A 56875-nucleotide genomic window follows, 5' to 3' on the forward strand; every position below is an offset into this window, starting at 1 on the left:
TCCGGGCCGGCCGCGCAGGTAGCGGCGTTCGGCGGCCTGGCGGCTGGCGACGCCGAGGGGGTGGGCGAGGTCGGCCCAGCTGGCACCCGCGTCGCGGGCGGTTTCGATCAGGCCGGTCTCCCACCCGGCGAGCTGCTCACGCACCTGCCGCAGCAGCAGAAGCGAGGCCAGGGCCTGCTCCGGGCCGACGTCGGGGGTCTCGGCAGCCCCGGGGACCTCATGCCGGGCGGCATGCAGGGCGTCGTCTATGGCGCGCAGGGCTTCCGCGGCGGCGAGGAACGACGCCGGGGTGGGCGTGTCGGGGCTGGACGGTGCCGGCTGGTCGGCCGGGGTCATGGGCACCTCCCTCAGATAGTCATCCTTTGGATGACACCATGTTTGTCATCCACTGGATGACATGTTACAACGGTTTCAGTGAGGCGCATTGGCAGCAACTGCCCGAACGTTCCTGGAGGTGTTCCACCATGTTGATGCGCACTGACCCCTTCCGTGAGCTGGACCGGCTCGCCCAGCAGCTGACGGGACCGGGCACCTGGTCCAGGCCGTCCCCGATGCCGATGGACGCCTACCGTGAGGGCGACCAGTACGTGGTGGCCTTCGACGTCCCGGGCGTCAGCGCGGACGCGATCGACATCGACGTCGAGCGGAACATGCTCACCGTCAAGGCCGAGCGCCGGCCCGCGACGAAGGCCGACGACGTGCAGATGGAACTGTCGGAACGGCCGCTGGGCGTCTTCTCCCGCCAGATCGTGCTCGCCGACACCCTGGACACCGACCACATCCAGGCCGAGTACGACGCAGGCGTGCTCACCCTGCGCATCCCGATCGCCGAGCGAGCCAAGCCCCGCAAGATCTCCATCGGCGTCGGATCCGGCCGCAAGGAGATCTCCGGCTGAGCCGGACCCGAGGGCTGAACAGCGGCGGAGGACGGGTACCTGATCCTCCCGGGCCTGTCCTTCGCGCCCCGTGGGATCGAGACAGGGGTGACGGCCGACATGACGGTACGACGGGAAGCGTTCCTCCAGCGTGTGAAGGAACGCGGCGAGTACGAGACCCCACAGGAAGCCGAACGCGCGGCCCGCGTGGTGCTCGCCCTGCTGGGCGCACACCTGGTCGGCGAGGTACGCGCCCAGCTGGCGGCGCGTCTGCCGGAGGAGTTCGCCCTGATCCTGCTCAACCCGCTGCAGAGCGCCGAGCCATTGTCCCCGGAGCGGTTCGTGCGCGCGACCGCGGCCTGGATCGAGGGCGCGACCGAACGGACCGCGGCCTGGGACGTCAGCGCCGTCCTGTCCACGGTCGCCGACGCCGCCGGCGACGACCTCCTCGAACAGATCCTGCTCCAGCTCCCCGCGGACTACGACCTCCTCTTCGGCCGCCCCCAGCCCACCTGACCACCCACCCCGGTGACCCGGTGACCGCACACCGGCCACCACGACCTGGTGACAGAAAGGCAACCACCGCAGTGATGTCCGACCACAGCGCACCGCTCCAGCACCCCTACGGCGGGGCGTATGAGCAGATGCTGGAAAAGGTCCGCTACGACGGCGCCTACCCCAGCCGGGAGAAGGCCGAGGAAGCCGTCCGCCTGGTCCTCGCCGGACTGGGACGTCAGCTGACCGGCGACGAACGCGTCGAACTGGCCGCCCGCCTCCCCGTCGAAGCCGCGCGCATCCTCACCGCCCAGATCCCCGACACCCAGCCGCTGGGCGGCTGGGCCTTCGTCAAGGACCTCGCCGCCCGCACCGGCGCCTCTCTGGCCACCACCCGCTGGGACACCGGATCCGTCTTCTCCGCCGTCGCGGCCTACGCCGGCCGTGACCTGCTGACCCGCATCCTGCGCCAGCTCCCCTCCGGCTACGCGCTGCTGTTCGGCCGCGCCGAACTCACCCAAGCCGCATAGACGGGCCGCGCCTTTCCGGCGCCACCGTATGCCGGTGACCGTGACGCGTACACGCGCAGCAAAGAGTGCGTAGCGCGTCACGGTCACCGGCATCGTGCTGACCCGGCCAGGGCCGCCACGTGGTCCGAGGCCGATGCTGGAAGCACCGCTCATACGCGCTCCGAGGATCGCGAACGGGTGCAGCCGTCGAAGTCTCTCGCCCGACGGCGTCGGGCAGGTGAGTCGTGCCGGAAGGGCGTTCCTGCCCGGTTCCCTCCGGGGGGAAGGTCCTCAGACCGGTCGTCAGTTCAACCCATGGACCTTCCAGTTGATCATCGGCTGGGCGCTCTACGACGGTACCGGCCGCACATGCCCTACCACGGGCGACAGCGACGAGCCTCCTTACGCGACGGGCGTGGCCGCCCTGTGCGACGGCTGGCGCCTGATCCAGGCGCCCCAGCTGATCCCGCCGTATCCGGGGCACGAGTACGACGTGTCGTTTCTGAAACACGAGTTCTTCTTCGAGAAGTTCGTGGACCTTCGCGACGTCTGACGGCCCCCGCGCCGGACGCTGTGCGGCCGGACCGGCAGGTTTCGGGGGCGGTTCGAGGATGTTCTGATCACGAACGTGGGCAGCCTTGAGGGAGTGGCGTTCTCCAGGTCTGGCCAGGCGTCCTCGTGGCTCGGAGAACGCCGGCTCAGCGCACCCCACCTCGCGCCTTCACCGGTACCGGCGGACGCCGAGGAGTCAGCACACATGGCGGCACGCGCGCTCGCCTCCGGTACGGGCACATTCTTACGCAGTGCACCTGGCGCCCGCGACGCCCGACGACCACGCGACCATGGCCGTCTCCTACGTGCGGTTCGCGCTCGACTACCCGGCCCGTCGTGGATGCGAGGGCGATGCCAGGCAATATCTTGACGCTGGAATGAGGCTCGCTCTGGTAGGCCGTCAGGCGGCTTGCGGGTCAGGCCGGGTCCTCTCATGGTGGCGGGTATCGGCGCGCCTTCGAACACAAGCCAGAGAGCGCGGACCCGGTTCCGGTGTTCCCCGAAGCGGGAACAGACCGGCGGCGGCGGAATCTCAGTCGTGTACCACTACTCGCACGATCACGACGCCGCGCTCATCCCGTGGTTGATCACCGGACCGCGGACGACCAGCCCGACGCCACGCACCAGCCCCCACCACAGGGGTGGGCTCCTGGGTTTTCGACGTCTTGCCGCCGTTCGGCCATGTGAGGGAACGGCGGGAATCGGCCCGGAACGCCCTCCGGTCGGCAGAGGCTGGGGGCGTGATGATCACGGCACAGCCCACCACCCGGAGGGAACACCCGATGAGCGACACCAGAGTCCCCCTGAAGCAGCGAGTCGGCCGGTACGGTGCCTGGAGCATCGAACTGCGCTCGGAGGACCCGGCCCGGCGCGGCGAACTGGACGAGGCCGCGGCCGAACTGGAGGAACTCGGGTACGGCGCCATCTGGCTCGGCAACAACAGCACCGCCGACCACGCCGCCCCGCTGATCGGGGCGACGCGCCGCATCGTCGTCGGCACCAGCGTCCTGAACATCTGGCAGCAGGAGGCCGCCACGACCGCGGCCGGCTTCGCCGAGGTGGAATCGGCGCACCCCGCCCGCTACCTGGTGGGTCTCGGCGTGAGCCACGGCCCGCTGGTGAAGGACTACAGCCGCCCGTACGCGGCGATGACCGACTACCTCGACGAGCTGGACGAGGCCGGCGTCGCCGCCGACAGCAGGGTGCTGGCCGCGCTGGGCCCGAAGATGCTGAAGCTGTCCGGCGAGCGGGCGGCCGGCGCCATCCCCTACCTGGTCACGCCCGAACACACCGCCCAGGCCCGCGAGATCCTCGGCGAGGGCCCGCTGCTCGCCCCGGAGCTGAAGGTGGTCCTGGAGACCGACCCGGTCCGGGCCCGCGCCCTGGCCCGCGACGCCCTCGCCATGTACCTCACCCTGCCGAACTACACCAACAACTTCCTGCGGCACGGCTTCACCGAGGCCGACCTGGCCGAGGGCGGCAGCGATCGCCTGATCGACGCGGTCTTCGCCTGGGGCGACGAGAACCGCATCCGCGACCGCATCGACACCTTCCACCAGGCAGGCGGGGACCACGTGGCCCTCCAGGTGCTCACCGGCGCCCACAGGGAGAAGCTTCCGAGGGAGGAATGGCGCAGGCTCGCTTCTCTCTTGGAATAACGCCGTCGGTACCGGGACGGGAATCGACGGTACGCCGATGGCATCACGTCCTGGTGCCCTCCTCGCTTCGGCGGGGCTGGCGTCGGTCGTTCGCTCGGTTGTTCCTCGGTCGGTTCGGAGGCGTCGGCCCCGCAGGGCGGGACACGGCGGAGCGAACTCGCCGAGCTGAGCTCACTTGCCAGATGGCGAGGAGCAGCAGCGTGCCCGTTTCGGCGAGGAGGCTGAGGACGGCTTGTGGTGCCGGTTGCAGACCGCGCTCGGTGAATCCGAACACCCCTACGGTGCGCGAAGCGGTGAAGCCGACGAGGGCGCCGAGCGCGACGCCTGCCTCGGAGATCCTCAGCAGCAGGGGTGGTGTCCCCATCAGCAGCAGGGCGGCGAAGGCGAAGGATGCGCTGGCCTGGAGCAGGAACAGGGGGCCGATGAGGTGGATGAAGCGGTACCCGTCGATGTAGAGCTGGGCGTGGATGTATCCGCCCACGGCGAGGGTCGCGGCGGTCGCCGCCCGCAGGGTGGGGACGAGGAATCTTTGGGTGTTCATGCCAGCCTCTGGTCCTTGATGGCCAGTTCGCGGTCGCCTTGGCGGTAGCCGACGCTGCGGATGCCGAGTGCGTCCTTGAGTTGCCGGGCGGGGACGACCTGGGGCGTGGGGGCGGGGGCCCGGCCCGGCTTGGGCAGCGGGTAGGCGGTGGTGGTGGCGGAGTGGAAGGTGATGTTGCCCTCTGTCTTGGTGAACAGTTGGTGGACGTGCCCGTTGAGACAGGTGACGGAGGAGAAGCGGCGCAGGAGTGCGATGACTTTGAGAGCGTCGTCGGTGCTCCAGCCCCACTTCGGGTACATGGCGAACAGCGGGATGTGGCTGAAGACCACGACGGGGGTGTCCGACGACAGGCCGGCGAGGTCTTTGCGTACGAAGTCGATCTGCGCGGTGCCGAGGTGTCCGAGTTTCTCCAGGCTCAGGGTGTTGACCAGGGCGATGAAGTGCACGCCGTGGGTGTCGAAGCTGTACCAGCCGTCGCCGAGCGTGCCCATGCCGAAGCTCCGCCGGTAGGTGCGGCCTGCATCGCCGATGGAGTCGTGTTCGCCCGGTACGGTGAAGACGCGGTCTGTCTTCATTCCGGTCATCATCTGCTTGACCTGGTCGAACTGCCCGGCCGTGGACAGGTGGGTCAGGTCGCCGCTGTGCATGACGAAGTCCGGTCTGAATCCGAGTGAGTTGACCTGGTTGATCGCTTCGTTGAATGAGCCGGCCACGTCCATGTTCGCCGGGCCCTGGAACCCGATATGGCTGTCGGAGACCTGCACGAACCGCAGCGCGCCGCTTCCCGCTGCGACGGTCCCGGCGGCAGCCCCGGCTTTGGTGTCGCGGGAGTCCGCGATGTGACTGATCACCTCTCCGCTGGCCACGGTCAGCACCACCGTGCCACCGAACCATCCTGCGTGACGCATGAGTTGACGTCGAGTCATACCGTGTTCGGTTTCAGGCTGGCCGGCGTCGTCGGCCGGTGTTCCGTCGTGACGGTCGTAGTAGTCGGTCATCGGGTCACCTCCACGGTGGCGGTCATGAACGGATGGATGGTGCAGAGGTAGGCGTAGGTGCCGGGCTTGGTGAACGTGTGGCTGTAGGTGGCGTGGGTGGCCAGGGCGGCCGAGTGCAGGGGGCCACCCGATGCGGCGCTGGTGACGGTGTGGGCGTCGGTGTCCTGGTTCGTCCACGTCACCGTCGTGCCCGCTTTGACCTGCAGCGTGGCCGGAGAGAACGCGAAGTTCTTGATCGCGATGGCATTCCCGGTCATCGGCGCGGCCGCCGCGCCCCTTCTCGAGGTCCTCATGGGCATGCTCATGCTGGGCATCGGGGAGGCGCCGGGAGCGGAGCCCGCCGTTTTCCCCGGCCCCGTGGCCCCGGGCATTCCGGCCGCCTGGTGCTGATCCGGACCGGGCGTGATGGCGCCGGCCCCGATGGACGAGGGATGCGGCGACTGGCCGCATGCGCTGAGGAGCCCCAGTGCGCCGGCGGTGGCGATGGTGGCGACGGCCAGCCCGGCCGCAGCACGGGATCGCCGAGTTGGTGGGCGAAGGTTCACGTACATGGTGTGCGTTCCTCACTGATCAGGCGGAGACGGGAACTGCGCCGGCTCGGGCGCACGCGACCGCAGGGATGTGGTGGATGCCGCGTTCATGGGCGCGCGTCCCTCACGGACCCGGCGAGCGAGCCTGGGTGCCGCCCCATGCCGGCTGCCCGCCTCGAGGTGCTCCGCGCTGCGCACACTGGCCCGGATGGAGCTCTGCCCCGGTCGCCGCACAGCCGCCGATCACTGTGCGTAGCGCCAACGGCGTGGTGTGTGCTGGACATCGGTCGGGGCCGCGGAGTGGCACCGGCTTCGATGCGCGGGGGCGGGGGAGCGGGGCCGGTGATGAGCGTGTGCGTCGCGTGGTGCATTTCGGTCACCCCTGTTCCACCCCTTGCTGCAGGGGAAGCGATGAGGAGTTGCGCGTAAGCCGGTTCTTGTTCGCCTCCACGGACGGCATGGCTCCTGCGGTTCGATGGATACGCACCTTTTGTGGGACTTCATGGGATCGCCGCAGTCCAGCCGGTCCCGGATCCGCGCATGCTTGGTCATGGCGAGGTCGTAACGCCGCGAGGGCGTGCCAGCTGCAGCAGCCACAGCGCGTGACCGGCACAGAGCTGTTCGTGCAGGACAAAGCGGCGCATATGCCCGATGATCGTGTTATGTCCTGGAGTTCCCGAAAACGTGGTCCAAGGACCGATCCGGATCGCTCCGCGCACCGTGTCTCTGGTAAAGGGACCCTTTCGGCCGCGGATGAGGAACTGCTGCGCACGCTGTACGCGGAGCACTCAGGAGCCCTGTTCCACTACGTGCTGCGACTGACCTCAGGAGACTGGCAATGGGCGGAGGACGTGGTACAGGAGACACTGCTGCGAGCGTGGCAGCATCCTGCCGCGTTCGACCCCGCACGCGGCCCGGCCCGGGCATGGCTGTATACGGTCGCTCGACACCTGGTCATCGACGCCCGCCGGGCCCGGCAGTCCAGGCCGGCCGAGGCCGGCGGCGATGCGCTGGAGCGAGCCGCCGAGCAGAAGCCGGGCAAGGACGAGATCGAGCAGGCACTGCAGAGCTGGGCGGTCGCCGAAGCCGTCCGGTCGCTGTCCCCGGACCACCGCGCCGTCCTGCTGGAGACCTACTACCGGGGCCGGACCATGGCGGAGGCCGCACAGGTGCTGGGCATCCCGGTGGGCACAGTGAAGTCGCGGACGTACTACGCCCTGCACGCCCTGCGGCTGGCGCTGCAGGAACGGGGGATCGAGCCATGACCGTGGCGGGCAGGAGGCGGTGACCATGAGTGCGGAGCACGACGCCCTCCGGCTGACGCTGGGAGGTTACGTCCTGGGCGCGCTGCCCTCGGCGGAAATGGAACAGGTGCGCATCCACCTCGCGGCATGCACCGACTGCCGGGCCGAACACGCCCAGCTGGCGGGATTGCCCGCGCTGCTGGCGACGGTGACCGAAGCCGAAGTCTCGGGCCAGACGGTGCCGGCGGCCGAAACGGACCTGACCGACCGACTGATGGTACGGGCGGCCGAAAGCGCGCAGGGTTCCCCGCTGCCCGAACGGCCCGCCGCGCCCGCGGTGTCGAAGACCCCAGAGGGGGGTGTGCTGGAGAGGCTGCTCCAGCAGGCCGCCGCCAGGCGCCGCAGGTCTTGGCGTCTGCAACTGGCCGGCGCTGCAGCGTCGCTGACGTTCATCGCGGCAGCGGCCGGCGGCACATGGCTGGCGGCCATCGGATCCGTGGGCAGTCAGGCGAGGCCGCCCGGGCCGACCGCGCCGACCGTCTGGCGCACCTTCTCCGGGAGCGATCCCGCCACCGGCGTCTCCGCCTCGGTGAAGGTCTCGCCCTCTGCCTGGGGCAGTGTTCTGCAGATCTCGGCAGGAGGGGCACCCGCCGGAATCACCTGTCGGCTGCAGGCGGTCGGGCCCGGCGGGGCCAGGACGGACGGCGCTACCTGGCGGGCAGGCGAGTACCCTCCCGGCACCACGATTCCAGGAGCGGTCGCCATGACTCCGGGAGCCATCGAGCACTTCGAGATCCTCGCAGATAACGGTCAGAAGCTGGTCACCATCCGAGCGTGAGGATTGGTGGCACAAGAGGCCAAGACGACGTCGCCTTCGAAAGGCCGGGCGCTCCGCGGCGAGGGACCCCGATAATTCGACAGGCACCGGGCCGCCCTCAAGCCCGGTGGACCGAGCTGGAGGAGCGCGCACAGGACGTCCAGCTGATGGCCATGGAAGGTGTTTCTGCCCGTGACACCGGCTGGACGGGCACGCTCCTGATCGCCGTAGCCCCTCGATCCCGCCGCACCGCGTGGCTCCGGGATCGGCGGGGCCGTCCGACAAGGGCTCGCGGCCGATGAGTGTGGCGGCCTCGGAGGCCGACACCGGCACCTGCATGGCCGAGGGGTGGGTTGAAGCGGCCATCCGGTCGATCTGTCCGCGGTGGTGCCACACATCGCGGGGCCGGTCAGCTGCGGCGGCTGCTTCCCCTGGACGACCTGTCTCGGGCGGCTGTGTCGGTACCGGGGCAGTTCTGGGCCCTGGTCACTCTCGCCCCCGCTCCGTCGAACCGGCCCAGTCCACAGCTGACTTCATGCATGAGCGGGCCGACGGGACGCGCACGACCCTCTTTTCCCGAAGTCCGTGCATCGCGGTCCTCCGCGTGCAGACAGCGCTGGACAGAGGCCGCTGAGCCCAGACAGGCGTCGACATGGGCATGACTCGCAAGAATCGGAACAAAAAAGGCACATAGCTCGAACCGTCCGGCATGTGTCGTCCGTGGAACTGATTGAGCGCGCCCACGCAGGATCAGGATCCGGCCTACCGACACCCCCCGAATTGCTTGCGGTCACCCGTTCCGGTCCCCGCACATCGACAGAAGAGCCAGAAGACCATGTTCGTGACCGATTCCCCCAGCCCGACTTCACTGCTCGGCCGGCCCTTCCGCCGCCATGCACTGCTCACCCTGCCGGCGCAGGAGGCACACGTCTCCGCCGCTCGTCACTTCGCGGCCGATTTGCTGGAGACCTGGAGTGTGCCCGCGGGTGAGCGGGACTCCGCCGTTCTCATCGTCGACGAACTCGCCGCCAACGCTGCCCGGTACGGCCATGAGCGCATGACCCTGCTGCTCGCCCTCGACCACGAAAGTCTGCACATCGTGGTCACCGACTCCGGCGCGGCCGTGGAGCGTCATCGCCCCGGCATCGCCTCCGACGAACACGGCCGTGGCACCGGCATCGTCCAGTCCCTTGCCCAGTCGACCGAGATTCGCCAGACACGCAGCGGCCGCGAAGTCCGCGCCTGCCTGAGGTGCTCGCCATGACCGGGCCGGACGCCCCGCACGCGCTGCGACCCCCGGCCGGGGCCGGCACCGCAGCACAGCGACGGGTCACCGGGGGCGGCCGCGGCGAAGGGCCACCCGACACCCTCGCCGAGTGGTCCTTCGCGACCCACAAGCCGTGTCCCATCGACGGCTGCCCGGGCCCGGCCCAGGTGCCCATGCGGTCCGCGGCGCACCCATCGGTACTCGATCGCGGCGGCCCCCACCACGACACGGTGCTGTGTCAACGCTGCGGAGCCGGCCCCTGCGTACCGGCGGAGGTGTGAGCGTGGACGTCACCCCGAACAGCGGCACGGGCATCGACGCCCCGCCCCCGCACGAGCCATGTACGCGTGCGCCAGATCTGCGCCGCGAGATGCACCACGTGCCGGCCCCCGGAGCCGAACGCGCCTGGCTGCTACGCCGGAAGGCCCTCATGGACCGGAGGGCCCTGGACGACCCCGGCCCCGTCGCAGCTGCCGCGGAACCCGCCGAGCAACTCGTCCGCCACGACCGCCGGCATCCCGACCTGGCTGCCGGCCCGCACCACCCCGACACCATCACGCTCGCGTGGCCGACCCGGATGAGCCACGCGCATGACCGCCAGTTGTCACAGCCCGCCACCAGCGACAAGGAGCCACAGAACATGGGTGGAAAGCAGAAGACACTCGCCATACTTGCCGGAGCCGCGCTGGCAGCCGGACTCGCCGGCCCGGCCTTCGGGTCCACCACCGCTCACTCGCCAGCCCTGCGCACCGCCGCGACGGGGGCAGGGATGTCGGTCGTGGAGTGGAACCGCGAGCTCGTCACCATCCTCAGCAATCCGAAGGCGCAGCCGTCCACCGTCCAACCCACGCGCAGCTTCGCGCTTCTGCAGGCTGCCGAGTACGACGCGGTGGTGTCGATCACCCGGGCCGGCCCCGCCTACGTGTTCTCGGTGACGGCGCCCAAAGGCGCTCGCGCGGACGCCGCAGCCGACCAGGCGGCCCACGATGTGCTGGTCGCCCTCTACCCGGCCAGGCGCGCAAGCTTGAACCAGCGGCTGAGCAGTCAATTGTCCGCGATATCCGGCGGCCCGGGCAAGCAGGCGGGCATTGGTGTGGGAGCGGAGGTCGCCCGCAGGCTGATCACCCTGCGGTCCAACGACGGATCCTCAGCCAAGCCGCCGCGGTTCCGCCCCGGCGCCAAGGCCGGCGACTACCGGCCCACCCCTCCCCGTTTCCCGACACCGGTGTTCACCGACTGGGGCTCGGTCAAGCCGTTCGTACTGGCCGACGGACGGCAGTTCCGCCCGGCACCGCCGCCGGCCGTGAGCAGCGCCGCGTACGCCACCGCCTTGAACGAGGTCAAGAGCCTGGGGAGCAAGACCAGCACCAGCCGCACTCCCGATCAGACGGCAGCCGCGAAGTTCTGGGCGGCGGCACCCGTGTGGAACGTCTGGAACCAGATCACGCAGAACCTCGTCACCTCCCAGAACGCGACCCTGGAGAAGGCGGTGAAGGTCTTCGCCCGGCTCGACCTGTCCCTCGCCGACACCGCGATCGCGATGTACGACGCCAAGTACGTCTACGACGTCTGGCGGCCCGTGACCGCCATCCGGCTCGGCGGTACGCACTACAACCCGAGCATCGTCGGCGATCCCAGCTGGACCCCGCTGCTGCCGACCGCACCGGATCCGTCCTATCCGGGCGCTCACGGTGCTCTCAGCCAGGCTGCGGCAACGACGCTCGCCGGACTCTACGGGGCGCGGCATCATTTCGCGGTGACCTCGAAGGGCGTCACTCGAACCTTCACCGGCTTCCAGGACGCCGCCACCGAAGCGTGGCTCAGCCGGATCTGGTCCGGCCAGCACACTTCCCTCGACAACCGTGCCGGCCAGCAACTCGGCGCCCAGGTGGCCGACTTCGTGGCAGGTCGGCTCTGACCGCACCGCCACGCCACAACCATGCACATGGTTGGGCCGAGAAGCCAGTGGTCCCGGCGCATCGGGTACCACTGGCTCGGCCAAGCTCAGAGGGCGGCCATCCTGCGCGCCGAGGGCCCGCAGCCGCTGGCCGGCAGGCCGGACGTCTGCCCCCAGGAAGTCCTGGCTTCCTGTCACCGCGACGCACTGACTGAATGACTGTCGCGGTCGGCCCCATCCGGCTCGGCGCTTTCGGCTGTCTGCGCTCCCCGGGGATCCCCATCACGTGGGCCATCACCGGCGCCACAGCTGGCATCGGCCGGGCCGTGGCTCTGCGTCTGGCAGCGGTGGGGGCCTCGGTCATCGTCCACGGGCGGGACGAGCAGCGGGGTGCTGAGACCGTCAAAGAGATCGCTGCCGCGGGCGGGAAGGCTCGGTTCGTTGCTGCGGATCTGAGTAGCTCTGAAGATGTCCTGCGTCTTGCCGCTGAAGCAGGCGAGGTGGACGTTCTGATCAACAACGCCGGTATCTACCGGTTCGCCGGTACGCCGGCCACCACCGCCGGGATGTTCGATGCTCAGATGGTTGTCAACTCACGCGCGCCGATGCTCCTGGTCGGCGCCCTCGCTCCGGGAATGGCTGCGCGGGGGTGTGGCGTCATCGTGAACGTGAGTCCAGCGGCGGCTACCACGCCGGTGCGGGATTCGGGCGCGAACTGAAGCACGACGTGGTGGCCATGGCGCGGGCGGCGACTGTCCTGGGCATCCCGCTGGTCGTACCACCACCGCTGCGGAGAGCATGTGGGGGCCGACCACCCCGGAGCTGGTCGAGGCCCTGGCGGACAACGCGGCCCCGGAGTCCGCTGCCGTCTACGGCGCCCTCGACATGCCCTTCGCCGTCCTGGTCGGCCAGATCTCTGCGGCCTGCCGGGCCTAGAAGCTCGTTCCGGTCGCAAGTGCGGCTCGGTGCAGGAGGACGGAGCCCTTGGCGTCAGCCACGTGGTGCCTTGGGGATTCCACTTGCGGACGGTGATGGGGACAGTTCCAGGGGAAGGTGCCGGGGCCGCGAAGGGTGGCTCGGACGCCCAGGAAGCTGGAAGCGGAGCTACCGGCCCGCTTGCAATCCCCCTCTGTTCCGCAGGTCAGGCGTCGGGATCGAAGGGGATGCCGGAACGGCCACGACGAGCGTCATCGCACCGAGTGCTGCGAGCAGGCCCTTGGCAAGGGACTTCACCTTGGGCATGACGGCGCCTTGTCGGGGCGGCTGGCGTCAGCAGTACAGGTTGCTGCCCGGTGAGACCCCGAGGATCTGTGTGAAGCGCTGGTAGGCGTCCACGCGGCTCTGCACCTGGGCCGGGTTCTTGCCGTCACATTCGAGGGAGCCGTTGATGCTGCGGATCGTCTGGCCGAATCCGGCGCTGTTGACCATGGCGTTGTGCGGGGTCATGCTGCCTGGTCCCGATTGGGTGTTCCAGTACCACAGGCCGGTCTTCCAGGCGACGGAGGCGTTGTTCTCCACCTGCCAGGGGTTGTTGAGCAGGTCGATGCCGAGCGCGTCACCCGCCGCCTTGTAGTTGAAGTTCCAGCTGAGCTGGAGCGGTCCGCGGCCGTAGTAGGCGGCCTGTCCGGCGGGGCAGCCGTACGGCTGGCTCCAGTCGCAGTAGGTGGGGTAGTTGGCGGTGTTCTGCTCGACGACATGGACCAGTCCGCCGGTCTCGTGGCTGACGTTGGCGAGGAAGGCGGCGGCCTCCTGCTTCCTGACCGTGTCGCTGCCGGTGTTCGCGAAGGCCGGGTAGGCGCTGAGGGCCGCGGTGAGTCCGCTGTAGGTGTAGAAGGAGTTCCGGTTCGGGAACATCTGGTTGAACTGCGCCTCGCTCACCACGAAGCCGGACGGAGTGCTGTCGCCGCCGCTCGCGGGTGCGTTCCACTTCTGGTTGGCGCCGCCACTGCAGCTCCAGATCTGCGTACGGGTGCCGTTGGCGGAGTTGTTGTCGGTGACGTCCAGGCACTTGTTCGCCTGGGGGTTGACGATGTCGTGTGCGGTGGTGACGGTCCACTTCTGGTTGGCGCCGCCGGTACAGGACCACAGCTGTACCTTGGCGCCGTCGACGGTCGAACTGCCTGTCACGTCGAGGCACTTGCCGAGGGCGCGGATCGTGCCGTCGCTGCCGACGTTCCACTGCTGGGCGTTCGTGCCGTTGCAGTCGTAGAGCTGGACGGGCGTGCCGTCACCGGAGTTGGCCCCGGCGATGTCGAGGCACTTGCCGGCGAGTCCGGTGATGGTGCCGGTGTCGGCCTGGGCGGGGCCTGCGGTGAGCAGGCACGCGGAGAGACCCAGTGCGGCGGTGAGGGCGGCTGCGGAAAGGGATCGGGCCATGAGAGGGGGGTGGCCTTTCACATGGGGGTGACGGCCGACGCCTCACCTCATGAACGGAGGGAGGCGTCGTACAACGCGTGGCTGACCCGAGAACCTAAATGCGGACGACGACTTTCGTCAAGCAGTGAAGTAAGTAGGGTCGAAAGGTAGTTGGCGGGAAGTCGGCCAAGAGCCGCGGTCGTGCCGACGGTGGCGCCGAGAGCGCGGAAGCCTCTGCGACTCGGGCGGTTGTCGGGCGATCCGGTGTGATCGGTGTGCTGGGTGGTCCCGCGTCGTGCCCTCCGTCCGGGGGACGGGGCATGCGGGGGCGACGGAAACGGGGCCGTCGGGTCCGGCGGGTCGTGCGACCCGCCGGACCCGCAAGTCAGGGGATCAGCATGCGTTCGGTGTCCGTGCCACCGGATCGGCTACCAGCCGACGGCGACCAGGAGCCATTGCGGATCGGCGTGGGAGATGAAGGAGGACTGGCCCGCCACGTCGTCGTAGGGGAAGCCGTAGGCGAGGTGGTTGATGGCGTTGTCGTGCCAGAACTTGGCGTAGTAGTTGGCTGGTGCCGCCTTGTAGAACTGGGCCGGGTCGGACTGCTGGGAGGCCGGAAGGGTGGCGACGTGGCGGTTGAGGGCGGCACACATGTCGGGGTTGCCCGCCAGCGAGGCGGCGCAGCCGAAGATGTCGGAGGTGGCCGCGTTCACGCCCACTGACTGGGCGTAGGCGGTGAAGTAGTTCGCGTTGGCGCCGCCCGCGCGGAAACTGGGGTCGCTGCCGGGCGCGATGATCCGGTACGGGGCCTGGGCCTGGGCCAGCACTTTGAACTGGTCCGGAACGGCGTCGGTGAAGCGTTGGAAGGTGGTGGCGCGGTCCTCGGCGAAGGTCTGCCGGTTCTCGCCGACCTCGACGTCGTAGCCGTCCTTGGTGTGCAGGCGCATGGCCAGCTTGAGGCCGAAGGCGTCGACCCGGGTGGTGTTGCCGTTGAAGACGTTGTTGCCGACGGTGAACTCGATGAAGTCGTAGTACGGGCTGTCGGGCGAACCGAGGTAGAAGTACATGCGGCCCGCGGAGTTGGCCGGCATGTCGAGGTAGGGCTGCTCGGCGATGGAGTGCACCTGCCCGTTGAAGCTCCAGTACACCTGGCTGTCGGGGTACTTGCCGTTGGTGCGGTTGAGGATCTTCACCTCGACGGCGTTGCTCGCCGGGGGGATGTCGCTGGTGCTGCCCCAGAAATCGTCCGGCGGGATGGTGCCGCCGGGGCCGTAGACCTGGAACTCCCACAGGGAGTAGCCGTACGGGGTGCCCCGCGCGGTGCCGTAGAGGCGGACGTAGCGGCCACTGCCGGAGATGGCGATGTCCTGCGTTCCGCCGGTGGCGGTGGTGGTGGAGTAGACGGTGGTCCAGGTGCTGGCGTCGGTGGAGGTCTGGATCTGGAAGGCGGTCGCGTAGGCGGCCTCCCAGTTCAGGGTGACACGGCTGAGCTGCTGGACGGATCCGAGGTCGACCCGCAGCCATTGCGGGTCGGAGAAGGCCGAGGACCAGCGGGTGCCTGTGTTGCCGTCGACCGCCGCGCTTGCGGGGAAAGAGCCGTTCTCGGTCGAGGAGGCGGTGGCGGGCCTGCCCCGGGACAGCAACTGGTCGGCGGCGCGCGCGGGCGTCGGTGCCAGGACTGCGAAGCAGGCGGCGATCAGGACGACGATCAGGCCGAGGGCCGCGCGTGGGCGTGCGGCGCCGGCCGGCGGTCTGCGGGTGGGTGCGCTGGCGGAACTCTGCATGTGGGGTCTCCTCAAGCCGGTCCGGCATGCGGGGGGATGGAGCAACAGCAGACATGAGAGCGCTCTCTCGGGTTGTAGTCCTACCGGTGTCAACCGTCAACAACTGAAGCCGAAATCAGTCGGGTTTGCGGCCCTGTCGACGACACGGCACTGATCTCGCCGCCGGTGTCGCGTGTGGCACGTCCGGCGCATTCGGCTTCCGACCGCGCGATCGGCGCCAAGCCGGGCTCTGTTTACATCCCTTGACGCATCCGGTACGGACCTGACCGCGCCGTCATGCCGACTCGCGACCCACAAGTCAGGGCTCGGAGACGACCGGCCTCGCGTCTGTGAGTGCGCCGTGGGTGTGCTCGTCGAGCAAGCGGGTCAGCTCCGCCGCCCTCTCCTCAACCGGCTGGCGGACGTGGTTCTGCGTCTCGCCCCAAGAGGGCCGATCCGACACTGCCCCTGATCGCCCTGGCCACGGGACGCGGCGAACCACCTCCCTGGGCTGCCCTTACCGCGTTCGCCGATGACCCAGATAATTCACGCCTTATATTTTGACGTATTGACGGCCGGGCGGACTGCCCCTACGGTCCGATGCGCATCGCGCCCCCACATCGCGACCAAGGAGACACGTGTGACCGACGTTCCCGCCGCCGTTCCCGCCGCGCGCGTCCGCGCACCCCGCCGGCGCAGACGCACGGCCGCCCTCACGACAGCCTTCCTGCTGCCGGCCGCCGCCGGTATCGCGGTGGCGTCCGCCCCGAGAGCCGGCGCCGCGACCGTCCCCACCGCTGCCACCCACGTCGTCAACGCAGGCAGCGGCAAGTGCGTCGACGCGAGCGGCGGTGCCACCGGCAACGGCACAGCCGTGCAGCAGTACGCCTGCAACGGCACCGGAGCGCAGTCCTGGCAGTTCACCCCGACCGACAGCGGCTACTACCGGATCGGCGTCGCCTCAGCGCCGGACCAGGTCTGGGACGAGACCGGCGTCTCCACCGCCGACGGCGCGCTGACCCAGCTGTGGCTCTACGGCGGCGGCGCCAACCAGCAGTGGCAGCCGGTCGCGGAAGCCTCCGGCACGTACCACTTCGTCAACCGCAACAGCGGCAAGTGCCTCGACGTGCCGTCGGCGTCCACCGCCGACAGCGTCCAGCTGCAGCAGTACACCTGCAACGGCACCGCCGCCCAGTCCTTCTCGCTCTCCGCCGGCGTCACCCCGCCGGCCGGCACCCCGGACTTCGGCCCCAACGTCACGGTGTTCGACCCGTCGATGCCGGCGTCCACCATCCAGTCGCAGATCAACTCGGTCTACAGCACCCAGCAGAACAACGAGTTCGGCACCCAGCGCAACGCCCTGCTGTTCACCCCCGGCACGTACAACGTCGACATACCCGTCGGCTACTACACCCAGGTCGCCGGGCTCGGGCTGTCACCGGACCAGGTGTCCATCACCGGCGGCGGCGTGCACGTCGAGGGGCACACCAGCGACGGCAACGCCACCCAGAACTTCTGGCGCGACGCGGAGAACATGTCGGTGAGCCCCAGCTCGGGAAGCACCATGTGGGCCGTCTCGCAGGCCGACCCGTTCCGGCGCATGGACGTACACGGCAGCATGAAGCTGTGGGACGACACCCACGGCACCAGCACCAACTGGTCCAGCGGCGGCTACATCGGCGACTCGCGGGTCTCCGGGCAGATCAACTCCGGTACCCAGCAGCAGTTCCTCACCCAGGACACCGCCCTGAACGGCGGCTGGACCGGGCACAACTGGAACATGGTCTTCGTCGGCGACACCGGCGCCCCGGCGACCAGTTTCCCCAATCCGCAGTACACCACCGTCGCCCAGAGCCCCGTGATGCGCGAGAAGCCGTTCATCTACGTCGACAGCTCGGGCAACTGGCAGGTGTTCGTCCCCTCGGTGCGCACCAATGTGCAGGGCCCCGACTGGACGAACGGCAGCGCCCCGGGCACCTCGCTGCCGATCAGCCAGTTCTACATCGTCAAGCCCGGTGACACCGCCACGACGATCAACAACGCGCTCGCCGCCGGCAAGAACCTGATCGTCACACCGGGCGTCTACCACCTGTCCGTCCCGCTCAACCTCACCCGCCCCGACACCGTGGTCCTCGGCCTGGGCCTGGCCACCCTCGTCCCGGACAACGGCGTCACCGCGATCACCACCGCCGACGCCGACGGCATCGACATCGCCGGCCTGCTGATCAGCGCGAACACCACCAACTCCACCACCCTCATGCAGGTCGGCCCGGCCGGCTCGACCGCCAGCCACACCGCCGATCCCATCGTGCTGCACGACGTGTTCTTCCGCATCGGCGGCGACATCGCCGGCAAGGCCACGCAGACACTGGTGATCAACAGCAACGACGTCATCGGCGACGACCTCTGGCTGTGGCGGGCGGACCACACCAACGGCGTCGGCTGGACGAGCAACCCGGCCGCCAACGGACTGATCGTCAACGGCGACGACGTCACCATGTACGGCCTGGCGGTCGAGCACTACCAGAAGTACCAGACCACCTGGAACGGCAACGGCGGCCGCACGTACTTCTACCAGAGCGAGACCCCCTACGACGTCCCCGACCAGTCCAGCTGGACCACCAGCGGAGGCGACCTCGGCTACGCCTCCTACAAGGTCGCCAACTCGGTCACCTCCCACGAGGCGTGGGGCGTGGGTGTCTACGCCTACCTCCGCGACAACCCCTCCGTCGTCCTCGGCCACGCCATCGAGGTGCCCACCACGTCAGCGGTGAAGTTCCACAGCATGGTCACCACGGTCCTGGGTGGAGACGGCACCATCAACCACATCATCGACAACACCGGCAACCAGGTAACCCCCAGCAGCAACGTGGCGTACCTGGTGAGCTATCCGTAGACCCCGAGCTGGTCATCGGCGATGGCGCGATGGGACTCTGGAAGGCCGTGGCCGAGGTGTTCCCGGCCGCCCAGCACCAGCGCTGCCGGCACCGGGCCCACCGCAGCCCGGCGGCCGCGTTGCGATGGTGTTCAAGCTGGTCGAGTCCGCCCAGGAACGGTGTCCTGGTCGAGCGTGAGGAGACCGCCGCAGCGTGAGCGGCGGGGCCTATGCTGCGGGAATGATCAAGCCCATTGAACTTGTCATATTCGACTGCGACGGCGTGCTGGTCGACAGCGAGCGCATCGCTGCTCGTGTCCAGGTCGCGCTCGGAGCTGAGTTGGGTTGGCCGCTGACCGAGGACGAGGTCGTGGACCGGTTCATCGGGCGCTCGCACGCCGCCATACACGACCAGGTCGCCGTTCAGCTCGGCCCGGACACGGCCGCGGTCTGGTCGGAGAGGTTCGAGCGGCTCCACCGGGAGGCCGTGGACGCCGAGCTTGCCCCGGTCGACGGTTTGCCGGAGGCACTCGACGCGCTCAGTCTGCCGACGTGCGTCGCCTCCAGCGGCTCGCACGACAAGATGCGGCACACCCTGGGCCGGACCGGGCTCTACGATCGCTTCGCGGGCCGTATCTACAGTTCCACCGAAGTCTCCCGCGGCAAGCCCGCACCCGACCTGTTCCTGCACGCCGCTCAGCAGATGGGCGTCGATCCCGAAGCGTGCGTGGTCGTCGAGGACAGCCGGCCCGGCGTCCACGCTGCCCGCGCAGCCGGCATGCGAGCCTTCGGCTACGCCGGCGGGCTCACGCCAGCCGAACGCCTCGAAGGCCACGACACTGTCGTCTTCTACGACATGCGCCAGCTGCCGCACCTCATCGCCGAGCGGCAGCCGGCTCGCCACCAGGCACAGCCCACCCACCAGATTTGACCATTGTTCGACGTTCCGATCCCGGTCACGGACCACGACGTGAATGTCGACCTGGTCGTCACGCCCGAGGGGTCATCGCGTGCACTTCGCCGCGTCGGACGCCCGGCTATGTGTGTGCTGAGCCAGAAAGCTCCGGTTCAGCGCACCCGACCCCGCGCCTTCAGTGGCACCGGCGGCAGCTCCGGCGCGGGCAGCGGATCCCCGGCGTACCCCTTCACTTCCCCGAATCTCGACCCGCTCATCCAGTCCTCGCGGGCCTGCTCGATCTCTTCCTGCGTACGCCCGACGAAGTTCCACCACATATCGCAGTCCGTCGCTGTTTCCGCAGGTCAGTGGCCAGCGCGACTGCTCTTGGTGAGCAAGGCGCAGCGCCACCCATCCAAGCATCGATCCGTTCGGCTTCCGCACAGTTTGCTCCCGCCAGAGCTCCACAGCACTCAAGTGGTTGCGGAGCCGAGGGCACTTGAGTCGCGGTTGAGCCGCCTCGTCCGGCCCCATGCCACACTCGGCCCATGCTCCACAGGCGTGCTGATCAATTTCTGGTCGAACGGACAAGACAAATCCGCAGGGGCCTCATGGGGACACCGTTGGTTCCCCTGGCGGACGCGCAGTGCGACATCGTCGCCAAGCTGGAATTCTGCAATCCCGCCGGAAGTACCAAGGACCGTTCGGCACTGTGGATTTTGGAACGAGCGATCGGCCGAGGCGAGATAACGCACGACACCACGGTGGTCGAATCGTCGTCCGGCAATTTTGCGCTGGCTCTTGCTTTCTACTGCCGTATGCTCGGCCTGTCGTTCGTTCCGGTCATCGATCCGAACTGCAACGAGGCCACCGAGGCCCAACTCCGTTTACTGTGCGAGCGGGTGGAGAAGGTCTCCGTCCGTGACACGGCGGGCAGCTACCTGAAGTCCCGGCTGTCCCGGGTGCAGGAACTGCTGGGCGACCTCGACTCGGCGTACTGGCCCAACCAGTACGCCAATCCGGATGCCCGTGACGCGCACTACCGCTTCACCGCGGGCGAACTGATCGCGCAGGCGGGCCCGCTCGACTATCTCTTCGTCGGTGTGGGTACGGGCGGCACGATCGCCGGGCTCTCCCACCGGATCAAGGAGACGTACCCGCGCTGCGTGATCGTCGCCGTCGACACCGAAGGCTCGGTGATCTTCGGAGGGCCGCCGAAGAAACGGCGTATCCCCGGCATAGGCTCCAGCATCGTGCCTCCGCTGTGCGGCGAGGCGCTGATCGACCAGGTCGAGATCGTCTCCGAGGTGCGCGCCGTCGAGGCCTGTGGTGTCCTGGTCGCCAAGTACGGGCTCTACGCCGGTGGTTCGACCGGCAGCAGTTATGCCGCCGTCCAGGACCACTTCGCTCGCCACCGTCCCGGCGCACGCCGTCCCCGGGTCGCCTTCATCGCCGCCGACCGCGGCCAGGCCTACGCCCAGACCGTCTACAACCCCGCGTGGGTCCGGCAGCTGCGCTCGGAAGCGGTCAAGGCCTCCGACGTCGAAGCCCTGGCCGTCAACTGAAGGAGAAGCACTCCGTGTCCACCCTGGCTCCACCGCCCATGACCGTCATCGGCGCGGGCGACATCGCCGCCGAGACGGACGCCCACCGTCCGGAGCTCCTCGAGGTCGTCCGTGCCGCATACCTCGCGCACGACGCCGGACAGAGCTCGAACCCGCACAGCTCGTTCCTGCGCTTCCCGCATCAGAGCCGATCGCGCATCATCTCCCTGCCCGCTTATCTGGGTGGCGAGTTCGAGGTCGCCGGCAACAAGTGGATCGCCAGCTTTCCGGACAACACGAAGCAGGGAATCCCGCGCGCCTCGGCCACGCTGATCCTCAACGACTGCGTCACCGGCTACCCGTTCGCCTGCATGGAGTCCTCGATCGTCTCGGCGACGCGGACGGCGGCCTCGGCGGTGCTCGGTGCGCAGACGCTGCTGGGTGCGCGTCGTGCCCGCCGGGTCGGCATCGTGGGCACGGGTCTGATCGCCCAGCACGTATGGCGGTTCCTGCGTGATCTCGACTGGGAGATCGACGCCTTCCGGCTCTTCGACCTCGACCCGGCGGCCGCGAGCCGCTTCGGTACCGTCCTGGCCGAGCACACCAAGGCCGAGATCGTGGTCGCCGACACGGTGGAGGCCGCGTTCACCGACTGCGACCTGGTGTTGCTGGCCACGGTGGCCGGCGAGCCGCACCTGCACGACCCCGGGCTGCTGGCCCACAAGCCGGTCGTGCTGCACCTGTCCCTGCGCGACCTGGCCCCCGAGATGATCCTCGCTGCCCAGAACGTCACCGACGACGTCGACCACGCCGTACGCGAGCGCACCTCGCTGCACCTGACCGAACAGCGCACCGGGAAACGGGACTTCGTCGACGGCACCCTCGGTGACCTGCTGCGCGGGCGGTTGCGCCGGGATCAGGGACGCCCGGCGATCTTCTCGCCGTTCGGACTCGGCGTACTCGACCTCGCCGTCGGCAAGTGGGTGCACGACCGGGTCGTCGCCGCGGGCAGGGGCCACCGCGAGAGCGACTTCTTCACCGGTGTGGGGGTCTGACACATGAGCGCCTCACCCGCACCAGGTCCCGCCGGCGACCGGTATGTCGTCGTGGTGAACCACGAGGACCAGTACTCGGTCTGGTTCGCCGACCGTGCCCTGCCCGCCGACTGGACCGCCACCGGTGCGCAGGGCACCCGCCAGGAGTGCTTGGACCACATAGAGCAGGTGTGGACCGATCTGACCCCGCGCTCCGTACGGGCCTCCCGATGACGGACCCTGGCCTCGCAGCGTCATGGCTGCGCGGGCTCGGCAGCCGTGAACTCACCGCGCGACGACGCCTGTTCGTCTTCCCGCACGCCGGAGCCGGCGCCTCCTCCTACCGGCTGGCGGCGTACCTGCCGGACACCGTGGAAGTCTGTACGGTCCAGTTGCCCGGCCGGGAGAACCGTTTCACCGATCCGGCCCTGACGTCCATGGACGAAGCCGTGGCCGCGCTGGCGCCGCTCATCGCGGAACACACGGACCAGCCGTACGCCTTCTTCGGCCACAGCATGGGCTCCCTGATCGCCTTCGAAACGGCCCGGCAGCTGCGCCGGCTCGGCACGCGCCTGCCCGACCGCCTGTTCCTGTCGGGCATGCGCGCCCCCGGCCTGCCGGACCGCGACCCGCGGCACACGCTGCCGGACGACGAGCTGCTCGCCACAGCCGAGTTCGACGACCTGGACGCCGAGTTGCGGGAGCTGCTGCTGCCCATGCTGCGCGCGGACCTGACGCTGTGCGAGACGTACACGCACCGGACCGAGGCACCCCTGCCCTGCCCCCTGACCGTTCTCGCCGGCTCGGCCGACGACAGCGTGGACGAGGCGGAGCTCGACGGCTGGCGCGAGCACACCTCGGCCGACTTCGAACTGCACCTGTTCCCGGGTGCCCCCCACCTGTATGTGCGCGGCGCGGAACGACAGCTGGCGGAGACGATCACACGCGCCTTCCCCGCACGGGGCTGAGAAAGGATCCGTTCATGGCGCCGACCACCCTGGTCGCACTGTGGGAGCGGCAGGCAGCCGCGACCCCCGACGCGATCGCAGTCGTCGCGGGAGCACACCGCGCGACCTACGCCGACGTGGACCGCCGGGCCACGGCACTCGCCGCCGAGCTGCAGGCACGTGGCATCGGACCGGAAATCCTGGTCGGCGTCTGCCTCGGCCGCTCGGTGGAGATGGTCGTGGCCCTGCTCGGCATCCTGAAGTCGGGTGCCGCGTACCTGCCCCTCGACCCCGGCTACCCGGCCGACCGGCTGCGGCACATGACCACTGATGCGGGGCCCGCGCTGTGGCTGTGCGACGCGGACGGCCGCGCGCAGGCCCTGGCGTCCGGCGTGAGGGACGTCCTGCTGGCCGAGGAGTTCCCCTCGGAACCCGGCGTACCCGTGACCCGGGTGGCGCATCCGCACCACCTGGCCTACGTCATCTACACCTCCGGATCGACCGGTCTGCCCAAGGGCGTGGCTGTCGACCACGCGGCGATCACCTCGTTCCTGCGCAGTGTGGGCGAACGCCCCGGCCTCGGGGCGCACGACCGGGTCCTCGCACTGACCCCGCTGTCGTTCGACATCTCCGTACTGGAGCTGTTCCTGCCGCTGACCCGGGGGGCGACGGTGGTGATGGCCCCGCGCGCTGCCAACACCGACCCCGAGCTGCTGGCCGCCACCATCGCCGAGGCGGGTGTGAGCGTCGTCCAGGCGACCCCGACCACCTGGCGGATGTTGCTGGCGTCCGGCTGGACCGACGGGCACGGCCGGATACTGCTGTCGGGCGGGGAACCGCTCGATCCGCCGCTGGCCCGCGACCTGCTCGCCACCGGCGGCACCCTGTGGAACCTGTACGGGCCGACCGAGGCGACGGTGTGGGCCACCGCGGCCCGTGTCGACGCCGTGACCGACCGGGTCACGGTCGGCACGGCCCTTTCCCACATCCGGCTGCACGTCGTGGACGAGGGTGGACGGGAGGCCGGCCCGGGAGTCACCGGCGAGCTGTGGATCGGTGGCGCGGGTGTGGCGCGTGGCTACCTCAACCGGCCCGCGCTGACCGCCGACCGGTTCGTGCCCGACCCGTTCGGGGACGCTTCCGGGCGCCTGTACCGGACCGGCGACCTCGCCCGGTGGTCCGACGACGGCACCCTCGAGGTGCTGGGCCGTAACGACCACCAGATCAAGCTGCGCGGTTTCCGTATCGAGCTCGGCGAGATCGAGGCCTGTGTGCGCAGTCATCCTCTCGTCACGGACGCGGTGGTGGTCGTCGATCCTGATGCAGCGGGCGGCGGCCAGTTGGTGGCGTACCTCGTGCCCGCGCACGACGCGCGGAACTCGTCCGATGACCTGCCCCCCCAGGTCCGTGACCATCTCGCACGGCGGCTTCCCGCCCACATGGTGGCCCAAGGCTACGCGGTGCTCGACGCCCTCCCTCGGACGCCCGCGGGCAAGGCCGACCGCGGCGCCGTGCGTCGGATCCCCTACAGCCCGGTGAGGGCAGGCGGCCCGGTACTCGACGATGCCCTGCTGCCGCCGCACACCACGGCGGTGCGCCGGGTGTGGGCCGAAGTGCTCGGGCTCGACGACGTGTCCCCGTACGACGACTTCTTCGGCCTGGGCGGCCAGTCGCTCACCGCGGTACGGGCCGTGGCCCGGCTGCGTGCCGAGCTCGGCGTACCGGTCGACGCCCAGTCCGTCTTCGCCCATCCGACACCCGCCGCGCTCGCCGCCGCCCTGGACGACCTGGCCCCGTCGGACGACGAGCCGATCCCCGCGGCCGCGACCGCCGAACTCTCCTTCGGCCAGGAGCGTATCTGGTTCTTCGAGCAGCTGAACGACTCGGTGCCCGCGTACCATCTGCCGGTCGTCCTCGGCATGCCCGGCGGCGCACGCTTCGACCTGACGCTGCTGCAGAACTGCCTGACCGCGCTGGTGCGAAGGCACCCGGCGCTGCGCACGGCCGTCGTAGCCGTCGCAGGCCGGGGCCTGCCCGAACCGCATGAGCCGGGACCGGTGCCGCTGCGCCGCATCGAGGTCGCCGAAGAGGACCTGGACGCGCTGCTGACCGAGCGGATCCGCGCCCCCTTCGCCCTCGGGCGGCCACCGCTGCTGCGCGCGGACGTGCTGGGCACCCGTGGTCGTGACGTCCTGTTGCTGACGTTTCATCACATCGCCTGTGACGGAACCTCGGTCGACCTGTTGGTGCGGGAACTGGGTGAGCTCTACACGGACCTCGCCGCCGGCCGTCGCCCCGACCCGGCACGGCTGCCTGCGACGTACGCCGACTACGCGGCCTGGCAGCGCGAGCGACTCACCGGTGCCGAGCTGGAGCAGCTGCTCACCCACTGGCGCACCCGGCTGTCCGGAGTGCCTGTCCTGGAGCTGCCCACGAGCCACCCCCGGCCGGCCGTCGCGAGCCACCGCGGTCGCCGCGAACTGCTGCGCGTCCCGGACGACTTGGCTCAACGACTGCGCACCCTGTGCCGGGCCGAGGGCGTCACGCTGTTCATGGGTCTGCTGGCCCCCTTGCAGGTGCTGCTCGGTCGGTACGCCGACGAGAGCGATGTCGCCGTGGGCACCCTGACAGGCGGCCGGCCACGCGCCGAACTGGACGACGTGGTCGGCTATTTCGTGAACACCGTCGTCCTGCGTACCGACCTGTCCGGCGACCCGACCTGGCGCGAGCTGCTCGGCCGGGTCCGCGAGGTCGCACGGCAGGCGTACGCGCACCAGGAGCTGCCCTTCGAGAAGCTGGTGGCGGAGCTGAGTCCTGAGCGCGACCTGAGCCGCAATCCGCTCTTCCAGGTGCTCTTCGCCCTGCACGAGGAGCCGAAGGCAGGTCACCTGCCCGAACTGTACGACCGCAAGGAACTGGAAGGACGGCTCGGCACCGCTCGCTTCGACCTCGCCCTCGACGTGACGGACCACGCCACCGGGGCCGGTGACCTCAGCATCTCCGTCGAGTACGCCACCGACCTGTTCGACGCGGACTTCGCGCGGGGCCTCGGCCGGCACTTCCTGCGGGTGATCGAGCAGATGGTCTCCGACGCCACCTCCCGACTGTCCGAACTGGAGATCGTCTCGGCCGACGAGCTGCGTGCCGTCTCCCTCGGCAACCGTGCCGAGCCACTGCCCGAGCCGACCACCCTGGTCCGCCTGTGGGACCGCCAGGTGCGGACGACCCCGGACGCGGTCTGCGTCGTGGGCGACGGCCGGTCGCTGACGTTCGCCGAGATCGACGCGCGGGCCGGCGCGCTGGCCCGGGAGCTGCGTGCCAGGGGGGTGCGTCCCGAAACCCTGGTCGCGGTCTGTCTGGAACGCTCGGTGGAGCTGGTGGTCGCCCTGCTTGGCGTGCTGAAGGCGGGCGGCGCCTATGTGCCGCTCGACCCCGGTTACCCGACGGACCGGCTGCGGTACCTGCTCGCCGACTCGGGCGTACACCTGGTCGTCGCCGACCCGGAGCACCCCACCTCGGTCCTGTTCGGCGACGGCGTCCGGCTCGTGGCGGTGGACCAGGAGCCCGGAGCGGACCCCGGGCCGGCCGAGGAGGCACAGCCGCACCACCTCGCCTACGTGATCTACACGTCCGGCTCGACCGGCAACCCCAAGGGTGTGGCGATCACCCACGCCAACATCACCGGGTTCCTGGAGTGGAACCAGCGGCTGTGCCGGCTCAGCGGGCGGGACCGGGCCCTGCTCAACCACTCGGTGGCGTTCGACAACTCGGTCTGGGAGATCTTCCAGTGCCTGCTGTCCGGCGCCGAACTGCACCTGGCGAGCCCCACCGCCGCCTACGATCCCGAGGAGTTCCTGAGGGAAGTCGCCGAGCGCGGCATCACCACGCTCAACGCGACGCCCTCGCAGATGCGGATCCTGCTGGAGTCCGGTACGGATCCCGCTCCGCGACTCGCCTCTGTACGCCTGGTGTTCACCGGGGCCGAGGCCGTGCCGCACGACGTCGCCCGCCGCATCCTGTCTTCCACGGCGCCGGGATGTCAGGTCTTCAACGAGTACGGGCCCACGGAAGCGACCGTCACCTCGGCGTACTGCCCGATCACCGAGGAGTCGCTCGATCGGCACAGCCATCTCCCGAGCGTCCCGTTCGGCCGGGCGACGGACAACGCGCACCTCTACGTGCTGGACCAGCGGCTGCGCCCGGTCGTCCCGGGCTGTCGCGGGGAGCTGTACGTCGGCGGCAGTGCCGTCGGTCGCGGCTATCTCGGCAAGCCGGCCCGCACGGCCGCGGCGTACCTGCCCGACCCGTATGCCGCGGAGCCCGGCGCCCGCATGTACGCCACGGGTGATGTGGTCCGGCTGCTGCCCGACGGGAATCTGGTCTTTCTCGGCCGCAACGACCACCAGGTCAAGGTGCGCGGCTTTCGCATCGAGCTCGGGGAGATCGAGGCCGCGCTCCAGAGCCACCCCGCGCTGGCCGACTGCGTGGTGGCCGTGCGCCGAGCCGGCACCGGTGCGGACCAGCTGGCGGCCTATCTGATCCCCGACCTCCCCGACCGACCCGCCCCTGACCCGGCGGAACTGCGCGCCCACCTGGCGGAGCGGCTTCCGCCCTACATGCTGCCGCAGAGCTATACCGTGATCGGCGAGATCCCCCTCACCCCGAACGGCAAGGTCGACCGGAACGCACTGCCCGACCCACGCCCGGTGCCCGACCAGGCGCCGGCCACCCGCCGGAACCTCACCAAGCAGCAGCTCCTCGTCGCCGACGTGTGGCGGGAGTGCCTGGGCGTCGAGGACGACTTCGGCCCACAGGACGGCTTCTTCGACGTCGGTGGCTCCTCGTTGACCATCACCATGGTCGCGAGCCGCCTCGGCGAGCGGCTCGGACGCCGGGTCCCGCCGGTCCTCCTGTTCAGAAACCCCACCGTTGCGGGTCTCGCCGAGGCCTTGGAGGCGGAGGCGCGGCAATGAGCAGCGCAGACGGCACCGGCGTCGTTCCGGTCGACTCCCGTACCCAGGGGCACGCACCGAAGCGGGACTCCTGAACCGCGGCCGCAAACGCAACCGCGGCCGCAGCCGTGGCCGCGAGACCGCGCGGCGGGCTGATCGTCCGGCGCTGACCTCTCCGCCCCAGGCCGGCATGCCGCCCGACGCTGAAGGTGCCGTCGGCCGTCAGGGTGGCATCGCACTCGGCGGAGAGCGGCTCGGTGAGCCGATGGCGGCCGGACCGCGACATGAGACTGCGGCGCGGGCCGACGAACGGCGAACACGGGGAACGCCGTCCGCCGCCCGGTGTGCTGCCGGACGGCGGACGGCGTTGGGGGTTCGGTGCGGCTCGGCAACCGTGGCCAGGTTCAGTCGACGGGGTCGCCTCCGAACCGCTCCGTGGAGGACGTGTCCCTGGCTGGTGCGGCCTGGCCCGTGTCGGTGGGCGGCCGGCCTAGACCGATCACGAGCGGTACGGCCAGCACGCTGATCGCGGCGAGGAACATCCAGGGCAGCGCCGCACCACCCTCCAGCAGCGCTGTGAGCAGCGCCGGGGCGACGGCGGCACCGATCGACCAGGACATCTGGTAGACGCCGAGATAGCGGCCCCGCAGATGCTCCGGTGCCATCACCACGCTCAGTTCGCTGGTCGGCGGCGAGCCGAGCATCTCGCCCACGGTGTAGAGCACCATCGCGATCAACAGCCCGACGACCACCGCCCAGCCGGGCAGCACAGGCAGTGTGCCGAAGACGACGAACGCCGCCGCGTTGAACAGCAGAGCCAGCACCAGCACCGTCACCGGGCTGCGGGACTCGATCCACCGGCTGGCGAGCGTCTGGAGCAGTGCGACCATGGCCGCGTTCAGCACGACGATCACACCGACGATCCAGGCGTCGACAGCGAGGTCGTCCACGGCGTAGACGGCGAGCAGCACGGAGATCACCGTGGAGGCGAAGACGAAGGAGATGTTCGTCGCGACCAGCCGCAGATACCGGGTGTCCTTCAGTACGGTGAGATAGCCGGCCGAGGGCTGCCGGGTGGTTTCGTCCGCTGCCTGCTCCGGCCGGACGGGCTTCGGCTCGTCGGGCTCGGCGCCGGTCGCCTCGCTGGTGTCCGCGCCCCGCAAGGTGAGAACGAGCCAGCCCGCGACGGCGAAGGTGACCGCGTTGATCACCATGACCGTCCGCAGCCCGGCGACGGTTCCGATACTCAGGGCCACCGCGGACACGACGCCGCCGAAACCGACGCCGACGTTCCGCATGGCACGCACGAAGCCGAACCAGCGGGCCCGCTCGACGCCCTGGGCGACCAGCACGGTGAGTGGACTGTTGCCCATCCAGAAGGCGGTGGAACCCAGTTGCACCACGAATTGCCACCACACGATCTGCCAGGCTGCGTGCGAGAACTGGAAACCGATGAATCCAGCCACCGATACCCAGTTGCCCGCGCCGACCACGAGGCGCGGACCGTACTTGTCCAGCTGGTGCCCGATGATCAGTGGAAAGGGCAGGGCGAGCAGTTGGCCGGCAGTGAGCGCGGCTCCGACGGCGACCAGTGACAGCGTCGTCGTCTTCACGAAGAAGACGACGGTGAACGCCACCACCAACCCGTTCCCGAGGCTGTCGATCAGATTGGCCGTGACGAAGCGGCCTTTCCCGTTGAGGTCCGGCAGCCCCCAGGCCGTCTGGAACCGCTGCCACGCCGAAGGTGCGGGGGACTGCTGCGGCATCATGGCGTCTTCTCTTTACTTCACCGCACCGGCGGGCAGCTCACTCTGGTAGAAGACAGCCGCGCTGCACGCCTTGGCATGCGCTGCGATGGAGATGATGCCGCCCGAACCGGCCGGCACCACCTTGGCGTAGGATCCGGCACAACCGTCCGGCGTGTAGAACAGGCCGTAGGCCGCATGCCATTCCTCGGTCTCCCCGGATACCGGGTCCACCACGAGTTCAGAACGCGGCATCACCCTCTGCTGCACGATGCATCCTTCTTCGGCGTAGTTCTCCAGAGCCTGCCGCCAGGTGGCGTCGTCCGTTTCCCAGCCCACGACGACGCCGACTCCGCCGCCGCGCCCGTTGACCTTCAGGATCAACTGATCGCGCCGCGCCAGGCATTCGTCGACGAGGTCGGGGTCGGCCTTGAGCGCATCGGTGTTCATCAGGCGGGTCCAGGGCAGCACCCGGTCGACGAGTCGGCACTCGTCCTCGCTGAAGGTGCGCCGCCACGACGGGTCCGAAAGCAGCGCCATACAGGCCTTGTTGGCGAACACGTTGCTGGAGAGCGGGGTCCACAGCAGTGTCCCGCCCGCCTGGTGCGCGCGGAGCAGGGGTGCGATCAGGTCCCAGCCGCCGGGCTCCTCGGCGATCTGGTCCGGGACGAAGGCGCGGTAGACCACGTCGATCTTCTTGTCCCCCAGGTAGAGCGCCCCGTCGCGTTCGTGCACATCGGAGACCTCGGCCAGCAGGATGTCGAAACCCGCTGATCGCAGTGCGGACTGGAAGTTGAGCCAGAGCTCGCCGTAGTCCCTCATTCCGCCACGCCATTCAAGCATGGCCACCACCGGCTCGCGGCCGGGTGCCACCCGAGCGCCGAAACTGCGGAGCGCCTCGACCACGGCCCGAATGGGATGCACATAGCCGAGCCGGTGCCGGCGCGCGAAGTCGGCGAAGGCATCCACCTCCAGCGTCGCCTGGGACATCTCACTCGCAAGAGCCCAGCCGCCGGACTCGCTCCCCAGATTCGTCTCAAGGAGCTTGAACGAGGTGCCGTCGTGGTACATGTCGGCCCGGCCGAAGGAGGGGGGCACCAGGTCACCGAACCGCCGAATCGCTTCCCATCGGCCGTCGGTGATGCCGAGCACCTTTCGGAAAGCGTCCAGATCTCCGCCGAACATGCGGTCCGGAAGGGAAAAGAGAATGTCGATGAGGTGCTGCAGATCTTCGGAGAATTCGCGAAGCTCCCGCTCGGCGACGAAGAGGGGCCTGGCCAGGTACTCGCCGTGCCACGGTACGAGCGTCGGGAAGTTCTTGACGTGCTGAGCGACCCGGGGCAGGACGCTGCCCGGCGCGCGGAACTCCTCGTTGTACTGGGCCGTTACCCACTCCGCCGACATGTGATCTCCGCTCCTGCTCGCCGATGACCGAGCCCCTCGGTCCGCGATGGCCACTGTTCCACTCCGTTCCCCGTCACGACTCAATCGGGGCTCAATTGGGGCTCATCTGCTGACCATTGACCCCTGCAGGCACTGAGCACCTGTGTTAGTAATGGATTTCTTGAAACACCGGAATGGACGCCGCTGATTGTTCGGACAAGCAGGACGAAGCCGCCGGGGCTGTTGCCGCTCCGGAGCCGCCGGTCTCGGTCGGCGACGGCTCACCAACCGTTCGGATCAGCCACGTCAACCGCTCGCCGCGCAGGTTCGGATCCCGCCTGCGTGAGGCGGCACATTCAGCGTCCGATCGCGCAGCGAGATCGCGGGCACGGTCTGGCAGAGACTTTGGAGGCGCGATGACCGCCACGACGGACACGTTCGCCGACGCCGTCGGAGGGCTCGGGGACACCGAGTGGGACCGGCTCGCCGACGGGCGGTTCTACTCGTCGGCGCTGTGGCTGCGGGTGTGCGCCCTCGACCCCGGGGCGGTCTCCGGCGGGCTGCACGTACAGACCCCGGGCGGTGGCCGGGCCGCGATCCCGGTGGCAGCGGTGACCGACGAGCCCAACCCGGATCTGCGGTGGCACGACCTGCTTACCGCGCGCGGTCTGCCGGCGCCCGAGCCGGGCGGCCTGCTGATCGGCCAGCGCCGAGGCTACCTGGCGCACCTGCTGACCGGTGAGGGTACCGATCGGGCCGAGGCGGCCGCCGCAGTGCTCGGCGCGGTCCGTGCGCTGCGCTCGCCCGTGCACGGGGCCGAGAAGATCGCCCGCGTGGCGATGTACCTGACCACCGGGGACGTGAAGGCGATGCGAGCGGCGGGGGCACGGACCGCCCCGGTCGCCTTGAAGACCGACGCCTGGATCGAGATTCCGCCCGGCGGCTTCCCTGCCTGGCTGGATTCGCTGTCGGCGCACCGGGCCCGTCGTATCCGCAGCGAGATAAGGAAGTTCGAGAAGGCCGGATACGAGCTGGAGCACCGGACGCTCGCCGAGTCCTGGCAGGACGTCGCCCGGCTGCTGGCCCGTTCGCTGCTGCGCTACGGCAGAACCGTCGACGTGGCCCCGATGGCTGAGTCATTCCGCATGCAGGGTGAACTCGCCGGTCCACGCGCCCAGGTCGTGCTGTGCTCGCGCCCCGGCGAACCGCCCGTCGGCTTCTGCATGTACTACCGCAGGGGCGCAACCGTGTACCTGCGGGCGCTGGGCCTGGACCACGACCGACTCGCCTCGGCCGCCGAGTACTTCAACCTCACCTACTACATGGCGGCGCGTCTGCCCGGAGTGCGCTGGGTGCACGCGGGCACCGAGACCGCGCAAGGAAAGGCGCTGCGCGGCGCGAGGCTTCGGCCGCTGTGGCTGCTGGACCTGTCCGAGGACAGCCCGCTGGCCGGGTACGACGAGGAGATCCGCGCGCACAACCACGCCCTGCTCGCCCGTCTGCGCGACTCCTCGCCCGCGATCTCCGGCGCCCTGGAGTACGAGCTCTGGGAGCCGTACTGCTGAGGCCGACCGCCGCCGGGGTGAGCGGGTTCTGCGACGCCCCGGCCCGGGTCCGGGGCATGGGCACCGCTTCCACGTCGCGGTCCTCATGGCCGCGTCCGTGCACGGGGTCGCCATCGGGTGCGGACCGCCGGGAAGGTCGCCGCCGGCACCGGCGTTGCCGGGAAGGCTCCGGCGTACTGGTGCCGGCGGCGAGTATGTGGTGCACACGGTCCGTGCTCCGGGGAGCTTCGGCGAGGTTCCGGAGAGCCCCAGCGGCGGCTCCGGCTCGGCGACCTCTTGGCCCCGGCCCTGCACGCGTTGCTCGCCTGGGGCCTGCCGAGCGGTACCGCACCCTGTCGGGTCTCGGCGTCGGTGTGGCGCCCGGTCCGTGGGCTCAGGCCATCGGGTTCATGTCGATGATGAGCATGTCGCGCACTCCCGAGGCGCCCTCGGGGACGATCGGCGAGACCTCGTGCGTGATCATGTTGTCGTCGATGAACATGGTGTCGAGCGGCTGGACCAGGGTGGTCTGCACGATGTCGCCGCCGTCGTTGGGGTGGACGGTGGACAGACCGCCGGTGACGCCCTCGCGGCGCATCAGGTGCATCCCGACGTAGGAGTGCCCGTCGCGGTGGCGGCCCTCGGGAGTGGGGAGTCCGTCGGCGTCGGCGCGGGCGACGACGCGGACCAGGTGGACCCCGGTCCGCCACGAGTTGTTTCCGCCCGCTGCGGTCGCCATCCGGGCGTTGAAACCGACCAGGGCGCGCATGGTGGGGCTGAGCAGGAGGTCCTGGTCGACCGGTTCGAAGAGCCGGTCCTTGCCCTCCCACAGCGGGATGGAATCCTGACGGAAGGCGGCGTGGGGCAGGACCTCGTAGGTGACAGTGTCGCCGTCGACGACGACGCGCAACCGGCTGTAGCGGCGCTCGCGGTACACGCCGACGCCGTCGACCTCGGTGTCGACCGGCAGGTCCTCCCAGGCGTCGCGGAGTTCCTCGAGGTCGGCGTCGCTGATCAGCCCGGCGAGTTCCTCCTTGGGTATGACGACGAAGCCCGTGCGGCGGACCTGCTCCGCGAAGGCGGGTACGCCGTCATGGAGCTGCCGTCCGGTTGTCGGCGTGTCGCTGGTGCTGGCGGTCATGGTTTTTCCCCTTTGTGCGGGTGTCCCGGTGGCGTCTGCGTGTACGGCCGGGACGGGTGCGGTTGGTGTCGGGTGCGACCGATGGTCCGGTCACGCCCGGTGACGGCGGTCGCCGGATCGGCCGTCTCGGGTCCGGCCGACCGGGAGTTCGCCGGTCGGCCGCACATCTCGGTGCGTGCGGCGGCCGGCCGCCTGTACCGGATGTTCGACAAGATCGGAGCGAGGTCCTGCGCTCGGCTGCCGTGGCCGGCCGCCCGGACACGCTTCAGGTCAGTCCCGTTCCTCGTACTCGACGTGCAGCGTCTGTGCGAGGTGGGCGAGGTAGGCCGCGGCCTCCGCGTCCGACGCGTGGTGCGAGAGCACGACCGCCGGGTTTCCGGTCCAGTCCGGGTAGGGGCGCAACAGTGCTCCGGGACCCGCGGTCTCCACCACGTAGTCCACCCGCGGGTCGGCACGCACCGCCTCCAGGCCCCGTATCCGCTTGACCCGTCCGCCGCCGCCGATCGGCACCAGATAGGCCGCCGCGTGACCGGCCGGGGCCGGCTCCTCGCGCCAGCAGAGCGGCTCTTGGCCGAGGTGGATGCGCAGCGCCTCGGCGGCCAGGTCGATCCCGCTGCTGACGTGGGTCAGGTGGTGCATGTTGCCTCCGCCTCCGAGGCGCGCGGTCATCTCCAGCAGCACCGGCCGTACTCCGCCCACCAGCCGTAGTTCGGTGTGCGTGGTGCCTTCCGTGACGCTGAAGGCGTGGTGGGCGCCGATCACCTCCGCCTCGATCGCGGCGAGTATCTCGGCCGGTAGCTGGGCGGGGGCCCGGAGCGTGGTCTCCTCGAAGTAGGGCCCCGTCAGTTCGCCCTTCCAGCTGATGGCGCAGACCCGTACCTGTCCGTGGAACACCAGGGATTCTGCGGAGATCTCCGGCCCGTCCAGGTATTCCTCGACCAGCACACCGGTGTCCGAGTGCGATCCGTCGGCGGCGGCCATGTGGGTCTCGACGAGGCTCCAGGTGCGGGCCACGGCCTGCTCCAGGCTGTCCCTGTCATCCGCACGGATGACTGCGAAACTGGAGTGGCCGTTCGCCGGTTTGACCACGACGGGAAAGCGCAGGGTCAGCGCGTCGGTCCAGTGGTCCGGATCCTTGACGACCACGAAACCGGGCACACCCAGCCCCGCTTCCAGGAGGCGCTGACGCATGCTGCGCTTGTCGCGCACCACGGCCGCCGCCTCCTCGGTCAGCCCGGGGAAGCCCAGCTCCCGAGCGGCGCGCGCCACGAAGGGAATGACCCTTTCGTTGCCCGACATGATGCCGTCGAAGGGCTCTTGGCGGTGGCGTTCGGTGAGCGCCGACAACGCGCCGTCCGGGTCGTCGTCGATGTCCAGTGGCAGGAGTTCGACGACCGCGTCCGGCCGCCCGGCGGACTCCAGCGTGTCGTCCCCCCTGGGGACGAGGATCAGGTCGATGCCGGCACGTTCGGCGGCTTCGAACGCCCAGGGAAACACGGACAACTGACCGACGAGGACGAGTTTCGGGCGCTTCGGCATGACGGTTCTCCAAGGATCGGCTGTGTGGAAGGGTCGGAAAGGGCCGCGCCGGCCGGAGCGGTGCTGTGTGAGGTCATCCCGGCGATCACAGGCCGGGGAGGCTGATGAGCCCGTGGTAGGAGTCGCACTCGGCTGAAGCGTCTGCCGCGCACCGCGCACCGAAGACGCCCGATACGAGGGGCAGGATGGCACCGGGACCGGGCGTCAGGCGGAGCGCATGACCGACGCGCTGCCCGGCCGTGTCGCGAACGGGCTTGTCCCAGGTTCCCATTCGTAGGAGAACCGGCCGTTCACACTCGGGCGGTGCGGGCGCAGCAGGTAGTTCTCCGCCAGTTCCTCCAGCAGGTCCTCGGCGCGCTGGTCACTGATCCCGAGGGTCGCGGCGGCGAGCGCCGGCGTGAGCCGGTCGGGGGCGACGGAAGACGACAGCCCGTGGGCCAGGGACCGCGACTCGGCGGACAGTGTCGCGAGCGTCCGGTCGAATCCTGCCCGCACGCCCTGCGGATCGCTGTCGACGCCCCCGGACGCGAGGACCCACGCGGTGGCCTGCCGAGCCGTCCAGTGCGGACGGCGGCGCAACTGCGCCGCGATCGCGAAGAGCGCGCCCGGCAGCCCCCGGCACAACCGGGCGAGCTGTCGCAGTCCTTCGGGGTCCAGGGCGATGGAGTGCCCCGGTACGGAGGATGCGAGCAGTCGCAGACAGTCGTCGAAGGGCAGTCCGGCGAGATCGACGTGGACCGCCGTCGAGGACACGAACAGCCGTCTACGACTGCCGATCACCACGCCGCAGCCGGCACCTGACGGCAGCAGCGGCGTCAGTTCCTCCACGTCGCACACGTCGTCGAGCACCACCAGAACGCGCAGGTCGGCGGTCCAGGTACGGAACAGCAGGCTCAGGTCGGTCGTACTCTGCCGCAACTGCATCTCTGTCGCACCGAGTCCGCGCAGGAACGAACGGAGGATCTCGGCGGGCCGCACCCGCCGACCGGCGCCGTCACGCAGACGTGCGTGGAGTCGCCCGTCCGGGTAGTGACCGCTCACCTGATGCGCGGCGTGCAGACACAGTTCGCTCTTCCCCGTGCCGGGGGCACCGCCCACGACCACGAGCGGCCGGTCCTCCCGCGCCCGGCCGGCCAGTACCTCCGTGAGGCGCGCCAGCTGGCCGGCGCGTCCGGTCAGACGCTCGCGCGGGGCCGGCAGATGGCAGGGCGGCCGGGTGGCCGCGGACACGACCGTGAGCCGCCCGCCGGGACGCAGCAGCGCCTCGTCCGACGTGAGCACGGCCGTGTGCAGGGCTCGGAGTTGGGGTGAAGGATCGAGTCCCAGCTCGGTGGCGATCCGCTCGCGTGCCCGGCGGTAGACCTGAAGCGCTTCCGCCCGCCGGTCCATGCGGTAGAGCGCCGTCATCAGATTGCCCTGGGCCCACTCGTCCGTCGGTTCCTGCACGGCCATCGAGGTGAGTTCGCCGAGGACTTCATGGTGCCGGCCGAGGTGCAGGTCGGATTCGATGCGCAAGTGGTGTGCGCTGGTGCGCAGTTCCTTCAGCCGGATGGCCTCAGCCTTCAGCATGGGCCCCTTGCGCACGTCCACCAGGGCGTCGTCCCGCCACAGCCGCAGCGCCGCGGCGGCTGTGTCACGGGCCCCGGCGAAGTCTCCGTCGTGGAACTCCGCTCGGGCACGGGCGAGCAACGGCTCGCAACGGAAGACGTCCACGTGGTCGGCGGGCAGCGACAGCTGGTAACCGCCGTCGACCGTGCCCAGCAGCGGCCCGGCCGCACGTACCGCGCCGCCGCTCCTCGGATTGCCGAGGGAGAACCGCTTCCTGAGCTGGTACACGTACGTCTGCAACGCGGTGGGCGCGCTGGCCGGCGGATTGTCGTTCCACAGTTCGTCCATGAGGTGCTCGAAGGGCACCACCCGGCCCGCGTTGAGTACGAGCACCGCCAGTGTCTGGCGTACTTTCTGGGCGGCCGGCGCCATGTCGACGCGGTGATCGTCCCCGTAGGCCTGAAGCGGCCCGAGAAGGTTGATTCTCATGAAAATCGCCTTGCCTCAGGTTCGTGCGGTCCCCCTCGGACCGGCCGTCGGCGCCACCGCCGGGCCCGGCCACTCGGGCCCGGCGGTGGCGCCGACGGCCGGTGTCAGGAGTTCCCGGACCCGGCCACCGCGGCCAGGTGGGGATGGTGCCGGGCGACGATGTCGGGGAAGGAGCGGACCAGCCCCTTCATGACGTTGTCGCCGTAGAGGGCGAACAGAGGGTTGCCGACGACGTCGATGACTCCGTCGGCGCCCTCGACGTAAGGGCTGGGCAGTGACTGCATCGTGGCGTCCAGCCGGGGGTTGTAGAAGAAGGGAATGGAGTAGCGGTCGACGCCCGGGGCGGGCCGGACCACCCGGTGGAGGGTGGCGCGCACATAGCCCCGCGTCGCCACTTCCAGCAGTTCTCCCAGATTGACCACGAACGCCCCCGGGATCACCGGTACGTCCGCGAACCGGTCGTCCTCGACCGCGACCTGAAGGCCGCCGTTGTCGTCCTGGACGAGCAGGGTGAGCAGCCCGAGGTCGTTGTGAATGCCGGTCCCCTGGTCGGAACCGGTGCCCTCGCTCGTCTGCGTGGGACCGGGGTAGTGCAGAAGCTTGAGGTGGATCTGTGGATCCGGGTCGACCACGTCGTCCAGGAAGTCGGCGGGGGCGTCGAGCGACTCGAGCAGGAGCCCCAGCAGCCGGTGTGACAGATCGGTCAGCCGAGTGATCCAGGACTCGACGGCCGGGCGCAGCTCGGGCATCGCGGCAGGCCACTCGTTCGGGCCGATCAGGCACCGGTAGGCGGGATCCCCGGGCTCGGACGGCCTCGCGGGCTGCTCCGGGCCGATGTCCAGCTGCCGGCGCTGGTCGGGCACACCTCGGGTGTGTTCGCGGCCGAGTTCGGAGTAGCCGCGGAACAGCGGCGAGTCGAGGATGTTCAGCGCGAGCCGGTCGGCCTCGGGCAGCTCGAAGAACCGGCGGGTGAGGTCGAGCATGTCGTCGGCGTCCTCGATGCCGTGGCCGACGAGCTGGAAGAAGCCGATCTCGTGCACGGCCCTGCGCAACCGCAGCAGGAACTCTGCCCGGGCTTCTGGCGAACCGGCGGCGTCCCGGAGATCGAGCACGGGGAACGGGTCGGTCATGACAGCTCCTTCGAATCGCTGTTCTGGTAGGTCGTCGGATCGGTCACGCCGGCGTCCCGGAACGCCTGCCGGCGCTCCTCGCAGGCTGCGCACCGCCCGCACTGGAGCGTGTCGCCGCGAAAGCAGCTCCAGGTGTCGGTCCAGGGGACGCCGAGTTCCTCACCGAGTGACACCACGTCGCTCTTGCGCAGCTTGACCAGCGGGGCTGTCAGGGTCAGGTCGGGATGCGCGTATCCGTGGGTCGCGATCCGCTCCATGGCGAGGAAGGAATCGATGAAGGCGGCGTTGCTGTCGGGTGCGGCCTGGAGGTCGTCGACCACTCCGACGGCCACCGCTTGCGCCTGCTGGGCGACGGCGACGGCGAAGGCGACGGACAGCAGGAGGGCGTTGCGGTTGGGTACTACGTTCGGGCTGCCGCCGGACGACCCGCTCCGGTGATCCGGCACGTCGATGGTCGGGTCGGTGAGCGAGGAGCCGCTCAGGAGCTTGCCGACGGGGCTGAGGTCGACGACGTCGTGGGGCACCCCGAGAGTTCGAGCCGCCTTCGCGGCGAAGCGGTGCTCGATGAGATGACGCTGTCCGTAGTTCACAGATAGCAGGTGGAGTGTGTGTCCTTGCGCCTGGAGGTGGTAGGCCATGGTGACCGAGTCCAGGCCGCCGGACACGATTGCGACGGTTTTCGGCATGTGTCGACTTCCGGCAGACGGAAAAGGGACGGAGGGTCAGTACCTGAGGGTCAGGACTGCGGTGCGCTGTGCGCCGGAGCGGCGGCGGACGCAGGGGCGTCCGTCACGGCGTCGGCGTGGCCGGGACGGCGAGGCGGGTCGATTCCCGGCCCTTGCGGTAGGTCAGTTCGACCTCGGGCCGCGGACCGTCCAGCCTCGTGGTGATGGTCCGCTCCTCGCTCCAGCCGACCAGGCGGTATTCGTTTCCGCCGAGGGCCACCAGCGGGAAGAGGTGGTCTTGCGGCGAGCGGACGGCCAGTTCCGTGCCGGTGTCGACGATGCCGAAGCCGGCCTGCGGCTGCGCGCCGGTGAGCGACCCGAACACCTCTATCTCCAGCAGGTGCTCCGGCGCGTCGAACGAACACCGCGCGGCTTTGCGCTCCTGGCCGGTCGTGGCCACGCCCGGACGGTTGTAGAGCACATCCGGGCCGTCGAAGTAGTCGGCCCAGTCGGCCGGGAACAGCCGCGCGAGCTCCGGTGTGACGAGCACGTCCACGACGAGATGCACCCGGTGCTCGGGTCCGAGGTTCTGGATCTGGTGTTTGCGGCTGAAGTCACCGAACCAGAACTCACCGGGCTGCCAGCGATGAATTTCTCCGTCGAGGTCGAGCGAGGCTTCCTCGTGGGTGATGACGGGGATGTGCAGCCGGGCCAGACCCCAGTCCGGGGCGAACTTGGCGTCGCAATGGCGGTATCCGATGACTCCGGGGCCGAGGTCCAGGAACCGGGCGGCGTAGAGGGGGCCGGGAATGGCGTGCAGGATCTCCCGCACGTACGGCATGTCGTCCAGCCACTCGGTGTCGGCGAACTCCGCGCTGCCGGGGCCGCCGGGGTCGGTGCGTGTCTTGTCACCACCGGGGCTGCGCACCGGGAGACAGCGCCAGTCCTGTTCGGCCCACCTGGAGACTCGCCCGTTCTCGTGCGAGCTCTGTTCGTCCCACAGGTGGTCGCGTGCGGTCAGGAGGTCGGCCAGCAGCCGCTCGGCGTCCAGCTCGGGAAGCAGCCGGGCCGCTTCCGCAGGCGTGGAGGAATCAATGGTGTTCATCGTTGTCCTTTCATGTCGACCGGACCGGATGCGCGGATGCGCCCAAGAGAGCGGCCTGTTGTTCGCCGCTCCGTGACCGGGACGCGGCCGACGACCGCCGCGCACGGGGAAGCCGGCGGAAACCACGTTTCGACGAGGAACGCCCGAAGCGGCAGCCGGTGCCGAACCCCTGCGGAGCACACTCGCCGGAACCGCGAAGCCCGTCGCCGGTGGGCGCGGCGGAACGGCGGGAGCGCGGTGAGAGTCCGGTTCGGCGCTGCCGGTACGCGTGGCCACCCGGTGCGGAGCGCGTGGTCCGGCGGCTCCGGCTACCGGATCATCGACCCCGGCAGGACGTGGGCGGCCCACTGGCGGAGCCGGACGGCTCGTCAGGCCCGGAGCAGGTCGAACAGCTCGCCCCGGAGCCCGGGGTCCGTGCCGAAGTCCCCGCGATACGCGGTCGACGTCATCTGCGCGGGAGCCTTGATGCCGCGCATCGACATGCAGAGGTGCTCGCCCTTCGCTATCACCGCGACGTCCGGGGTGCCGCTCAGGGTGCTGATCTCCAGCGCGATCTGGTCCACGAGACGCTCCTGGACCTGCAGCCTGTGCGCGTACTGATGGGCGACCCTGGCGAACTTCGACAGGCCGAGCAGTTGACCCGTCGGGCGGTACGCGATCGTCACGGAGCAGTTGAACGGCAGGAGGTGGTGCTCGCACAGCGACCAGACCTGAATGCCCGAGACGACCACGAGTTGGCTCGTGCCGATCGACTCGAAAAGCGTGCCCAGCGAACCCGGGTCGTAGTTGATGAACTCGCGCCACCAGCGGGCGAACCGCGCAGGGGTGTCGCGCAGTCCGTCACGATCGGGGTCCTCGCCGATCTCCTCCAGCAACTGGCGGGCGATCCCGACCAGTGGGTCCTCGGCCGTCCTGGTCGCCGACGGGTCACCGTCGAGTTCCATATCTGTCACCGACATGCGGCTGCCTTTCGTCCGGGCTTCGTCGTCGCCGGCCTCACGGCCGGTACTCGGCCCACGTCTTGGGAGTCTCGGAGATACGGACACAGGTCAACTCGGGAAACTCCATCACCCATGTCTTGTAGATCCAGGCGGCCATGTTCTCGGCCGTCGGGTTTTCGTCCATCACATCGTTCAGATGCCGGTGATCAAGCTGCTTGTCCATCCATTCCTTGAACGCGGACAGCTCTCCGTAGTCGCGAACGAAGCCCACGGGCAGCAGACTCGCGTCATCGGCTGCGAGTTCCAGCTCGATCACGTAGTTGTGCCCGTGCATCCGGGCGCACTGGTGATCCGGAGCAAGACCGGAGAGCCGATGGCTGGCCGAGAATTCAAATTTCTTCGTGATCCGAAATGTCATCGGACGAGTTCCCTTCTTCTTGTGCGGGCCGTGGGTCACACGCCGCGTTTTTCGCCCCACAGCAGGGTGTGGAGTCTCGTCGTCAGGTTCCAGCCGCGCTCCACCACCGCGTCGGCCAACTCGCCCATGTGTTTGGTGACGTCGTCGGCGGTACGCCCGATCGGCATGATCCACACCGAGGGGAGGTCGAAGTCGGTGACCAGCTGCGCCACTTCGTCGAGATCGCGGGTGTTCTGGCAGACGAACTTGAACGTGCTGCCCGGCAGGGCCGAAAGGCTGGTGAGAGCGGCGGGGACGATCCTGCGCCGCAGGGGGTCACCGGAGTGCGACAGCTTGGGCGAGACGTTGAACCGGACGCCAGCGGCGACGAGTTCGGGGTGCGCGGCGTGCGTTCCGTTCGTCTCGATCTCGATCTCTTTACCGCGTTCGGTCAGCGCTGCCACCAGAGGGATCAGCCGTTCCTGCTGGCCCAGGGGCTCACCGCCCGAGATCACGATCAGTTCGGTGTCGAACGCGAGCAGCTCTTCGACGACGTCTCCGACCGGGCGCCGGTGAAGCTCCTTGCGGGGATCGTGGGCGATCCCGCCGTCAGCGGCTCCGACCCAGTCCCACGTGTAGGGCGTATCGCACCACGAGCACGACAGATTGCACCCGCCGAGTCGCAGGAACGCGCACCTGCGTCCCATGGACCGACCCTCACCCTGGACGGTCGGACCGAAGACTTCGTTGACCACGAGATCCTGTTCCATGGCGCACCGCCTCCTAGGGGTGGGACGGCTCGACGGCCGTCGGCTTCTGCGCCTGCACGATGAACCAATGCCGGCTCAGCCGGACGCCCTGATCGACGGAGACCGCGGCGACATATCGATCGAACGCCTCCTTGTCCGCCGCGGAATCGTAGTTGTCGACGATCGGCACTTGGTGCAGGAATGTGTTCAGGTCGTCCGGCGAGTGGTAGAACTCCTCGAACAGGAACGCCTGATTTCGTGTCACGACGAAGCCCGCGTCGGAGAGTTCGAGGGCAACTTCGTCCGCCAAGGGCCTGCCGTTCCAGCTGTCGAAATTCTGGCCGCGGCCGAACGTCTCCTTGAGTTCGCGCGCGTCCTGCTCGCCGATCCCCATGTACATCACGACCCCACCGGGGCGCAGCACCCGCTCGAACTCGCCGGCGATCAGCGGACCGCGGCGGGACGTGATCACATCGGCGTATCCGTCAGGCAGCCCCGTATGTGCGGCGTCGCGCAGCTCGAACGTGACATGCGGCAGACCTGCCTCGGCCCGATACCGTGCGGCGCACTCCAGCATCGACGGCGACAGATCGATCCCGGTCACGACGCCGTACGGTCGTGAGATGCGCAACAGACTGCGCCCGTCGGCACAGCCGACATCCAGCAGTCGGGCCTGTGGCGTTCCCAGCGCGGTCGCCAGTTCGTCGAAGACGGCGTCCGGGCGGCCGTCGGCGAACACGTCGGTGCTGCGCGCATCGCTGAAGTAGCCGCCGAACCGCTCGGCCACCCGGGAGTAGAACTCCGCGTCCATCGTCATCAGTCGTGCACCTCCTCTTGGGCCAGGGCCAAGAGGAGGCTCTGGTGCGCACGCACCGCTTCTCTCGTGCCGCGCCGCGATTCGGTATGCGGGACGCCGCACGCGGCGGGTGTCACCACGTCCCAGGTCACTACGGTCATTCGGACCACTCCTTGAGGGCTGTCCCCCCGAAGGGGCGCCGAGGTCGGCAGGACCCACTTTCCGGTGTCGCCCTATCGGCACGGCATCACGGCGCATCCACGGCACGGACAGGGACGGGATAGGGCGGTGATAGCGCGGTCATGCGGCCACGATGGGCACCTGGTTCACGCTGGTGTCAGTGACGCCCGGACGGACCGCCGAACGGGTCGCGGAGGTAAGGAGAATCGAGATGGCCATCATGAAGTCGCCGGCCGATGAGCTACCCGCCCTCAACACGCCGTGGACGTGACGGACCTGTCTGCCTGCTGGTGCCAGCCGACGGACGTCATGGGCCTGCCCAGCATGGCAACGATGTCGGACCGCGCGGCGGCGGCCCCGCTGTGGTCCAGGATCCGCTCCCGGATCTTGGCCGACAGCGAGTAATATTGGACGGCCTGTTCCCTTCGGTGCAGGTGGGCATTGACCCGGCCGAGGTCGTGCAGCACATACCCCTCGCCGACCAGGTCGCCGCTCGCCCTGACCATAGCGAGGACCTCGAGCAGGGTTTGTTCCGCGGCCTCGTAGCGTTGCTGGCACGTCAGCATCTGGCCGAGCCGCCGCAGTACGAGGGCCTGGCCCCGGTCGAAGCCGGCCGACCGGCAGATGCCGAGGGCTTCGTCGAGATGGGAACGGGTTCGCGTGAAGTCCGCCCGCCGCATCGTGATGTGTGCCATCTCGCCGAGCACGTACGCCCGTCCGATCACGTCCCGCGCCCGCAGGAAGCCGCGCTCAGCGCTCGTGTAGAGGGCCAGTGCCCGATCGTCGTCACCACGGTGCCGCTCGATGCGCGCCAGGTCACGCAGGCACAGCGCATGACCGCGTACCTCACCGATCCGCTCGAAGATCTCCAGAGCGGCGCTGAGGTAGGGGCCCGCCGCCTCGTGTTCGCCCCGGTACAGGTGCAAGGTCCCGAGCGAGCCGAGCACCGCCGCCTGGCCCCGTTCGTTGCCCGCTTCCTGCACCGCGGTCAGCGCCACCTGATGGGTGCGCTCCCACAGGTCGGGATAGCCGCGAGCCTCGAAAAGTGTCACCAGGGTCGTGGCCAGCTCCCAGCATAATTCGTCCAGGCCCGACCTGGCCGCCAGCTCGACCGCGTTCAACAGGTTGGTCTGCTCTCTCTCCAGCCACCCCAGCGGGTCGCGCACGCACCGCTGGACATGGCTGTCCGACGGATGCCATCGCTCGCCCCGGCCCGTCACGATGGTGCATGCACCGCCGTAGATCTCTCTGTGCGCCCTCTCCGCGAGCGCCATCCAGCCGCCGACCATGCGCCGCACCGCTCCAGCGCGATCTGCCTCGGTGAATTCCGCCGGGAGCCGTTCGTGCGCGAACATCCTGACGATCTGTGACAGTCCGCATCGGAAGTCCCCGTCCTGATCCATGGCGGTGATGCCGAGGAGCCGCATGTCGATGAGGGGTTCCAGCAGGTCGGTGCAGTGCGGCGTGCGGTCGTCGACGAGGGCGGCACCCAGCCAGCTCGGGACCTCCGTCCCCTCGGCCAGGCTGAGCAGGCACAACAGGCGACGGTCGGCCGCCGCCAGGCCGTCGTAGCTGAGGGAAAGACTTGCCCGGATCGACAGTTCGCCGTGCGCCAGCTCGTCCAGTCGGCGGTGCTCGTTCTCCAGCCGGTCTCCCATGGAGGCCAGCGACCAGTGCGGCCGCGCGGCCAGGCGGGCGCCGATGATTCGCAGAGCGAGGGGCAGCCCGCCCACCAGATGCGCGAGGAACCGCGCCGCCTCCGGCTCCCTCTCCACCCGGTGCTCTCCGATGATCCGCCCCAGGAGCTGGACGGCCTGTTCCGGGCTCAGCGGTGCCACGCCGAATCGACGCGTGCCTGGCAACGCCGTGAGCTGGCCGCGGCTGGTGACCAGCACGCCGCTGCTGCTGGTTCCCGGCAGCAGCGGCATCACCTGCGACTCGCTCACCGCGTCGTCCAGCAGCACCAGTGTCCGGCGACCGGCCAGCAGACTTCGGTACATCTCCGCGCGCTCGTCGAGCGCGTCGGGGATGGCTTGGCCCGGCACGCCCAGCGCCCGCAGGAAGCGCCCCAACGCCTCTGCGGGGCCCACCGGTTGTCCGCCCGGCCCGCGCAGGTCGCAGTAGAGCTGTCCGTCCGGGAAGCGCTCGGTCGCCACCCGGTGCGCCACATGCCTGGCCAACGTGCTTTTGCCGACACCAGGTCCGCCGAGCACCAGGACCACGTTCAGTTGCCCCTTGTCCTGCCCCTCGGTGACGGCGTCGCAGACCGCTGAGACGAACCGGCCGTCCGCCACCAGGTCGCCGGTGTCTGCGGGAAGTTGCCTCGGGGTCACGACCGGGTCGGGATCGGCGCTTCGCTCTTGAGCCGCCTCGGAGAACGGCGTCGCCACGACAGGACGTGGTTCGGCCGGCTCGGCCAGGGCCAGGTCGGGGTCGTGGGTCAGGATCGCCTGCGCCAGGTCGCGCAGTTCCCGCCCCGGGTCCAGGCCCAGATCCTCGGTGAGTATCGCGCGGCCCTGGTGGTAGACGTCCAGCGCCTCCGCCTGCCGGCCCGAACGGTACAACGCCACCATGAGGTGACTCCGCAGCCGCTCACGCAACGGATGGCAGGCGACAAGCTGCATCAGTTCGCCGACCAGGTGCTCGTGACGACCGAGTTCCAGCAACAGCCCCATGCAGGTCTCCACCGCCTCCAGGCGCCTCTCGTCCCACTGTGCCGCCATGCCGGCCAGGACCTCGCTGGGTACACCGGCCAGGCACCGCCCCCGCCACAGGCCCGTGGCCGAGCGAAGCTTCTCCACCGCGGGCATCCTCAGACCGTCACGGGCCAGGGCATGCGCCTGAGCCACCAGGCGACGGAAATCGCCGATGTCGGTCGCGTCCTGCGGCGCCCTCAGCACGTATCCGCGGGGACGGGTCTCGATGGTGGCGTCCACGCCTCCCTCCGTAAGTGCCTTCCGGAGCCGGGAGATGCAGATCTGCACCTGGGCCCGTGCGGTCTTCGGCGGACCGTGATCCCAGATGAAGTCGATCAGACGGGTCGTTTCCACCACCCGGTTCAGTTCGAGCACCAGCGCCCCGAGGACGATCTCCTGACGCCCCGGAGCCACGGGCACGATCCCCTGCTCGCCGCTCACCTCGATCGGACCGAGCACCCGGAAGGGAGCTGCCGCTGCGACGGTGCCGTCGCTGTCTGAAGAGACTGTCATGCATATCCTGCTTCTGTGCCGTGGTGTGGCGCGTCGTTGATCGGGAACGTGCGCTCCAAGTGCTGTGTCTGGTGCCGGTGCCTGCCGTGGACGTGCCGTCACACGACCGGAGCGGTGTCCGGGACGGTTCTGGCCAACCCGCGATGCCCGAAGGCGTCCGAGGAGACGCGCCGGTTGCGCTCGGGCTCGTCACTGCGACGGCCAGGTGCGAGCGCTTCTTCACCCTGTTCTGGAGAAGTGGTGGCGGTACTGCCCCGGTGTGACGCCCAGGGTGTGCTTGAAGCGGCGGTGCAGGGTCTCGGCGAAGCCGAAGCCGCAGAGCCGGGCGATCGCGTCGATGGTGGTGTCCGTCGTCTCCAGCAGAGCCCGGGCGGCCTCGATGCGTACGGTCTCCACATAGGCGGCCGGAGTGAGTCCGGTCTCGGCGCGGAAGACCCGGGTGAAGTTCCGCTCGCTCATGCCGGCCCGGTCGGCGAGCATCCGGACGGTCAGATCGTCGGCGAGGTGGTCGGCGACCCATGCCTGCACGTCCCGCAACGGCTTGCGCGTGGGCCGCTGCGCGGCGAGCTGGGTGCTGAACTGTGCTTGACCGCCCGGACGTTGTACGAACATCACCAGCATCCGTGCCACGGCTCGGGAGACCTCGGGCCCGTGGTCCTCCTCGACCATGGCGAGCGCCAGGTCCATCCCCGCCGTGATGCCGGCCGAGGTCCACACCGGCCCGTCGTGTACGAAGATCTGGTCCGGGGTGACCGTGACGTCCGGGTGCGCCCGGGCCAGCCTTTCGCAGGCCGCCCAGTGCGTCACCGCGCGCCGCCCGTCGAGCAGGCCGGCCCGTGCGAGCAGGAACGCGCCCGTACACACGGAAGCGATCCGCCGGGCCCGGCCGGCCGCCTCCCTGAGCCAGCCGATGAGCTCTTCGTCGTCCGCCGCCTCACGATCGCCCGGTCCGCCCACGACCACGAGCGTGTCCAGCGGACCCTCGCACTGTTGGACGCCGCTACCGGCCGCTACGTCGATTCCGTTGCAGGCGCGCACCGCTCCGGCCCGGCCCGCGACGATCTCGACGGCGTAGCCCTCACCCCCGGGCACCCACCGTTCCGTCTGCGTGAACACCTCATGCGGTCCCGCCAGGTCGAGCACCTGGAACTGCGGAAAGACGAGGAAGACGACGCGCCGTTGTGTCATCCGATCATCCTTGTCCGCCCTGCCGTTTGGCGGCAAGGACACAGAGCTGACGATCTCCGCCATAGGGCCGGTTCCAGGCTTCGCCTTCGGCGGGTACGGCTGCCGGCGGCGGGACGGGTGGGCCGCCCCGGGGCAGGTGCCGGCCGGTCCCGGCGGGAGGGGCGTGTCGTGGAGAGCGCATCCCTGTGCCGCACGGGTCACCGCCCTGCGGTGAGGGTCATCGCCCAGCGCCTGTGTCCGCACCTTCGGTTCCCACGGTTCGTCGTCGGCGTGCGTCGTCCACGCCGCTCGGAGGCACGGCACATCTGTCCGGCATCTCGGCTGACGCGCTCTCACCACTCGGGCGTGCCCCGTCACGGGAACCCGAGCCCGCGGCACGGCGGTGCCGTGTGGCGTACCGGCGTGTGTCATCCGGATCGAGTTGAGCACCCTGTCTCCCTGTCCGCGAACCCGCCACTTCTATGGGGTCAGAGGCGGGTGGCGCCTCTTCACCCTCTTGCGACCCTCGTGACCAGCGCAATCGTGGAGCACCACGACACGGACCACGAGATCGGCAGGCCAGATCCACGACACCGGGAACGTGATGGCGGACGCGACATTCCGGTTCCTCCGCACCTGTGCGCGATCATGGTGGTTCTTCTCACGGTGCGGGTCACGCCACCGCGGCAGGGCGCACGGCGTCCTCGTCCATGAGGACGCCCACGTCCACACGAGGAGGCAGGAGTGTGCCGAACGGCATGTGCACCACGGGAAGCGGCACGGCTGCTGGCCGCAGCGGCCGAGCGCGCTCGTGCGGGCACCGGTCGTCTGGTCCTGCTGCGCGGTGCCACCGGCACGGGGCGCACCACCCTTCTGGAGGCCGCCGCCGAGGACGCCGCAGCCCGTGGTATGCAGGTGATGCGAGCCCGTTGCTCCGCCGGCGACTCCGCGTTCCCCTTCGCCACCGTCCTTCAACTCTTCTGCTCAGAAGCCGAGTTGATCGATCCCACAGGGGACGGTGATGAACGCAGGACCGGCGCCGGGCTGCGGAAGGTGCTGCACTCGCACGCCGAGCGGTCGCCGCTGCTGATCACCGTCGACGATGTACACCTGGCTGACGCGGCGTCCCGCCGGTGGCTGGTGGAGTCCGCCCGGCTCATGGACCGTCTGCCGATCATTCTGGCGGTCACCGAGCGCAGCCAGTACGACGTCGACCCGCCCGCACAGAGCCTCGCCCACGGTCTCTCTCCTGCCCTGGTCGCCACTCACACGCTGACCCCGCTGTCCCCCAGTTCGGCCGTGGCAGAGGTCCGTTCGGCTTTCCCCGACGCGGACGACTCCTGGATCGAGGACTGTGTACGGGCCGGGGCGGGCAATCCGCTGCTGCTGCGCGCCCTGCTGGACGACCTCTCCGACGGCAGTCACCCGGTCGTGCCGGACACCTCGGCCGCGCTGTACCCCGGAGCGTTCTCGGCGGCCGTCCAATGGTGGCTGGACTGCGCCGGGCCAGGTACCGCGGAGGTGGCACGGACACTGGCGATCCTGGACGAGGGCTGGGACCACGGCCCCGCCCCCAGCACGGGGTTCCCGGTCCTCCACATCCCCTCGCTCCTCTCCGAACTCACCGGCGCCGACCCGACCCGGGTCTCGGGCTGGATCACCGCGATGACCGGCCTCGGTCTGCTTCGCCTCGATGGCATGGGCCGCGCCCGCTACACCCATCCGCTGCTGAGGGACGCGATACTCATCGGCGTGCCCGCGGCCCGGCGGCGCGCCGCGCACCGGACGAGCGCCGAGTCGATGCTGCACCGTGGTGTCGCGAGTGAGATCGTCGCCCGTCAACTGCTGCTCACCGATGCGGTGGACGCGCCCTGGGTGCTGCCGGTGTTCCAGGAGGCGGCATCGCTGGCATTGCGTGAGGGGCAGATCGAGGACGCGGTGGCCTTCCTGCGCCGCGCTCTGGAGGAACCTCTCTCCGATGAGGGCAGACAACGCCTGCTGACCGAACTGGGGTCACTGGAGTACGCGGTACCCGGCTCCTCGGCGGCGATCCTGAGGCTCACCGAGGCACTGCGGCTGCCGGGGCCGCCACAGGAACGAGTGCGCGCCGCAGTCGCTCTCGGGACGGCGCTGACCGGCCGTGGCATGACCCGTGCGGGCGTCGAGGTGCTGCGCTCGCTGTACGACGCGCTCGCCGACCGACCCGACCTGATACGCATCCTGCGGCAGGCGTTTCTGCAACTGTCCGACAAGGAACTGCTGGTGCGGCAGGAGGCGTACACACGGCTGGTGGAGACTGCCGAGCGCTCGCCGGAGTCGATCAGCCCGGCCGGTCACGCCTTCCTGGTCAAATACGCGGTCATGGCGGGTCGGAGCTCGGCGAAGGACGCGATGCTGCGCCTGCGGGGTCTGCTGTCGGAGCCGGCCGACCCGCTGTCCGAGCCTTACCTGCTGGGGACGGCCGCCGCGGTCGCCCAGTGGGCCGACGAACTCGACGAAGCCGAACGGCTGGTGGAGCGCGGCCTGGCCGGGCAGCGCCCCGACGTCCTGCACCCCATGCAGGAGGCGCTGCTCGACACCCGTTTGGACATCATCGCGGCACGAGGCGACTTCACGCGCCTTCTGGCCGACCCGCTGCCCGCCACCGCGACGCCGAGGAACGCCCATGCCCACGCGTTGACGGCACTCGTGGAGACGGGCCGTGTCACCGACGCCGAACGTCTTGCCGAAGCCTTCGACCTGCGGACGGCGCCGGAGTCCTGGGAGCTGAACCGGTTCTTGTACGCACGCGGGCGACTGCGCGCCGCGAACGGTGACCTGGCGGGAGCCCTGCACGACTTCCTGGAGTGCGGCCGCCGCCAGTCGGCCCGGGAGGTGTTCAGCCCGGTCGTCACCCCCTGGCGCACTGCCGCCGCCGAGTGCCATATGGCCCTGGGGGTGCCGCGCGAGGCGCTCGCCCTGGCGGAGGAGGAGCTGCGCCTGGCCGGGGTGTGGAACACACCCCGCACGGTGGGTCGGGCACTGCGTGTCCTCGGCACCGCGACCGGCGGACGCCGGGGCCTGGACCTGGCTGAGGAGGCCGTACGGCTGCTGCGCGGCGGCCCCGCCGGACCGGAGCTCGTGGCAGCGCTGCTGGCCGTGGGCCGCCAGTTGACCGCCTCGGGCGAGTCCTCGCGCGCCCGAGGCATTCTGCGGGAGGCGGCCGGGCTCGCCGAACGCCTGGGCGCAGTACGGCTGCGGGGCCTGGCGGAGGAGGCGCTGCGTGCGAGCGGCGCCCGCCGTCCGACGACACGCATCGGTGCCGCCTCGCTCACCGACAGCGAGCGCCGGATCGCCGAACTGGCCGCGGAGGGACGCACCAACGCGGAGATCGCGGATCTGCTGCATCTGGCCCGCCGCACCGTGGAGACCCATCTGACGCACAGCTACCGCAAGTTGGGCATCCGACGGCGCAGCGCCCTGAGCACGGCCCTGACCGGCGGCACCCAGAGCACGGAGCCTTGACAAGCGGCAGGGACACGTAGGGCGAGCACGGATCTCCGTAGCGGGTGTCCGGGATCGGAGGTGCCAGGGGGACCCCTCACGGCTGAGGCTGCTGGAGCGTTGGCGTCGGGGACGCCATGGCCACGGGAGTCACGGCCCGAGCAGGTCGCAGGTGCCCTGGGGGGGTGAAGCGGCTCAGTGCCGAGTCGATCCGGGCCAGGGTGCCCGGATGCAGCCCGACGCCCGCCACTGCGAGGTTCTCCGCGATATGAGCCGGGTGCGGCGTCCCGGAACGGGCACCACGTGCTCGTCCTGGTGGAGCAGCCAGGCGCACGACGAAAACCAGCTTGAGCACTTCCTGGCCCGCCCCAGGAGAACTGGTCGGCATCCTGCGCTTCCACCGCCGTGTGCACAGCTTGAACCAGACGGAACTCGGCGAACCCCTCGGGTACGACAAGACCTGCATCTCCGCGCTTGAATCGTAAAGCGAGGGCGGCTCGGTGACGGCTGCGCTTGCCTGGCGGGTCCGCGCGGATCGCAGCCACTGCGTTTCGGTGTGCTCGGCCGCATCCAGCAGCCTGACCCCTGCGCGCGGCAGCCACCACGTCGGCTGCGTCCTGTGTCGGATGTTCCTCCCACTCCACCTGAACTCATCGGGTTCTCACAACCACCCGGGCATTCTGGGTCAGCATTCGTCCGGCCAAGCGGCCTTCAGATGCCCAAGACCGGATACTCCCAGGTCAGCGCGCCCTTCCGCGTGGCTTCAACGGCACCGACGGCAGCTCGGGTGCGGGCAGCGGACCCCCGGCGTAGCCCTTCACCTCACCGAAACGTGCCCCCTTCATCCAGTCCTCGCGGGCCTGCTCGATCTCTTCCTGCGTGCGCCCGACGAAGTTCCACCACATGACCAGCTCCTCCGCGAACGGCTCGCCGCCCAGGAGCATGATTCCGGCGTCCGACTCGGCGCGCAGCGGGAGTTCGGAGCGGCCGCAGCCGAGGTAGAGCAGGGAACCGGGGAGGACCGGTACGCCGTCCACGTGGACCTCTCCGGACATGGCCAGGACGCCGTACTCGAAGTCGGGCTCCAGGGGCAGGCGTACGTCGGCGCCCCGGGTGAGGGCGAGGTCGGCGCCGATGATCGGGGTGTATGTCGTACCGGGCGAGGCGGAGCCGTCGAGGGCGCCCAGGATCACCGTGGCGGTCAGGCCGGGCGCGGTGACCGTCGGCAGGTCCGGGTGGTACTCGAACCTCGGGTCGGTGTGGCGGTGTGCGTCGGGCAACGCGACCCACAGCTGGGCGCCGTGCAGGAAGCGGGCGTGCGGGCGCGGGCTCTCCTCGGAGTGGCTGATCGCGCGGCCCGAGGTCATCAGGCCCAGCTGCCGGGGTCCGATCGTCTGCAGGCCGCCCGTCGAGTCGCGGTGCAGCACCTCGCCCTCGTGCAGCCAGCTCACCGTCTGCAGCCCGATGTGCGGATGCGGCGGGACCTGCATCCCGGGCTCGTCGGCGATGTCGTCCGGGCCGTAGTGGTCGACGAAGGCCCACGCGCCGATCATGCGACGCCCGAGGTTCGGCAGCAGCCGGCGCACCTCGGTCGACTCGCCCAGCCTCACCTGACGCGGGCTCAGCAGTTCGCGGACGGGCTCGGCGACGACGAATCCGCGACCCCCGCAGACACTGGGCACGGGCGCGCGGTCAAGATTGCTCATGCCGCCCAACTTAGCGGGGCCGGTGTCCTACCGGTGAGTGCGGAAACACCTATTTTGCGTGGCCGAGTCAATCGGCTGACTCGTCTGCGGCCCGCCCCGGTCCGCCGGGGCGCATGCCGACCGCGCCGGACTCACGGGTGCGGTGCGCTCGGCGACGGCTCGGCCGTGGACGGGGTGACCGCGCTCGGCACCGGGGAGGGTGTGCCGATCCTCGGACGCGGGACGCGGGCCGGTTCCACCGGGTGGGACGTGCCGTCGCGCACGGTGAAGAACACCAGCGCGGCGACCGCGGCCAGCACCAGCGCACCCACGACGGCCCGGCGCAGCAGTACCCGGCGGGACCGTGCCGCCGTCGGCGGGCGCAGGGGCCGCAGGTCGGCGGGGCCGACGGAGTGGGCCCGCGCGGCCAGCGCGGACCGCAGCCGTTCCTCGACCGGCGTCGGCGCGGTACCGGTACCGGACTCGTTCACCGCAGCATCTCCAGGCGCCGGCCGAGAGCGTCCAGGGCCCTGCTGGCCGTGGACTTGACGGCGCCCCGCGACAGACCGAGCGTCGCCGCGATCTCGGCCTCGCTCAGGTGCGACCAGTAACGCAGCACCAGTACCTCCCGCTGCCGCCGGGTCAGCGTGCGCAGCGCCGCCAGCACCTCCCGGTGGTCCTCGTGCAGCAGCACGTCCTCCTCCGGGGCGGGCGCGTGCTGTTCGGGGGCGGGGGTGTGCGCCCGTACCGTCCTGCGCCGGCGCAGGACCGAGCGGGCCCCGTTGACCACGCTGGTCCTCAGGTACGCCTCCGGGTCGTCGAGCGAGGCGAGCCGGTGACCGTGCCGGCGGAACAGTGCGGTGAAGGCGTCCTGGACGACGTCCTCGGCCGTGGGCAGGTCGTCCACCAGCAGCACCGCCAGCCGGACCAGGGAGAGCCGGCGATGGTGGTACAACTCCTCGATCCCAGGCGGCTGTTCGGCGCCGGGCAAGGCGACCGCGTCGGTGCCGGTGCCCGGGCCGGGTGCTGCCGGGCCGGTGGGTGTGTCCGTACGGGCGCGGGCGAGCACGCGGGGCCGCAGCGCCCGCCCGAACCGCCGCCAGGGTGCGGGGCGCTTCGGGGCACCGGCCCGGTCCCAGGGCAGGGCCGCCGGTGGTGTGGCTGTCGTCATGGGGCTCCCGGAACCGGAAGCGGGGCGCCGAGGGACGCCGGCCCGCTTCCGGTACCTGACTCGGTGGTGCTCAGTGGTGCTGCGGAACCGGCGCCGGTGCGGCGGGGCCGTGGTGCGGGACGTGGCCGTGCCGCTTCGGTGCGGGCAGGGGGCTCGGGGTCGCGTGTGCGGGAGGGGAGGGCACGGGGCTGGGCTGCGCGTGCGTCGGTGCCGGCACCGGCGTGGGAGTGGCCGGTACGGGGGACGGGGTCGCGGTGCGCACCGGTGAGGGGGCGGGGGAGGGGGTGCCCGTGTGGACCGGGGAGGGGACGGGGGAGGGGGTTGCGGTGCGGACCGGGGAGGGGGCGGGGGACGGGGTCGTGTGGCCCTTCGGCGGTTCCGGTGTGGCGGTGGCGGCGGTGTGGCCCGCGGCGGGGCCGCCGCCCTGGGCCGCCTGGGCGGTCAGGGTGCCGGCGACGGCCAGCGCCGCGCCCACGGCGGAGACCCCCAGGGCGGAACGCAGGGTGCGGGCACGGCGGGGGCGGGATGCACGGTGTGCGGACATGGATTCCTTCGGTCGTTCGGGATCGGACATCGGGTCGAAGTGGAGGCCTCCACCCGGACAGACGTCCGACCCCCGCCGAGGTTGCAGGCGACGACCGGGTGATTTCCCGGGGCCGGTGACCAGCCAGGTCGTGCTCGGGTCGATCTCACGCCCCGGCGCGGGGCACCCGCTCGCCCGCCCCTGCGTCGGTCCGCGCCGCGGCTTCGCCCGTCCCCGCGTCGTCCGTCCCTGCGTCGGTCCGCGCCCCGGCCCCGCCTCTCCACTCGGGCGCCAGCACCGACCAGATCTCCTCGTCGTGCCGCTCGCCCCGGTAGCGGTAACTCTCCCGCAGCACGGCCTCCTTGCGCATGCCGAGACGCCGGGCGACCGCGATGCTGGGTGCGTTCCCCGCCGACACCCACCACTCCACCCGGTGGATGCCCCGCTCCCGGATCGCCCAGTCGACGAGCAGCCGCGCCGAGCGGGTCACCAGCCCCCGGCCCACCGCGGCCGGTTCCAGCCAGCAGCCCGCCTCCGCCGTTCCCTGCGGGACGTCCATCCGGCGCAGGATCACCGCGCCGACCAGGGTGCCGTCCAGCCGGATCCCCCGGATGAGCCCCGCGTCGGCCGTCTCCTTCTCGGCGTACGCCGTCAGGAACGACCGGGCGGCCGCCAGGTCCTTGACCACGTCCGGCAGTCCGTTGAACCGCCCGATGAACTCGCGGCCCCGGTCCACATGGGCGAGGAACTCCCCGGCGTGCCAGGGCTGGAGGGGGCGCAGTTCGGCGCCGTCGGTGCCGAGGGAGGTCGCGAACATGGTCACCTTCGGGTGGTCGGGCGGGACACCTGGCACGCCAGCCTACGGTGGGCACCCGCGAGCACGCGCGGGCCCGCTTCCACGCGTCGGGCGCCGGGCGCGGACGGCTCGCCGGGCAGGTGCCGCGGGGGCGGATGGCCGGTGTCGTCCGGCGCGATCCCCGCTGTGTCCGCGGCGGTCACCGTGGCAGAGTGGTCGTCGCCGCACACCGGGTGGCCGACTGGCGGGGGGTCCCATGCACACGGCGTTCCTGTTCGGCACGGGGGTGTTCTGGACGGCGGCGTATGTGCTGCTGATCCGGACAGGGCTGCGCGAGCGCACGTTCGGGATGCCCGTCGTCGCCTTCGCCACCAACATCAGCTGGGAGTTCATGTTCGCCTTCGTGCGGCCCCCGGCCGGGCTCATGCACGTCGTCAACCTCGTGTGGTTCTGCTTCGACCTGGCCGTCGGCTACACGCTCGTACGCTTCGGCCGGTCCGAATTCCCGTATCTTCCCCGCCGGTTGTACCTCCCCGCGCTCGCCGCGCTGCTCGCCTTCGCCTACCCGGGCATGAACTACGCCTCGGAGCAGTTCGACGCGGGCGGTGGTGCCATCACGGCGTTCGGCAGCAACCTGGCGATGTCCGGGATGTTCCTCGCGATGCTCGCCGCCCGCCGGGGCACGCGCGGCCAGTCCCCCGGCATCGCGGTGACCAAGCTCCTCGGCACGGCCTGCGCCTCCCTGGCGTTGCTCACCGACCCCGACGCGGTGCCCCGCCATGAAACCGCCCTCATGCGCTGTCTGTACGCCGGCTGCTTCCTGCTCGACCTCGCCTACGCCGCCGCCCTGTTCGCCGTCCGCCGCGCCGAGCGAACGGTCCCCGTCACCGCCCCGGCGTGAGGGCGTGTCCCGCCCGGGAGGGTTCCCGCGGCGGCGGGGGCCGTCGCGCCGCTCCCGCGCGGACATCGTTGTCCGGCCCGAATGGCGGCGTACCGGCGCGAGGCCGACGATGGTGGCGTGGGTCAAGGCCGCCGCCGCAGCGCCGGTGCCGTCGGAGGCCGCCGGGGGACGGTGGCCGGCCCCGGCCGCGGTCAGCGGCCGGAAGGGAGGACACCGTCATGCTGGAAGTGAAGACGGTCGAGAAGCCGGACGAACGGCGTGACTTCCCCCGTGGCCACCTCGAAGCGCTCCACCTGACCGGGCTCGACTTCGCGGTGGGCACGTTCGAACCGGGGTGGCGCTGGTCGGAGTCCGTGGCGCCGATCGCGGGCACCGAGCGCTGCATGGTCCACCACAACGGCTATGTGCTGCGGGGGCGGATGCGCCTGCGCATGGACGACGGCGGCGAGGCCGAGGTCGGCCCCGGCGACGTGTTCGTGTGCCCGCCCGGGCACGACGCCTGGGTGGTGGGCGACGAACAGGTGGTGGTCTTCGACTTCGCCGGGACCATGGCCAACGAGTACGCGAAGGGCTGACAGGACGGGCGGCGCGCCCGCCCCGGGACCGGGCCGCCCGCGGTGCGGCCCGGTCTCCGTGTCCGTACCCGGTGCCGTGCCCCCGCGTCACCCGGGAAGGGCCGCCGGCCCGTCACCGCCCCGCCGCGGCCCGAGGCGCCCCTCGAAGGCCGCCCTCACCCCTCGAAGTCTCCCGCCCCCTCCTGCGCGAAGGCGACCGCCTCCGGGTGGCCGAACAGGCCGGGGAGGCCGCCGGTGTGCACGAACACCGTCTTCTCGCCCGGCC

General features: G+C 70.2%; 49 protein-coding genes and 3 pseudogenes (1 of these 52 cut by a window edge). 24 read left to right on the forward strand and 28 right to left on the reverse strand.

Annotated features, from left to right (window positions below; genetic code table 11):
* Window positions 1-336: pseudogene (locus tag IE244_RS29835) on the reverse strand (type III effector protein); the annotation flags it as partial.
* Window positions 337-464: 128 nt separating this feature from the next.
* On the opposite strand from IE244_RS29835, the gene IE244_RS29840 reads away from it, so the two are divergent.
* From IE244_RS29840 to IE244_RS29860, 5 genes are all read left to right on the forward strand, one after another.
* The gene (locus IE244_RS29840; RefSeq protein ID WP_191876669.1) at window positions 465-896 is read left to right on the forward strand and encodes an Hsp20/alpha crystallin family protein; all 432 of its coding nucleotides are present in this window, start codon (window positions 465-467) and stop codon (window positions 894-896) included.
* Between the two features lie 99 nt (window positions 897-995).
* Entirely contained in the window at window positions 996-1391 is a 396-nt protein-coding gene (locus tag IE244_RS29845) for a DUF2267 domain-containing protein (protein ID WP_191876670.1), read from the forward strand.
* A 74-nt stretch (window positions 1392-1465) separates the two neighbouring features.
* Window positions 1466-1900 carry a DUF2267 domain-containing protein gene (locus IE244_RS29850; RefSeq protein WP_373305790.1) on the forward strand — a complete coding sequence of 145 codons (435 nt, stop codon included), beginning with the start codon at window positions 1466-1468 and terminating at the stop codon, window positions 1898-1900.
* A 307-nt stretch (window positions 1901-2207) separates the two neighbouring features.
* Window positions 2208-2432 carry a hypothetical protein gene (locus IE244_RS29855; RefSeq protein WP_191876672.1) on the forward strand — a complete coding sequence of 75 codons (225 nt, stop codon included), beginning with the start codon at window positions 2208-2210 and terminating at the stop codon, window positions 2430-2432.
* 781 nt (window positions 2433-3213) lie between these two features.
* On the forward strand, window positions 3214-4089 hold the full coding sequence (locus IE244_RS29860; protein WP_191876673.1) for an LLM class F420-dependent oxidoreductase: 876 nt from the start codon (window positions 3214-3216) through the stop codon (window positions 4087-4089).
* 43 nt (window positions 4090-4132) lie between these two features.
* On the opposite strand, the gene IE244_RS29865 is transcribed toward IE244_RS29860, so the two are convergent.
* From IE244_RS29865 to IE244_RS29875, 3 genes are all read right to left on the reverse strand, one after another.
* Window positions 4133-4630 carry a hypothetical protein gene (locus tag IE244_RS29865; protein ID WP_229854412.1) on the reverse strand — a complete coding sequence of 166 codons (498 nt, stop codon included), beginning with the start codon at window positions 4628-4630 and terminating at the stop codon, window positions 4133-4135.
* A complete protein-coding gene (locus IE244_RS29870) occupies window positions 4627-5538 on the reverse strand; it encodes a metallophosphoesterase family protein (protein ID WP_229854413.1) in 912 nt (303 codons plus the stop codon). The genes IE244_RS29865 and IE244_RS29870 overlap by 4 nt, the downstream gene beginning before the upstream one ends.
* An 86-nt stretch (window positions 5539-5624) precedes the next feature.
* Window positions 5625-5921, reverse strand: a complete 297-nt coding sequence (locus IE244_RS29875; protein WP_191876675.1) for a plastocyanin/azurin family copper-binding protein — start codon at window positions 5919-5921, stop codon at window positions 5625-5627.
* A gap of 899 nt (window positions 5922-6820) precedes the next feature.
* Here IE244_RS29875 and IE244_RS29880 point away from each other — a divergent pair.
* The 6 genes from IE244_RS29880 to IE244_RS42355 all read left to right on the forward strand — a co-directional run bounded on the left by IE244_RS29880 (window position 6821) and on the right by IE244_RS42355 (window position 12319).
* On the forward strand, window positions 6821-7423 hold the full coding sequence (locus IE244_RS29880; protein ID WP_191876827.1) for a sigma-70 family RNA polymerase sigma factor: 603 nt from the start codon (window positions 6821-6823) through the stop codon (window positions 7421-7423).
* A 25-nt stretch (window positions 7424-7448) separates the two neighbouring features.
* Window positions 7449-8240: an anti-sigma factor gene (locus IE244_RS29885; RefSeq protein WP_191876676.1), complete on the forward strand. Its 792-nt coding sequence runs from the start codon at window positions 7449-7451 to the stop codon at window positions 8238-8240.
* Between the two features lie 820 nt (window positions 8241-9060).
* On the forward strand, window positions 9061-9483 hold the full coding sequence (locus IE244_RS29890; RefSeq protein ID WP_229854414.1) for an ATP-binding protein: 423 nt from the start codon (window positions 9061-9063) through the stop codon (window positions 9481-9483).
* Between the two features lie 286 nt (window positions 9484-9769).
* Window positions 9770-11404 carry a vanadium-dependent haloperoxidase gene (locus IE244_RS29895; RefSeq protein ID WP_229854415.1) on the forward strand — a complete coding sequence of 545 codons (1635 nt, stop codon included), beginning with the start codon at window positions 9770-9772 and terminating at the stop codon, window positions 11402-11404.
* Window positions 11405-11598: 194 nt separating this feature from the next.
* A complete protein-coding gene (locus tag IE244_RS29900; protein WP_308436301.1) occupies window positions 11599-12102 on the forward strand; it encodes an SDR family NAD(P)-dependent oxidoreductase in 504 nt (167 codons plus the stop codon).
* 79 nt (window positions 12103-12181) lie between these two features.
* Window positions 12182-12319: a hypothetical protein gene (locus IE244_RS42355; protein ID WP_229854416.1), complete on the forward strand. Its 138-nt coding sequence runs from the start codon at window positions 12182-12184 to the stop codon at window positions 12317-12319.
* A 333-nt stretch (window positions 12320-12652) separates the two neighbouring features.
* Here the strand turns inward: IE244_RS42355 and IE244_RS29910 are convergent, their stop codons facing one another.
* Both IE244_RS29910 and IE244_RS29915 read right to left on the reverse strand, forming a co-directional pair.
* Window positions 12653-13759: a lectin gene (locus IE244_RS29910; RefSeq protein WP_191876677.1), complete on the reverse strand. Its 1107-nt coding sequence runs from the start codon at window positions 13757-13759 to the stop codon at window positions 12653-12655.
* A gap of 407 nt (window positions 13760-14166) precedes the next feature.
* Complete coding sequence (locus IE244_RS29915; protein WP_191876678.1) at window positions 14167-15522, reverse strand: beta-1,3-glucanase family protein; 1356 nt, start codon at window positions 15520-15522, stop codon at window positions 14167-14169.
* A gap of 619 nt (window positions 15523-16141) precedes the next feature.
* Here IE244_RS29915 and IE244_RS29920 point away from each other — a divergent pair.
* The 3 genes and pseudogenes from IE244_RS29920 to IE244_RS29930 all read left to right on the forward strand — a co-directional run bounded on the left by IE244_RS29920 (window position 16142) and on the right by IE244_RS29930 (window position 19307).
* Window positions 16142-18397 carry an RICIN domain-containing protein gene (locus IE244_RS29920; RefSeq protein WP_373305791.1) on the forward strand — a complete coding sequence of 752 codons (2256 nt, stop codon included), beginning with the start codon at window positions 16142-16144 and terminating at the stop codon, window positions 18395-18397.
* Window positions 18397-18483: pseudogene (locus IE244_RS43415) on the forward strand (transposase); the annotation flags it as partial. The gene IE244_RS29920 and the pseudogene IE244_RS43415, both read left to right, overlap by 1 nt.
* Before the next feature lie 134 nt (window positions 18484-18617).
* The gene (locus IE244_RS29930) at window positions 18618-19307 is read left to right on the forward strand and encodes an HAD family hydrolase (RefSeq protein WP_191876680.1); all 690 of its coding nucleotides are present in this window, start codon (window positions 18618-18620) and stop codon (window positions 19305-19307) included.
* A gap of 137 nt (window positions 19308-19444) precedes the next feature.
* Here the strand turns inward: IE244_RS29930 and IE244_RS29935 are convergent.
* Window positions 19445-19609 (reverse strand): annotated as a pseudogene (locus IE244_RS29935) (pirin-like C-terminal cupin domain-containing protein); the annotation flags it as partial.
* Window positions 19610-19882: 273 nt separating this feature from the next.
* On the opposite strand from IE244_RS29935, the gene sbnA reads away from it, so the two are divergent.
* Genes sbnA through IE244_RS29960 form a run of 5 tightly spaced genes read left to right on the forward strand, consistent with a single transcriptional unit; the run spans window position 19883 to window position 27769 of the window.
* Complete coding sequence (sbnA, locus tag IE244_RS29940; RefSeq protein WP_229854417.1) at window positions 19883-20836, forward strand: 2,3-diaminopropionate biosynthesis protein SbnA; 954 nt, start codon at window positions 19883-19885, stop codon at window positions 20834-20836.
* Between the two features lie 38 nt (window positions 20837-20874).
* A complete protein-coding gene (sbnB, locus tag IE244_RS29945; protein WP_191876829.1) occupies window positions 20875-21870 on the forward strand; it encodes a 2,3-diaminopropionate biosynthesis protein SbnB in 996 nt (331 codons plus the stop codon).
* 3 nt (window positions 21871-21873) lie between these two features.
* Window positions 21874-22083, forward strand: coding sequence for an MbtH family protein (locus IE244_RS29950; RefSeq protein ID WP_191876682.1), 210 nt, complete (start codon window positions 21874-21876; stop codon window positions 22081-22083).
* Window positions 22080-22817 (forward strand): thioesterase II family protein, encoded by a 738-nt coding sequence (locus IE244_RS29955; protein WP_191876683.1) that lies wholly within the window; start codon window positions 22080-22082, stop codon window positions 22815-22817. Before IE244_RS29950 ends, IE244_RS29955 begins: the two co-directional genes overlap by 4 nt.
* A 14-nt stretch (window positions 22818-22831) precedes the next feature.
* Window positions 22832-27769, forward strand: a complete 4938-nt coding sequence (locus tag IE244_RS29960; protein WP_191876684.1) for a non-ribosomal peptide synthetase — start codon at window positions 22832-22834, stop codon at window positions 27767-27769.
* A 383-nt stretch (window positions 27770-28152) separates the two neighbouring features.
* Here IE244_RS29960 and IE244_RS29965 read toward each other — a convergent pair whose 3' ends face one another.
* Together IE244_RS29965 and IE244_RS29970 are read right to left on the reverse strand one after the other, a co-directional pair.
* Window positions 28153-29517: an MFS transporter gene (locus IE244_RS29965; RefSeq protein ID WP_229854419.1), complete on the reverse strand. Its 1365-nt coding sequence runs from the start codon at window positions 29515-29517 to the stop codon at window positions 28153-28155.
* Window positions 29518-29529: 12 nt separating this feature from the next.
* Complete coding sequence (locus tag IE244_RS29970) at window positions 29530-30897, reverse strand: hypothetical protein (RefSeq protein WP_191876685.1); 1368 nt, start codon at window positions 30895-30897, stop codon at window positions 29530-29532.
* A 395-nt stretch (window positions 30898-31292) separates the two neighbouring features.
* Between IE244_RS29970 and IE244_RS29975 the strand changes: the two genes are divergently transcribed.
* Complete coding sequence (locus tag IE244_RS29975; protein WP_191876686.1) at window positions 31293-32441, forward strand: GNAT family N-acetyltransferase; 1149 nt, start codon at window positions 31293-31295, stop codon at window positions 32439-32441.
* A gap of 373 nt (window positions 32442-32814) precedes the next feature.
* On the opposite strand, the gene IE244_RS29980 is transcribed toward IE244_RS29975, so the two are convergent.
* The 13 genes from IE244_RS29980 to IE244_RS30040 form a co-directional block, all read right to left on the reverse strand.
* Window positions 32815-33561 (reverse strand): 2OG-Fe dioxygenase family protein, encoded by a 747-nt coding sequence (locus IE244_RS29980; protein WP_191876687.1) that lies wholly within the window; start codon window positions 33559-33561, stop codon window positions 32815-32817.
* A 270-nt stretch (window positions 33562-33831) separates the two neighbouring features.
* Complete coding sequence (locus tag IE244_RS29985) at window positions 33832-35100, reverse strand: ATP-grasp domain-containing protein (RefSeq protein WP_191876688.1); 1269 nt, start codon at window positions 35098-35100, stop codon at window positions 33832-33834.
* Between the two features lie 204 nt (window positions 35101-35304).
* Window positions 35305-37137 (reverse strand): AfsR/SARP family transcriptional regulator, encoded by a 1833-nt coding sequence (locus tag IE244_RS29990; protein ID WP_191876689.1) that lies wholly within the window; start codon window positions 37135-37137, stop codon window positions 35305-35307.
* Between the two features lie 104 nt (window positions 37138-37241).
* Entirely contained in the window at window positions 37242-38267 is a 1026-nt protein-coding gene (locus IE244_RS29995) for an isopenicillin N synthase family dioxygenase (RefSeq protein ID WP_191876690.1), read from the reverse strand.
* Window positions 38264-38953 carry a 7-cyano-7-deazaguanine synthase gene (locus IE244_RS30000; protein ID WP_191876691.1) on the reverse strand — a complete coding sequence of 230 codons (690 nt, stop codon included), beginning with the start codon at window positions 38951-38953 and terminating at the stop codon, window positions 38264-38266. The genes IE244_RS29995 and IE244_RS30000 overlap by 4 nt, the downstream gene beginning before the upstream one ends.
* Before the next feature lie 103 nt (window positions 38954-39056).
* Window positions 39057-40037, reverse strand: a complete 981-nt coding sequence (locus IE244_RS30005) for an aspartyl/asparaginyl beta-hydroxylase domain-containing protein (protein ID WP_191876692.1) — start codon at window positions 40035-40037, stop codon at window positions 39057-39059.
* 368 nt (window positions 40038-40405) lie between these two features.
* The gene (gene folE / locus IE244_RS30010; protein WP_191876693.1) at window positions 40406-40996 is read right to left on the reverse strand and encodes a GTP cyclohydrolase I; all 591 of its coding nucleotides are present in this window, start codon (window positions 40994-40996) and stop codon (window positions 40406-40408) included.
* Window positions 40997-41033: 37 nt separating this feature from the next.
* Window positions 41034-41396 (reverse strand): 6-pyruvoyl trahydropterin synthase family protein, encoded by a 363-nt coding sequence (locus IE244_RS30015; RefSeq protein WP_191876831.1) that lies wholly within the window; start codon window positions 41394-41396, stop codon window positions 41034-41036.
* A gap of 35 nt (window positions 41397-41431) precedes the next feature.
* On the reverse strand, window positions 41432-42145 hold the full coding sequence (locus IE244_RS30020) for a 7-carboxy-7-deazaguanine synthase QueE (RefSeq protein ID WP_191876694.1): 714 nt from the start codon (window positions 42143-42145) through the stop codon (window positions 41432-41434).
* Between the two features lie 13 nt (window positions 42146-42158).
* Window positions 42159-42941 (reverse strand): class I SAM-dependent methyltransferase, encoded by a 783-nt coding sequence (locus tag IE244_RS30025; protein WP_191876695.1) that lies wholly within the window; start codon window positions 42939-42941, stop codon window positions 42159-42161.
* Window positions 42941-43081: a hypothetical protein gene (locus IE244_RS30030; RefSeq protein ID WP_191876696.1), complete on the reverse strand. Its 141-nt coding sequence runs from the start codon at window positions 43079-43081 to the stop codon at window positions 42941-42943. The genes IE244_RS30025 and IE244_RS30030 overlap by 1 nt, the downstream gene beginning before the upstream one ends.
* A gap of 270 nt (window positions 43082-43351) precedes the next feature.
* Window positions 43352-46309 carry an AfsR/SARP family transcriptional regulator gene (locus IE244_RS30035; RefSeq protein ID WP_191876697.1) on the reverse strand — a complete coding sequence of 986 codons (2958 nt, stop codon included), beginning with the start codon at window positions 46307-46309 and terminating at the stop codon, window positions 43352-43354.
* Between the two features lie 219 nt (window positions 46310-46528).
* Window positions 46529-47497, reverse strand: coding sequence for a GlxA family transcriptional regulator (locus IE244_RS30040; RefSeq protein WP_191876698.1), 969 nt, complete (start codon window positions 47495-47497; stop codon window positions 46529-46531).
* A gap of 723 nt (window positions 47498-48220) precedes the next feature.
* On the opposite strand from IE244_RS30040, the gene IE244_RS30045 reads away from it, so the two are divergent.
* On the forward strand, window positions 48221-50980 hold the full coding sequence (locus IE244_RS30045; RefSeq protein WP_191876699.1) for a helix-turn-helix transcriptional regulator: 2760 nt from the start codon (window positions 48221-48223) through the stop codon (window positions 50978-50980).
* A gap of 326 nt (window positions 50981-51306) precedes the next feature.
* Complete coding sequence (locus tag IE244_RS30050) at window positions 51307-51444, forward strand: hypothetical protein (RefSeq protein WP_191876700.1); 138 nt, start codon at window positions 51307-51309, stop codon at window positions 51442-51444.
* A gap of 255 nt (window positions 51445-51699) precedes the next feature.
* On the opposite strand, the gene IE244_RS30055 is transcribed toward IE244_RS30050, so the two are convergent.
* The 5 genes from IE244_RS30055 to IE244_RS30075 form a co-directional block, all read right to left on the reverse strand.
* A complete protein-coding gene (locus tag IE244_RS30055; RefSeq protein ID WP_191876701.1) occupies window positions 51700-52665 on the reverse strand; it encodes a pirin family protein in 966 nt (321 codons plus the stop codon).
* A 131-nt stretch (window positions 52666-52796) separates the two neighbouring features.
* Window positions 52797-53135: a hypothetical protein gene (locus IE244_RS30060; protein ID WP_191876702.1), complete on the reverse strand. Its 339-nt coding sequence runs from the start codon at window positions 53133-53135 to the stop codon at window positions 52797-52799.
* Window positions 53132-53815 (reverse strand): RNA polymerase sigma factor, encoded by a 684-nt coding sequence (locus tag IE244_RS30065; RefSeq protein ID WP_191876703.1) that lies wholly within the window; start codon window positions 53813-53815, stop codon window positions 53132-53134. The genes IE244_RS30060 and IE244_RS30065 overlap by 4 nt, the downstream gene beginning before the upstream one ends.
* A 70-nt stretch (window positions 53816-53885) precedes the next feature.
* The gene (locus IE244_RS30070) at window positions 53886-54359 is read right to left on the reverse strand and encodes a hypothetical protein (RefSeq protein WP_191876704.1); all 474 of its coding nucleotides are present in this window, start codon (window positions 54357-54359) and stop codon (window positions 53886-53888) included.
* A 145-nt stretch (window positions 54360-54504) separates the two neighbouring features.
* A complete protein-coding gene (locus tag IE244_RS30075) occupies window positions 54505-55155 on the reverse strand; it encodes a GNAT family N-acetyltransferase (RefSeq protein WP_229854420.1) in 651 nt (216 codons plus the stop codon).
* 235 nt (window positions 55156-55390) lie between these two features.
* Between IE244_RS30075 and IE244_RS30080 the strand changes: the two genes are divergently transcribed.
* Together IE244_RS30080 and IE244_RS30085 are read left to right on the forward strand one after the other, a co-directional pair.
* Window positions 55391-56035, forward strand: coding sequence for a transmembrane-type terpene cyclase (locus IE244_RS30080; RefSeq protein ID WP_191876705.1), 645 nt, complete (start codon window positions 55391-55393; stop codon window positions 56033-56035).
* A 218-nt stretch (window positions 56036-56253) separates the two neighbouring features.
* On the forward strand, window positions 56254-56610 hold the full coding sequence (locus IE244_RS30085) for a cupin domain-containing protein (protein ID WP_191876706.1): 357 nt from the start codon (window positions 56254-56256) through the stop codon (window positions 56608-56610).
* Window positions 56611-56765: 155 nt separating this feature from the next.
* Here IE244_RS30085 and IE244_RS30090 read toward each other — a convergent pair whose 3' ends face one another.
* Window positions 56766-56875, reverse strand: partial view of a pyridoxal-phosphate dependent enzyme gene (locus IE244_RS30090; RefSeq protein ID WP_191876707.1) — the final stretch only. It continues 865 nt past the right edge of the window; the window shows 110 of its 975 coding nt (coding positions 866-975); its start codon lies off the right edge, out of view; its stop codon occupies window positions 56766-56768.

Origin of the sequence: Streptomyces filipinensis (assembly GCF_014649495.1) — a bacterium.
GTDB lineage: Bacteria > Actinomycetota > Actinomycetes > Streptomycetales > Streptomycetaceae > Streptomyces > Streptomyces filipinensis.

Excerpts from the sequence above, each read along its gene's own strand:
- IE244_RS30070 (WP_191876704.1), bottom strand. The coding sequence starts at position 54,359 with ATGTCCGCACACCGTGCATCCCGCCCCCGCCGTGCCCGCACCCTGCGT.
- sbnA (WP_229854417.1), top strand. The coding sequence starts at position 19,883 with ATGGGGACACCGTTGGTTCCCCTGGCGGACGCGCAGTGCGACATCGTC.
- IE244_RS29845 (WP_191876670.1), top strand. The coding sequence starts at position 996 with ATGACGGTACGACGGGAAGCGTTCCTCCAGCGTGTGAAGGAACGCGGC.
- IE244_RS29955 (WP_191876683.1), top strand. The coding sequence starts at position 22,080 with ATGACGGACCCTGGCCTCGCAGCGTCATGGCTGCGCGGGCTCGGCAGC.
- IE244_RS30020 (WP_191876694.1), bottom strand. The coding sequence starts at position 42,145 with ATGGAACAGGATCTCGTGGTCAACGAAGTCTTCGGTCCGACCGTCCAG.
- IE244_RS29970 (WP_191876685.1), bottom strand. The coding sequence starts at position 30,897 with ATGTCGGCGGAGTGGGTAACGGCCCAGTACAACGAGGAGTTCCGCGCG.
- IE244_RS30055 (WP_191876701.1), bottom strand. The coding sequence starts at position 52,665 with ATGAGCAATCTTGACCGCGCGCCCGTGCCCAGTGTCTGCGGGGGTCGC.
- IE244_RS29910 (WP_191876677.1), bottom strand. The coding sequence starts at position 13,759 with ATGGCCCGATCCCTTTCCGCAGCCGCCCTCACCGCCGCACTGGGTCTC.
- IE244_RS29865 (WP_229854412.1), bottom strand. The coding sequence starts at position 4,630 with ATGAACACCCAAAGATTCCTCGTCCCCACCCTGCGGGCGGCGACCGCC.
- IE244_RS30000 (WP_191876691.1), bottom strand. The coding sequence starts at position 38,953 with ATGCCGAAAACCGTCGCAATCGTGTCCGGCGGCCTGGACTCGGTCACC.
- IE244_RS30085 (WP_191876706.1), top strand. The coding sequence starts at position 56,254 with ATGCTGGAAGTGAAGACGGTCGAGAAGCCGGACGAACGGCGTGACTTC.
- IE244_RS29880 (WP_191876827.1), top strand. The coding sequence starts at position 6,821 with ATGTCCTGGAGTTCCCGAAAACGTGGTCCAAGGACCGATCCGGATCGC.
- IE244_RS30080 (WP_191876705.1), top strand. The coding sequence starts at position 55,391 with ATGCACACGGCGTTCCTGTTCGGCACGGGGGTGTTCTGGACGGCGGCG.
- IE244_RS29850 (WP_373305790.1), top strand. The coding sequence starts at position 1,466 with ATGTCCGACCACAGCGCACCGCTCCAGCACCCCTACGGCGGGGCGTAT.
- sbnB (WP_191876829.1), top strand. The coding sequence starts at position 20,875 with ATGACCGTCATCGGCGCGGGCGACATCGCCGCCGAGACGGACGCCCAC.
- IE244_RS29950 (WP_191876682.1), top strand. The coding sequence starts at position 21,874 with ATGAGCGCCTCACCCGCACCAGGTCCCGCCGGCGACCGGTATGTCGTC.
- IE244_RS29990 (WP_191876689.1), bottom strand. The coding sequence starts at position 37,137 with ATGAGAATCAACCTTCTCGGGCCGCTTCAGGCCTACGGGGACGATCAC.
- IE244_RS29875 (WP_191876675.1), bottom strand. The coding sequence starts at position 5,921 with ATGAGGACCTCGAGAAGGGGCGCGGCGGCCGCGCCGATGACCGGGAAT.
- IE244_RS30025 (WP_191876695.1), bottom strand. The coding sequence starts at position 42,941 with ATGACGATGGACGCGGAGTTCTACTCCCGGGTGGCCGAGCGGTTCGGC.
- IE244_RS29960 (WP_191876684.1), top strand. The coding sequence starts at position 22,832 with ATGGCGCCGACCACCCTGGTCGCACTGTGGGAGCGGCAGGCAGCCGCG.
- folE (WP_191876693.1), bottom strand. The coding sequence starts at position 40,996 with ATGTCGGTGACAGATATGGAACTCGACGGTGACCCGTCGGCGACCAGG.
- IE244_RS29870 (WP_229854413.1), bottom strand. The coding sequence starts at position 5,538 with ATGCGTCACGCAGGATGGTTCGGTGGCACGGTGGTGCTGACCGTGGCC.
- IE244_RS29885 (WP_191876676.1), top strand. The coding sequence starts at position 7,449 with ATGAGTGCGGAGCACGACGCCCTCCGGCTGACGCTGGGAGGTTACGTC.
- IE244_RS29980 (WP_191876687.1), bottom strand. The coding sequence starts at position 33,561 with ATGACCGCCAGCACCAGCGACACGCCGACAACCGGACGGCAGCTCCAT.
- IE244_RS30040 (WP_191876698.1), bottom strand. The coding sequence starts at position 47,497 with ATGACACAACGGCGCGTCGTCTTCCTCGTCTTTCCGCAGTTCCAGGTG.
- IE244_RS30075 (WP_229854420.1), bottom strand. The coding sequence starts at position 55,155 with ATGTTCGCGACCTCCCTCGGCACCGACGGCGCCGAACTGCGCCCCCTC.
- IE244_RS29965 (WP_229854419.1), bottom strand. The coding sequence starts at position 29,517 with ATGATGCCGCAGCAGTCCCCCGCACCTTCGGCGTGGCAGCGGTTCCAG.
- IE244_RS30015 (WP_191876831.1), bottom strand. The coding sequence starts at position 41,396 with ATGACATTTCGGATCACGAAGAAATTTGAATTCTCGGCCAGCCATCGG.
- IE244_RS29995 (WP_191876690.1), bottom strand. The coding sequence starts at position 38,267 with ATGACCGACCCGTTCCCCGTGCTCGATCTCCGGGACGCCGCCGGTTCG.
- IE244_RS29860 (WP_191876673.1), top strand. The coding sequence starts at position 3,214 with ATGAGCGACACCAGAGTCCCCCTGAAGCAGCGAGTCGGCCGGTACGGT.
- IE244_RS29975 (WP_191876686.1), top strand. The coding sequence starts at position 31,293 with ATGACCGCCACGACGGACACGTTCGCCGACGCCGTCGGAGGGCTCGGG.
- IE244_RS29985 (WP_191876688.1), bottom strand. The coding sequence starts at position 35,100 with ATGCCGAAGCGCCCGAAACTCGTCCTCGTCGGTCAGTTGTCCGTGTTT.
- IE244_RS42355 (WP_229854416.1), top strand. The coding sequence starts at position 12,182 with ATGTGGGGGCCGACCACCCCGGAGCTGGTCGAGGCCCTGGCGGACAAC.
- IE244_RS29900 (WP_308436301.1), top strand. The coding sequence starts at position 11,599 with ATGACTGTCGCGGTCGGCCCCATCCGGCTCGGCGCTTTCGGCTGTCTG.
- IE244_RS30065 (WP_191876703.1), bottom strand. The coding sequence starts at position 53,815 with ATGACGACAGCCACACCACCGGCGGCCCTGCCCTGGGACCGGGCCGGT.
- IE244_RS29915 (WP_191876678.1), bottom strand. The coding sequence starts at position 15,522 with ATGCAGAGTTCCGCCAGCGCACCCACCCGCAGACCGCCGGCCGGCGCC.
- IE244_RS29840 (WP_191876669.1), top strand. The coding sequence starts at position 465 with ATGTTGATGCGCACTGACCCCTTCCGTGAGCTGGACCGGCTCGCCCAG.
- IE244_RS30005 (WP_191876692.1), bottom strand. The coding sequence starts at position 40,037 with ATGAACACCATTGATTCCTCCACGCCTGCGGAAGCGGCCCGGCTGCTT.
- IE244_RS30030 (WP_191876696.1), bottom strand. The coding sequence starts at position 43,081 with ATGACCGTAGTGACCTGGGACGTGGTGACACCCGCCGCGTGCGGCGTC.
- IE244_RS30035 (WP_191876697.1), bottom strand. The coding sequence starts at position 46,309 with ATGACAGTCTCTTCAGACAGCGACGGCACCGTCGCAGCGGCAGCTCCC.
- IE244_RS29930 (WP_191876680.1), top strand. The coding sequence starts at position 18,618 with ATGATCAAGCCCATTGAACTTGTCATATTCGACTGCGACGGCGTGCTG.